Genomic DNA, 57,187 nt, shown 5'->3' on the forward strand with positions numbered 1-57,187 from the left:
CCTGGCTCCCGCCGTACCCCCGCCACCTGGCTCCCGCCGTACCCCCGCCTACCCTCGCCGCCCGTCCTGCGCCGACCGATCCCGCCAAGGCAGCTCCGCCGTGACCGTCGTAGGACCGCCCACGGGCGAGTCGATGACGAACAGCCCGTCCACCGCGTCGAGCCGCTCCGCCAGCCCCTGCATGCCGGTGCCGCCGTCGAGGCGGGCGCCGCCGCGGCCGTCGTCCCACACCTGGATCAGCAACCGGTCGTCCGACCGCCACACCTCCACCGACGCCGACCTCGCCCCACTGTGCTTGCTGATGTTCTGCAGCAGCTCGGAGACGGTGAAGTAGGCGATGCCCTCGATCGCCGCGGCCGGCCGGTCATCCAGGTCGGCGGTCACCTTCACCGGCACCGTGCACCGCGAGGCGACCGACGACAGCGCCGCGTCCAGCCCCCGGTCCGTCAGCACCGCCGGATGGATCCCGCGCGCCAGATCCCGCAGCTCCTGCAAGGCCAGCTTCACCTCGCCGTGCGCCTCGGCGACCATGGCCTGCGCGTACTCCGGGTCCTCCAGCAGCTTCTCCTTCGCCAGCCCCAGCCCCATGGCGAGGTTGACCAGCCGGGCCTGCGCCCCGTCGTGCAGATCCCGCTCGATGCGCCGCAGATCGGCCGCGGCCGTGTCGACGACGACCCCCCGGTCCGACTCCAGTTCCGCGATACGACGTTCCAGCTCATCCGACGGCGACAGCAGCCCCCGCACCATCGCCCGGTCGGCGTTGGTCAGCCCCCGCGCCAGGTACGGCAGCACCGGCCACAGCACGAACAGCGAGGTCAGCGTGACGACGAAGGTGAGAACGCCCCAGGGCAGCCGGATGAAGTCGTACAGGATCGTCCGCCAGCCCACCGGGTCCTTCAGCATCATCCACAGCTGCTGGAAGAACCCCGAGTTGCCGGCCCGCAGCGGCAACCGACTCGGTTCGTCGATCCGCACCCCGAGCAGCACCCGGGCCCGCCGCCGCTCCAACGCGCCCAGCTTCCGCGCCCCCATCAGCCCGGCCGCCAGCAGCGGGAACCCGATCACCGTCACGGTCAGCCAGAAGCCGGTGAACAGCACCGTCGTGACGTAGACGAACCCGAGCAAGGCCACCGGGAAGTTGAGCAGGAGATGCGCGATCTCCTTCCAGGTGTGCGCGTCGTAGGCGAACCGGACGGGCGGCAGAGCCCGGGACTGGCTGTCATCGGCGCCGTCCCGGGAAACCGTGGCCGGTGAAGCCGGTGAAGCCGGTGAAGCCGGTGAAGCCGGTGACGCTGGTGATGCCAGTGACGGGTGGGGCGCGGCCGGTGACGGGTGGGGCGAGGCCGGTGAAGGGCGCGTCGTGGCCGGTGAAGGGCTGGGGCGTTCGGTCATATGGGTTAGCGTGCCGCGCGTCGCGCCGCGGCGCCATGAGGCGGACCGCCGCGCCCTCCGGGGGAAAACCCCACCTGGGCCCCATTCCACCCGGGCCCCACCTCGCCCGACCCTCGCCTCCTGCCCCCTCCCCGCCCTCTCCGCGCCCCCGCGGAACCGATCCGGGCATCTCAAGCGGTGACGGGCTGCTTACGCTCTCTTTAGCAGGCCCTAGACTCCCGTGCGTACAGATCGTCGAACGGCGTCGTCCGGTGTCATCCAGTGTCATCCGGTGTCATCTGGTGTCGTCCGGCGTCGTACAGGTGTTGACGGAGTTCACAGGGAGCGAGGGGCGGACGTGCGGGAACCGACCACTGTCGCCGCGTCGGACTACTTCCAGTCGTACTCGGTCGTCGGCCTGCTCGCCGTCGTCGGCGTGCTGTTCGTCGCGGTCGCCTTCGGCGCCGGCCGCCTGCTGCGCCCCGTGGTCCCGACCCCGGAGAAGCTCCTGACGTACGAGTGCGGCGTCGACCCCGTCGGCGAGGGCTGGGCCCACACCCAGGTCCGCTACTACGTCTACGCCTTCCTCTACGTCATCTTCGCCGTCGACTCGATCTTCCTGTTCCCCTGGGCCACGGTCTTCGCCGCCCCCGGTTACGGCGCGACCACCCTCGTGGAGATGTTCATCTTCCTCGGCTTCCTGGCCGTGGGCCTGCTGTACGCATACAAGAAGGGCGTCCTGACATGGACGTGACGCCAGAAGCGACGTCCGGAGCGACGACGCCAGGAGTGACCTCGCCGGAGCCCGTGCTGCTCCCCGAGCCGAAGCGCCTGGGCGCACTCGCCCGTCTGGCCCCCGAGCCGATGAAGGTGGTCCTCAACTGGGGCCGCCGCTACTCGCTCTGGGTCTTCAACTTCGGCCTCGCCTGCTGCGCGATCGAGTTCATCGCCGCGTCGATGGCCCGCCACGACTTCATCCGCCTCGGTGTGATCCCCTTCGCCCCCGGCCCTCGCCAGGCCGACCTGATGGTGGTGTCAGGCACGGTCACGGACAAGATGGCCCCGGCAGTGAAGCGCCTCTACGAGCAGATGCCCGAGCCGAAGTACGTCATCTCCTTCGGCGCCTGCTCCAACTGCGGCGGCCCGTACTGGGACTCCTACTCCGTCACCAAGGGCGTCGACCAGATCATCCCGGTCGACGTCTACGTGCCCGGCTGCCCGCCCCGCCCCGAGGCCCTCCTCCAGGGCATCCTCAAGCTCCAGGAGAAGATCGCCCGCGAGTCGCTGAGGGAGCGGTACGGCGCCGACGGCACCGTCGGCCGCCCGTCGCCGGCCGCCCTCCAGAGCGGCCTCCTGAAGGCTCCCTCGCCCACCTCGGGGGAGGAACGATGACCACGGCCGGCTGGCTGCCGACCCCCACCGAGGAACTCTTCGGCCCCGAGGCCACAGCCGAGGAGTCCTACGACGTCCTCACCGTGGACGTCCCTCCCGCCTCCTGGACCACGGCCCTCCGGACGGCCCGTGACGAGCTGGGCTGCACCTACTTCGACTGGCTCAGCGCGGTCGACGAACCGGGCACCGGCTTCCGCGTCGCCGCCCACCTCGCCGCCCTGTCCCCGGTACGCCGCCTCCTCCTGCGTACGACCGTTTCGCACGAGTCCCCGACCCTGCCGACCGCCGTCCACGTCTTCGCCGGCGCGGCCTGGCACGAACGTGAGACGCACGAAATGTTCGGTGTCGTCTTCGAAGGCCACCCGGCCCTGGACCACCTCCTCCTTCCGGAAACCTTCGAAGGGCACCCCCTCCGCAAGGACTTCGTCCTGGCCGCCCGCGTTGCCAAGGCCTGGCCCGGCGCGAAGGAACCGGGCGAGTCCGACCACGGCGGTCCCAAGCGCCGCCAGATGCTCCCCCCGGGAGTCCCCGACCCCAACGAATGGGGTCCCCTGAAGGGCCAGCTCCCCCCGGCCCCCACGCGCCCCACCCGCACAGCAGGCCCCCGCGCAACAACGGAACGCCCCACCCGCCGCACCCGCACCGCCTCGGAGGGCTCGGCGAGCCAGACGGAAACGCCAACACCCCCGAGCAGCACCCCGCCCGCCGGCCCGCGCCGTTCCCGCTCGGCCGCGGAGGGTTCGGCCAGTCAGGCGGACACTTCGGCGTCCCCCGAAACGCCGCCCGCCGGCCCGCGCCGTTCCCGCTCCGCCGCCCAGGGTTCGGCCAGCCAGACGGCAGCCGGCGGTGCTGACACTCCGAGCGAGACCTCGCCAACCAGCGCCCCGGGCACCACCCCCGCCGGCCCGCGTCGCGCCCGCAGTGCCTCGGGGGGCTCCGCCAGTCAGCGCCCCGCACCGGGCACCACGGCCCCCGGCACCCCTGCCACCGACACCTCGACCCCGGCCGCCACGCCACCGAAGCCCGCCTCGCGCACTCCCCGAAGCGCCGACGCCCCGTGGCACCACGCCCGCCCAGCCTTCGACGAACCCGGATCTGAACTCGGATCCAAGCCCGAAGCCGAACCCGAAGCCGAACCCAAATCCGGCGTCGGATCCGGCGCCGGACCCGACGCCGAAGACACTCCCGTAACTCCTGACACTCCCGTAACTCCTGACACTCCGGAAACCTCCGGCACTCCCGGCACCCCCGAGGCGCCCGGCGTCACCAGCGCCCCTGAGGCCGCCGACTCCCCTGAGACCGCCGGCGCCCCTGAGACCGCCGGCGCCCCTGAGACCGCCGGCGCCCCAGACACCCCAGACGACCCAGACACCCCAGACCACCCCGCAGGAGGCCCGCAGTGAACGACGCTCTCGACGTCGCCCTGCGACTCCTGATCGTCTTCGTCGTCTTCCTCACCTTCCCCCTCATCGTCGGCCAGACCGAGCACAAGGTGATGGCCCACATGCAGGGCCGCCTCGGCCCCATGTACGCCGGTGGCTTCCACGGCTGGGCCCAACTCGTCGCGGACGGCGTGAAGTTCGCGCAGAAGGAAGACGTCGTACCCGCGGGCGCGGACCGCCGTATCTTCCAACTCGCCCCCGCCGTGGCCCTCCTGCCCTACCTCCTGGTCCTCCTGGCCATCCCCATCGGCCCTGGCGAGGGTGCCGTCGGCGAGGTCATCGACGCGGGCGTCTTCTTCGTCCTGGCGGTCATGGGCGTCGGCGTCCTCGGCTCCCTCATGGCCGGCTGGGCCTCCGCCAACAAGTTCTCCCTCCTCGGCGGCCTCCGCACCGCCGCTCAGCTCCTCGCCTACGAACTCCCGATGCTGCTCACCGCCGCCTCCGTCGCGATGGCGGCCGGCACGGTCTCCCTCCCCGGCATCGTCGACGCCTTCGAGTGGTGGTGGCTGCCCTGGCAGATCGTCGGCGCGATCGTCTTCTTCGTCGCCGGCCTCGCCGAACTCCAGCGCCCGCCCTTCGACATGCCCGTCGCCGACTCGGAGATCATCTTCGGCGCGTACACGGAGTACACCGGCCTCCGCTTCGCCCTGTTCCTCCTCGCCGAGTACGCCGGGATCGTCGTCCTGTGCGGCCTGACCACCGTCCTCTTCCTGGGCGGCTGGCACGGCCCCTGGGGCGCCGACGGTCTCGGCTGGGTGTGGACTCTCCTGAAGGCGGCCGTCCTCGCCTTCGTCGTGATCTGGCTCCGCGTGACCTATCCCCGTCTCCGCGAGGACCAGCTCCAGAAGCTCTCCTGGACCCTCCTCGTTCCCCTTTCTCTCGCCCAGATCGCCCTCACCGGCATCGTCAAGGTGGTGATCTCCTAGTGGCCGAGGCCGCCCCGCCCACCCGGTCCCGCATCCCTGGCTCCGGCCTTGCCAAGGGACTGGCCGTCACCCTTCGCACGATGACGAAGAAGACCGTCACCGAGCAGTACCCCGACGTCCAGCCCGACCTCCCGCCCCGCACCCGCGGTGTCATCGGCCTGTTCGAGGAGAACTGCACGGTCTGCATGCTCTGCGCCCGGGAGTGCCCGGACTGGTGCATCTACATCGACTCCCACAAGGAGACGGTCCCGCCCGCCGCCCCCGGTGGCCGCGAGCGCAGTCGCAACGTCCTCGACCGCTTCGCCATCGACTTCTCCCTGTGCATGTACTGCGGTATCTGCATCGAGGTCTGTCCTTTCGACGCCCTGTTCTGGTCCCCCGAGTTCGAGTACGCCGAGACCGACATCCGCGACCTCACCCACGAGCGCGACAAGCTCCGCGAGTGGATGTGGACCGTCCCGGCCCCGCCCGCCCTCGACCCCGCGGCCGAGGAACCGAAGGAGATCGCCGCCGCCCGCAAGACCGCCGAGAAGCTGGCGGCCCAGGCGGAACCGCAGGAGGGAGACTCGTGAGCCTCGCCGCCGGAACCCACGGCTTCCTCTCCCCGACCGGTGTGGAGATCGCCTTCCTCCTCGTCGGCCTGGTCACCTTCGGCGCCGCCCTCGTCACCGTCACCACCCGGCAGCTGGTGCATGCCGCCCTGTGGCTGGTGGTGACCCTCGGGGGCCTCGCCGTCGAATACCTCCTCCTCACCGCCGAGTTCATCGCCTGGGTGCAGGTCCTCATCTACGTCGGTTCCGTCGTCGTGCTCCTCCTGTTCGGTCTGATGCTCACCAAAGCCCCCATCGGCCGCTCCCCGGACGCCGACTCCGGCAACCGCTGGGCCGCCCTCACGGTCGCCGTCGCCTCGGCCGCCGCGCTGATCTGGGTCGTCGTCGACGCCTTCCGCACGACCTGGATCGACCTGGACGGCCCCGCCGCCGGTTCGACCGAGGCCACCGGAGCGAGCCTCTTCCAGAACTGGGTGCTCCCCTTCGAGGCCCTCTCCATCCTGCTCCTCGCGGCCCTGGTCGGCGCGATCGTCCTGTCCCGCAAGGCGAAGGCGGAGCCGTCCTCGCCCTTTGTGAACTCCCGGACCCTGTCCGGTGGTTCCCCATCCGCCCCGGATTCCCGTAATCACCCGATCCAGCGAAAAGGTCCGGTTACGGGAACCGAGTCGGCCGAGCAGGAAGGCGCCCGCTGATGCACCTCGCCTATCCCGCCGTACTCTCCGCCCTCCTCTTCTGCACCGGCCTCTACGGCGTCCTCGCCCGCCGCAACGCGATCCTGGTGCTGATGTCGGTCGAGCTGATGCTCAACGCCGTCAACCTCAACCTGGTCGCCTTCGACGTCTGGCTCAGCAGGACCGCCGAGGAGACCCTGCACTCCGGCCAGGCCCTGACCCTGTTCACCATCGCCATCGCCGCCGCCGAGATCGGCATCGGCCTGGCGATCGTCCTCGCCGTCCACCGCAACCGCGGCACCTCGGACATCGACAAGCTCCGCGACACCGCCGAGGGCCACGAGACCGACGATCCCGACGGACCCGACTCCGACGGCGACGCCCCCGCGGCCGAGAAGGCAGAGGCCACCGCGTGACCACCACCACCCTCGCCGTCCTCGTCCCTCTCCTTCCGTTCCTGGGCGCGGGCACCGGCCTGCTCCTGGGGCGCACGGCCCCCGGCTTCGTCCGCCCGCTCGCCGTGCTGCCGACGCTGGCGGCACTGGTACTGGCCGCGGTCGTCGCCGCGCGCCAGGGCGGGGACCAGGCGGTGAACGCCACCGCCGAGCTCACGCCCACCGGTTCGATCCCGATCGAACTCGCCCTGCACATCGACGGCTTCGCCGCCCTCGTCGCCGTCCTGGTCGGCCTCGTCGCCACCTGCGTGCAGATCTACTCCACGGGCTACCTGCGCGAGGACCCGCGCTACCCCTCCTACGCCGCCCTGGTCTCCCTCTTCACCTCCGCGATGCTCCTCGTCGTCTACTCCGGCGACCTGATGGTGCTGCTGGTGGGCTGGGAAGTCATGGGCATCTGCTCGTACTTCCTGGTCGGCCACTACTGGGAGACCCCGGAGGCCCGCGCCGCATCCATCAAGGCGTTCCTGGTCACCAAGCTCGGCGACGTCCCCTTCCTCATCGGCCTGTTCGCGCTCGCCACCGACGCCGGCTCCTTCCGCATCACGAAGGTCCTCGGCGCCGTCGCGAGCGGGGGACTGGACCACCCGACGCTCATCGCCCTGCTGCTCCTCGCGGGCGTGGCCGGCAAGTCGGCGCAGTTCCCGCTGCACACCTGGCTCCCGGACGCGATGGCGGGCCCCACGCCCGTCTCCGCGCTGATCCACGCCGCGACGATGGTCGCCGCCGGTGTCTACTTCATCGCCCGGCTCCTCCCCGTCTTCGAGGCCTCGCAGGCCGCGATGGTCGTGCTCGCCGTCATGGCGGCCGTCACGATGACCGGCTCGGCGGTCGCCGCACTCGCCCAGGACGACATCAAGCGCGTTCTCGCCTACTCGACCATCGGCCAGCTCGGCTACATGACCGGCGCCCTGGCCGTCGGCGACCGCGGGGCCGCCGTCTTCCACCTCCTCTCCCACGGCGCCTTCAAGGCACTGCTGTTCCTCGCGGCGGGCGCGATCATCCACGCCGCCGGCACCAACTCGCTGGCCGCCATGTCCCGCATGGGCCACCTGCGCGACCGCGTGCCCGACGCCTACTGGACGATGACCGTGGCGCTCCTCGCGCTCGCCGCGATCCCGCCGTTCAGCGGCTTCTTCTCCAAGGAGTCCGTCCTCGGTGCCGCCGAGCACGTCGCCACCGGCCACACCGAGCACGCCCCCGGCGCGGCGGGCTGGGTCGTCCTCGTCGCGGGCCTGTTCACCGCCCTGCTCACGGCGGCCTACGCGACCCGCCTGTGGCTGCTGGCCTTCCGCGGCCAGGGCGCCGAGGCCCCCGACCACGGCCGACAGCCCCTCACCATGACCGTCGTGCTGTGGGTCCTCGCGATCCCGTCCCTCGCCGTCGGCGGACTCGCCTACCGCGTCCTGCCCGACTGGTTCGACGGCCGCGACCTCACCCCGACCCTCACCACGTCCGTCCTCGGCACCGGCGTGGCTCTGGTCGGCGGCATCGTCACCTACGCGGCCTGGCGGCATACCACGGCCCTAGCCGCCGACGTCCCGCTGGGCGCGGTGGCCGCCCACCCGGAGGGCGACGCCGGAGTGGTCGAGGCCGAGGCCATCGCCAGCCACGCGCCCGCGTACGGGGGAGTGGCCTACGCGCCCGACCCCGCCGACCCGGGCCGGCTCCTGCTCGGCCCGCTGCACCGGCACGCGGCCGTCGGCTTCCACCTCGACGCCGTCTACTCGGCCCTCTTCGTCCGCCCGGTCCAGGCCGGCGCCACGCTCGTCCGGTTCCTCGACCGCGAGGTCATCGAGACGTACGTACGCGGCGCGGGCGCCCTGCCCCGCTGGCTCGGCATCGCCGTGCGGCGGGCCCAGACCGGCAATGTGCAGACCTATGTGAGCGCGCTGCTCGCCGGCACCGTCGTCCTGGTGGTGGCCGCCGTCCTCGTCGCCACGGGAGCGTGAGCAGGCGTGATCGATATCAACGAGTCCGTGATGCAGTTTCTTCTGGCGTTCATCGTGGTCGGCCCGCTTCTCGGGGCCGTCGCCGCACTTCTGCCGGCCCCGCCCGGACTGAAGGGGAAGTCGCCCGAACAGGCCGTGCTGCGGCACGGCGTGACCGTGACCGGCGTGATTCTCCTCGCCGCGATCGTCCTCGCGCTCGGCTTCGACCACGACCATCCGTCGAAGATGCAGGCCACGACCGACATCAGCTGGATCCCCGCACTCGATGTGCGCATCCACCTCGGCATCGACGGCATCTCCCTCCCCCTTCTGGTCCTGACCGCGCTGCTGACCTTCCTCTGCGCGCTCTACTCGTACTTCAAGATGCCGTCCGGGCCGACCCCGAAGGCCTTCGTCGCCCTGCTGCTCGTCCTGGAGTCCGGCACCCTGGCGACCTTCGCCGTCCTCGATCTGCTGCTGTTCTTCCTGGCGTTCGAGATGGTGCTCATCCCGATGTACTTCCTCATCGCCCGCTGGGGCGGCGAGGGCCGCACCCAGGCCGCCTGGCGATTCATCCTGTACACGCTGCTCGGCTCGGTCGTCATGCTGCTCGGCCTGCTCCTGATCGGAATCAAGGCGGGCACGTTCGACATGGTGGCACTCGCCACTGACAACGGCCGATCCCTGACCACATCCGTGCAGGTCATCGCCGTATTGGCGATCGGACTCGGGCTCGCGGTCAAGACCCCGATGTGGCCCCTGCACAGCTGGCTGCCCGACGCCCACACCGCCGCGCCGACCGTCGGCTCGGTCCTGCTGGCCGGCGTCCTCCTGAAGATGGGCACGTACGGGTTCGTTCGCATCCTGCTGCCGATCGCCCCCGACGGCTTCGCCGACTTCGCGCCCTACCTCGCCGCGTTCGCCGTCGTCGGGATCATCTACGGTTCCCTGGCCTGCCTGGCCCTCGCCAGACAAGGCGCGAAGGGCGACCTCAAGCGGCTCATCGCCTACTCCTCCGTCGGCCACATGGGCTTCGTACTCCTCGGCATCGCCACGATGACCCCGACCGGCGTGAACGGCGCCCTGTTCGCCAACATCGCCCACGGCCTGATCACCGGCCTGCTCTTCTTCCTCGTGGGCGCGCTCAAGGACCGCACGGGCACCACCGACCTCGACACCCTCGCCGAACAGACCGGCGCCGCGCTGTACGGCAAGGCACCGCGCCTCGGCGGCCTGCTCGCGTTCGCCGCCGTCGCCTCCCTCGGCCTGCCCGGCCTCGCCGGGTTCTGGGGCGAGATGCTGGCCCTGTTCGGCGCGTTCGACCCCGCCGACGACCTCAGCCGCCCCGCCTTCCTCACCTTCATGGCGATCGCGGCCTTCGGCACCCTCCTCACGGCCGCGTACCTCCTCGCCGTGGTCCGCCGCGTCTGCATGGGCGCCGTACCTCAGGACGCCCCGCAGCTCGCCGACGTCCACACGTACGAGTTCGCCGCCTGGACGCCGCTCGTCGCCCTCACCGTCGTAGCCGGCCTGTGGCCGAAGGCCCTCCTCGGCCTGACCGACCCGGCCGTGCAGCAGCTCCTCGCAGGAGGCACCCGATGAGCTCCCTGGCCTCCTCGGCCCAGCCGCTGGCCTCGAACCTCGTCCAGTCCGTCGACTGGCTCGCCATCGCACCGCCCACCATCGCGGCGGTCGTCGCCCTGGTCGTCCTCGTCGCCGACCTGTTCGTCGGCGAGCACAAGAAGGCGCTGCTCGGCTGGACGTCGGTGGTCGGCCTGGCGGCGTCCGCCCTCATGCTGCTGCCGCTCGTCGACGGCGACCGAGCCACCTTCTGCCTGTCCGGCGACGCCGGCGTCTGCAGTTACACCGCGGACCGCTTCACCCTCGTCCTCCAGCTCCTGGTGCTCGGCGGAGCGCTGCTGGCCGCCCTCCTGTCGGTCACCGCCCTCAAGGACGCCGACAGGGGACTCCCCGAAGGGGAGTACTGGTTCCTGCTGCTGTCCTCCGCCGCCGGTGCCGCCCTGCTGCCTGCCTCCCGCGACCTCGCCATTCTGATCGTCGCCCTGGAAGTCGCCTCCCTGCCCGCCTTCGCCCTCGTCGGCCTGCGCCAAGGCGACCGCAGGTCCTCCGAAGCGGCCCTGAAGTTCTTCCTGTCCTCGGTCACCGCGACCGCGGTCAGCCTCATGGGCATCAGCTTCGTGTACGCGTCCACGGGCACCCTCTACCTCACCCAGATCGCCGACCGCGTCCAGAACGTCGACGGCCAGCTCCACACCCTCACCCAGACCGGCGTCGTCCTCACCCTCGTCGGCTTCGCCTTCAAGACGGCCGCCGTGCCCTTCCACTTCTGGGTCCCGGACACCTACGTAGGGGCGCCCCTCCCGATCGCCGCCTACTTGTCGGTCGTCGGCAAGGCGGTCGGCTTCTCCGGCCTGATCCTTCTCACGGTCGTCGCCCTCCCGTCGTACGCCGACGCATGGGGCCCCGCGCTGGCCGCGCTGGCCGCCCTCACCATGACCGTCGGCAACGTCGGCGCCCTCCGACAGCAGGCCACGCGCGCGTACAGCGCCGTACGCCTGCTCGCCTGGTCCTCCGTCGGCCAGGCCGGCTACCTCCTGGTGCCGATCGCCGCGGCCGCCTACTCCGACGACCCCGAGCACTCCATCGGCTCCACCGTCGCCTACGCCCTCATGTACGCCGCCGTGAACCTCGGCGCCTTCGCGGTGGCCGCGCTGGTGGGCCGTACGAAGTCCCGCAACCGCCTCAGCGACTACCGGGGCCTGTACGCCTCCAACCCCCTGGCCGCCCTCCTCCTGGCGTTCTTCCTGCTGTGCCTCGCCGGGCTCCCACCGGGCATCATCGGTCTCTTCGCCAAGGTCACCGTCTTCTCCGCGGCCGTCGACGCGGGCCTCGGCTGGCTCGCGGTGATCATGGCCGCCAACGTCGTGATCGCGCTGTACTACTACCTCCAGTGGACGGCACTGCTGTTCCGCGCGCCCGAAGGCAAAGCCGAACGGCACAGGGTCCCGGCGCCCCTCACCGCCGCGCTCGTCCTCACCGGCCTCCTCGGCCTCGCCCTGTCCGGCGCTCCGCAGCTGGTCCTGCGCTTCGCCGACACGGGACTCTTCTGAGATCCCGGCCACGGTTCGTGTGAGCCCTCACCCGGACGGCCCACGGCCCGCCTCGCACGCACAAGGGAACTAGCGGCTCTCGCCTGGCGTTGACCAGAACGGGAGGGTCCACTGGACATACACCAGAAGGACCGCAGATCAAGCAAGCAAAGGGTTCCCCTGCTGCACGACTTGGAGGGCGTACCGTGCACCGCCGGCACAACGGGCTCAGGACCGCAGTACTCCTCGGGGGACTGTCCGCACTCATCATCGTCATCGGCAGCTTCTTCGGCCGTACGGGGCTCGTCGTCGCGGTCCTGGTCGCCCTGGGGACCAACGCGTACGCGTACTGGAACAGCGACAAGCTCGCGCTCCGCGCGATGCGCGCCCGCCCGGTCAGCGAGTTCGAGGCCCCCGCGCTCTACCGCATGGTCCGGGAACTCTCCACCCAGGCCCGCCAGCCCATGCCGCGCCTGTACATCTCCCCGACGGAGGCACCGAACGCGTTCGCGACCGGCCGCAACCCGCGCAACGCGGCGGTGTGCTGCACCGAAGGCATCCTGCGCATCCTCGACGAGCGGGAACTGCGCGGCGTCATCGGCCACGAGCTCAGCCACGTCTACAACCGCGACATCCTGATCTCGTCGGTCGCCGGAGCCCTGGCCTCCGTGATCATGTTCCTGGTCAACTTCGCCTGGCTGATCCCCGTAGGCCGCTCCAACGACGATGACGGCCCCGGCATCCTGGGCATGCTGCTCATCATGATCCTGGGCCCCCTCGCCGCGTCCCTCATCCAACTGGCCATCAGTCGCTCGCGCGAATACGAGGCGGACGCCTCCGGCGCCCAACTCACCGGTGACCCGCTGGCCCTGGCCAGCGCCCTGCGCAAGTTGGAGACCGGCACCAAGCAGCTCCCGCTGCCCCCGGAGCCCCGTATCGAGACCGCGAGCCACATGATGATCGCCAACCCGTTCCGCCCGGGCCAGGGACTCTCCAAGATGTTCTCCACGCACCCGCCCATGGCGGAGCGCATCGCCCGCCTCGAGAAGATGGCAGGTCGCCACCAGTGAAGACAATCCTGAACGTCATATGGCTCGTCCTGAGCGGCTTCTGGCTGTTCCTCGGCTACCTGGCCGCCGGCGTGCTGCTGTGCATCACGATCATCGGCATCCCCTTCGGCATCGCGGCTTTCCGCATAGGCGTCTACGCCCTGTGGCCCTTCGGGTACACGACGGTCGAGCGCCGCGACGCCGGCGCCCCGTCCTGTGTCGGCAACGTGCTCTGGCTGATCCTCGCGGGCTGGTGGCTGGCGCTCGGCCACATCGTCACCGGACTCCTGCTGTGCGTCACGATCATCGGCATCCCGTTCGGGATCGCCAACTTCAAGCTGATCCCGGTGTCGCTGTTCCCGCTGGGCCGCGAAATCGTGTCGACCGACAAGCCGTTCGCCTCGTCGGGCTGGTAATGCACAGGCGGCGGGCGTGATGCGCGTCCGCGCAGCCTGAACCACGCCCCGCAGAACCGCTGTCGGGGCGGCCGCCATCCGCGTGGTCAGCCCTGTTCCGCCGCTCCGGCCACCCGCCGCCGCACCCCGTAGGCGACCACACCCACGACCAGCACCCCCGCCCCCACGACCACGGAAACCCCCGGCAGCGAGAACGCCAGCACCACGCACCCGAGAAGCCCCACCGCCGGCACCGCCCGCGCCCGCGGAGCGGACCCGAGGGTCCAGGCCGAGGTATTGGCCACCGCGTAGTACGCCAGCACACCGAAGGAGGAGAACCCGATCGCACCTCGCACGTCCACCGTGGCGGCCAGCACCGCGACCACCACGCCCACGGCCAGCTCCGCCCGGTGCGGCACCTGGAAACGCGGGTGCACGGCCGCCAGCGCATGAGGCAGATGCCGGTCACGCGCCATGGCCAGCGTCGTCCGTGAGACGCCCAGGATCAGAGCGAGCAGCGAGCCCAGCGCCGCCACGGCAGCGCCGACCCGCACCACCGGCACCAGCCCCGGCACACCGGCCGCCCGCACGGCGTCGGTCAGCGGCGCGCCCGCCCGCCCCAGCGCCCCAGCGCCCAGCACGGAAAGGACGGCCACCGCCACACACGCGTAGACGGCCAGCGCGATCCCCAGAGCCAGCGGGATCGCGCGGGGGATGGTGCGCGCGGGATCCCGCACCTCCTCCCCGAGGGTCGCGATACGCGCGTACCCCGCGAACGCGAAGAACAGCAGACCGGCGGCCTCCAGGACACCTGCCGCGCCTCCCGAGGCCCCGCTGCCCAGCCGCCCGGCATCGGAAGCCCCAGAACCCAGACACACGACCACGACGGAAGCCAGGACAGCGAGCACGACCGCCACGATCGCCCGCGTCAGCACGGCCGACTTCTGGACACCGCCGTAGTTCACCGCGGTCAGTGCCACGACCGCCGCGACCGCCACGGCGTGCGCCTGCCCCGGCCAGACGTACGTGCCCACGGTGAGAGCCATCGCCGCGCAGGAGGCCGTCTTCCCGACCACGAACGACCAGCCCGCGAGGTAACCCCAGAAGGGACCGAGCCGCTCTCGCCCGTACACGTACGTGCCGCCGGAGGCCGGATAAAGGGCGGCCAGTCGTGCCGAGGACATGGCATTGCAGTAGGCGACCACCGCGGCGACCGCGAGTCCGGACAGAAGTCCGGAACCGGCGGCGCGCGCCGCGGGCCCGAGCGCGGCGAAGATGCCGGCCCCGACCATCGAGCCCAGCCCGATGACGACCGCGTCACCCACGCCGAGAGTGCGTCGCAGTTCCGAGCCGGAGGCAGGGCGAGGTCTGGAAGGCGCCATGCGTCGCACCCTACTGACCTGTGCAACCAACCGGTGGACCCATGACGTCCTCTTCAGCAACGCGGCACGAACTCGCGCTGCCGCCGAAGCGGTGACGCACGCGCGCAACTGCCCGCGCGCAACTGCCCGGCCACACCGTCCGACCGGACGGAAATCACAGGGCCGGAACAGTGCGGGCACAGCGCGGAAGGGCAGGTTCAGGGCATGAGCATCATCGGTTGGATCATCCTGGGGCTCCTGGCCGGAGCCATCGCCAAGTTCCTGCTGCCGGGCCGCGACCCGGGCGGCTTCATCGGTACGACCCTCATCGGCATCGCGGGCGCGTTCATCGGCGGCTGGATCTCGGCGCGCTGGTTGGACCACCCGGTCACCAAGAGCTTCTACGACGGCACCACTTGGGCCGCGGCGATCGGAGGCTCGCTCGTCCTCCTGATCGGCTACCGCATCCTGTTCGGCAACTCGCGCGACTGAACCGCCCCTGGACCGCAGCCAGCAGGCGAGAAGGGTGGGCACCGGCCAGGTGCCCACCCTTCCTCGTGCAGTTCCTCGTGCAGTTCCTCGTGCAGTTCCTCGTGCAGCGCGGAACGATCCGTGGACTACCGGTAGTTCACGAACTGCAGGGCGAAGTCGAAGTCCTTGCCCTTGAGCAGGGCGATGACGGCCTGGAGATCGTCACGGCTCTTCGAGCTGACGCGCAGCTCGTCGCCCTGGACCTGGGCCTTCACGCCCTTCGGACCCTCGTCGCGGATGATCTTCGCCACCTTCTTCGCGTTCTCCTGGGAGATGCCCTCCTCGATGGACGCGAAGATCTTGTACTCCTTGCCGGACAGCTGCGGCTCACCGGCGTCCAGGGCCTTCAGCGAGATGCCCCGCTTGATCAGCTTGGACTGGAAGACGTCGAGGACGGCCTTCACCCGGTCCTCGGAGTTCGCCTCCATCAGGATCTTGTCGCCGGACCACGAGATGGAGGCGCCGACGCCCTTGAAGTCGTAGCGCTGGGAGATCTCCTTGCCGGTCTGGTTGAGGGCGTTGTCGACCTCCTGCCGCTCGACCTTCGAGACGATGTCGAAACTGGAGTCGGCCATGTCCTGTGGCTCCTTGTATCGGGGTGCGTATCGGGGTGCGTACCGGGTGCGTTTCGGCGCGCGTGGGGCTGCCGCCGAGCCGGGCACAGTCCCCGGGCCGCATCCGCACAAGCCTAGCCACCTCGCGTCTGTCGAGCGCAGATCAATCAGGTGGCGAAGCACCCCTCTCCATCGGGTATTGTTTACGTCGTTGCCACGGAGCACCGCCGAAAAGCGGTTCGAAGGGCAGCAAACCCCGGCGGTGTGCCCGAGCGGCCAAAGGGAGCAGACTGTAAATCTGCCGGCTCAGCCTTCCCAGGTTCGAATCCTGGCGCCGCCACACTGGGGAAGACCCCCTCCAAACTGCGGAAACGCAGAGTGGAGGGGGTCTCTTCATGTGCCCGGAGGGTGCTCCGCGCGTCCCCCGCGTGCCCCCCGCGCGTACTCTGCGGGTGTTCGGCGGGAATGCGGGAGTCGACGCAGAGTGACCGGCCTCACGCTCGCGCCCGGAAGTGCGCGCCACCCGTCCGCCGCGCGCAACACAGGTCCGCCCGGGGCACACTGACCCCATGTCCAGCCGCCGCAGAAACTGCCCCGAATGTCAGCGCGAGATCGCCGTGGTCGCCGGGCGCTTCGCGCGGCACGACCCGCCCGGCGCACGGGAGAGCGGCGAGCTCATCTCCTGCGCGGGCTCGCGTCGGCAAGCCCAACTGGGTGCCGCACAGCCCGCATTGGACGGTTACGCCGTTCCGGAGTTCCCTGGGCAGATGCCGCTGTTCTAGGGCGGGCCGACGCGGGCCGGCCGCCCCTACCGCGCTCAGTTGCCGGCCACCGACTTCACCGCCACCGACACCGGCGTCGACCCGCCGATCAGCTCCAGGGTCAGACCGGCCGTCGCCGGGGTGTCGAGCAGCTCCGCCAGTACGGCGGCCACGTCGTCGCGCGGGACCGGGCCACGGCCCGTCTGGGCCTCCAGGCGTACGAGGCCGGTGCCGGCGTCGTTCGTCAGCTGGCCGGGCCGCAGGATCGTCCAGTCCAGGGCGTCGAGCCCTTGGACGTACCGGTCGGCCTCGCCCTTGGCGCGCAGGTAGACGTCGAAGACGTCATCGCCCCGATGCTCCGGGTCGGCGCCCATCGACGACACGACCACGTGACGCCGTACGCGGGCCCGGACCGCCGCGTCCGCGAACAGCACCGCGGCACCCTTGTCCACCGTGTCCTTGCGGGCCACCCCGCTGCCCGGCCCCGCGCCCGCCGCGAAGACCGCCGCGTCCGCGCCCTGCAGATGGGCCGCGACCTCCTCGACGGAGGCCGACTCCAGGTCCAGCAGGACCGGTTCGGCGCCGGCTTCCCTCAGGTCGTCGCCCTGTTCCGCCTTGCGGATGATGCCCGCGACCTCGTTCCCGCGCGCGGCGAGCAGTCGCTCCAGCCGCAACGCGATCTGACCATGACCACCAGCGATGACGATGCGCATGCCTTCGACCGTACGCTGGTACGCCGACATTCGCCGTACGACCGTGTCCGGCAGGCGGCCGTACCAGGCGTACGACCGTGCCCGCCACGCGAGTTGACCCCACCGGCACGCCCGCACCCGGTCACGGCCCGGCGAGATCGACGCCGGCCGACATCATCCCCGCCCACCCCCACCCCACACGTCCTAGGACGGCTCCCCCCGCCCCTGCCGGGGCAGGCCCAACTCCGCGGTCGCCGCTGAGTCACAGAACTCGCGTACCGCGCTCGTCCGCGCCACCACGCGCCCCCGGTGCACCACGATCCGGCTGTACGCGAGGGACAGGGCCCCCGCCAGCCGTTCGCCGCGCACCGCCAGGAGTTCGGCGGGGAAGCCCGCCTCCACGCGCACCTCGGGCAGCCCCAGCACGGCTCGCGCGGACGTGCTGACGGTGTCGTACGCGTCCTCGGGGCGCAGGCCGTGACGGGAGGCCAGGAGGTACGCCGCCTCCAGCGGGTCGCCGCGGCCCACGGGGTTGGACACGTCCCGCAGGGCGCCGCTTCCGGCCGCCACCCGCACGCCGGCCGCGCGCAGCAGCCGTACGGGAGCCGTGCCGCGCCGTTCCACGCCGCCGCAGCCGCCCTGCGGCAGGCACACCACCGTCACGCCGGCCGCGGCGAGCTGGTCGGCGGTGCGGGAGGCGATCTCCGAGGGGAGGCGGCCGAGGCCGCCGCAGGGGCTGAGGGTGACGCCGGGACGCAGACCGCCGGCCATGGCCGCCAGGCGGGACAGGCGGGCGGGGTCGGCGGCGTCCGTGTGCAGGTCGACCGGGCAGCCGTGTTCGGAGGCTACGTCCAGGACCGCCTGGACGTAGCCGGTCGGATCCGGGTCGAGGTCGGGGCAGCCGCCGACCACCGAGGCGCCCATCTTCACCGCGTCCCGCAGCATCGCGAGCCCCTCCGCGCCGGCCACGCCGGTCAGCAGCCGGGGCATCGCGACCGCCGTCAGCTCGGTGAGCCCCCGCAGCGACCGCCGGGCCTGGAGCACGGCGGCCAGCGCGCCCAGCCCCTGTACGTCGCCCACGCGCACGTGTGCCCGCAACGCGGTCGCCCCGTGCCCGAGTTGCAGCAGCGCGGCCTCGGTCGCCCGGCGCTGGACGTCCTGGGGGTCGTACGAGACCGGCCCGCCGGTGGCGTCGGAGAGCGCGGTGTCGCCGTGGGCGTGCGGCTCCACGGGGGCCGGCAGGAGCAGATAGCCGCTCAGGTCCACACGGGTCCCGCACGCGCGCGTGCCGGCCGCCGCCAGGCTGCCCGCCGTGCCGACCGCCTCGATGCGCCCGCCTCCGAGCCGGACGTCCACGGTCCTGCCGTCGGTCAGCCGGGCCCCGCACAGCAGCAGCGAGGCCGTGTCGGAGGCGCCGGACGAGGACGACGAGGGGGGCGGCTGCGGGTGGCTGTCGGGCATCGCGCTCCAGGGGCTCCGGGTCAAGGCTCGTGGCGGGGACGCAAGATCACGCAGAGTGAGTCGAGCCTAGGGCGGCGATCCCTTCACGGCGCGGAGGAGCGCAATAGTCGTACCGGTGTGGTCCGGTTGTGATCCGCCGTGCGGGAGGGGCTTCGGGGGCCGGTGGGAGGGGTGCCGGAGCGGGCTCGGGCGGGGGCTCGAAACGGATTTGGGTGAACGGCGGCGGACCGTGTAATGTCTTCATCGCTCGCCCCAATAGCTCAGTCGGCAGAGCGTCTCCATGGTAAGGAGAAGGTCTACGGTTCGATTCCGTATTGGGGCTCTGGTGTGAGAGGTTCCCGTCGCGAGGCGGGAACGGATCGCATCACAGCGGTGTAGCTCAGTCGGTAGAGCAAGCGGCTCATAATCGCTGTGTCACCGGTTCAAGTCCGGTCACCGCTACTGACAGTAGCCGATTGCGGGGTCGGTCCTTCGATCGGCTACTCTTCTTTGCGTTAAATCAGTCCTATCCGTTCGTCAAGGAGCACTCACGTGGCTGCCACCGACGTCCGCCCGAAGATCACGCTGGCCTGCGTGGAGTGCAAGGAGCGGAACTACATCACCAAGAAGAACCGGCGTAACAACCCGGACCGTATGGAGATGAAGAAGCACTGCCCGCGTTGCAACGCGCACACCGCGCACCGCGAGACGCGATAAATCAGGCTCGTACGCGAGGCCGTCCCCAGTAGTCAGGGGGGCGGCCTCGCGTCGTTCCTGCGCCGATACCGGCCAGTACCCAGTGACAAGTACCCAGTACCCAGCGATCAGGAGGTGCCGAGCCCATGGCGCTCGACCAGTCCTTCGTGGGGCGGACCTATCCGCCCACCGACCCCTATGAGGTGGGCCGGGAGAAGATCCGTGAGTTCGCGGAGGCCGTGGGGGACGCCAACCCGGCGTACGTGGACCCGGACGCGGCGAAGGCGCTCGGTCACCCCGATGTGATCGCCCCGCCGACCTTTGTGTTCGCGATCACCTTCAAGGCCGCGGGCCAGGTCGTCCAGGACCCGCAGCTGGGCCTGGACTACAGCCGCGTGGTGCACGGCGACCAAAAGTTCGCCTACACGCGCCCGGTCCGTGCCGGCGACCGGCTCACGGTCGTCTCGACCATCGAGGCGATCAAGTCGCTCGCGGGCAACGACATCCTGGACATCCGTGGTGAGGTCCACGACGAGGCCGGCGAGCACGTGGTGACCGCCTGGACCAAGCTCGTCGCGCGCGCGGCCGAGGAGGCGTGAGGAAGACGATGACGGCGAAGATCGCATACGACGACGTCGAGGTCGGCACCGAACTGCCCGCCCAGACCTTTCCCGTGACCCGCGCCACGCTCGTCCAGTACGCGGGCGCGTCCGGGGACTTCAACCCGATCCACTGGAACGAGAAGTTCGCCAAGGAGGTCGGGCTGCCGGACGTCATCGCGCACGGCATGTTCACCATGGCCGAGGCGATCCGCGTGGTGACCGACTGGGTCGGTGACCCGGGTGCCGTCGCCGAGTACGGCGTCCGCTTCACCAAGCCCGTCGTCGTTCCGAACGACGACCAGGGCGCGGTGATCGAGGTCAGCGGCAAGGTCGCGGCCAAGCTCGACGACCGCACCGTCCGCGTGGACCTGACCGCGACCAGCGCTGGGCAGAAGGTGCTGGGGATGTCCCGGGCGGTCGTACGGCTCGCCTGAGCCGCTGCCGGAGCAAGAGCTGCGGCAAGAGCTGCTGTAAGGGGCGTCCTCCATGGCGGGGCGCCCCTTACCTGTTGCCTGCGGTGGGTTTCCGCCGCGACCGCTTGACTTAGTTAGTGATTGAGTACTAACTTACCGGGCATGGTCAGGATGAGCGCAGAGGAGAGGCGCGAGAGCGTCATCCGCGCGGCGACGATCGAGTTCGCGCGCGGCGGTTACCACGGCACTTCGACCGAGGCGATCGCCAAGCGGGTCGGGGTCTCGCAGCCGTATCTCTTCCGGCTCTTCCCCGGCAAGAAGGCGATCTTCCTGGCGGCCGCCCAGCGGTGCGTGGAGGAGACGATCCGTACGTTCCAGGAGGCCGCCGAAGGGCTGGAGGGCGAAGCGGCCCTGCATGCCATGGCCAACGCGTACACCAAGGTCATCGCGGAGCGGCCGGAGCGGCTGCTGATGCAGATGCAGATGTACGTCGCCGTGGGTGCCGCCGAGGAGGAGGGCGACCACGAGTTCGGGGAGGAGGTGCGCGAGGGCTGGATGCGGCTGTGGGACACGGTCCATCTGCCCCTGGGCGCCGACGTCAACGAGACGACGACCTTCCTGGCGTACGGGATGCTCATCAACTGCCTGGTCGCCATGGGGTTCCCGCCCGGACACCGGGTGTGGGAGGGCATGTATCCGTCGGCGCGGACCACCGGTCGACTGGAGAAGTGAGCGTGAGGGGCGTCGTGGGCGCCTTTTCGTGAGCGCAAAAGTTAGTAATCAATAACTATCCGAAGTGTGTTGGGGGAGCGATGTCAGAGCAGCAAGCAGCACAGACCGCACCACGCCGCGGGGGAGCCGTCTGGGCCCTCGTCATCACCAGCGTCGCCGGATTCATGGCGGCTCTCGACAACCTCGTCGTCACCACCGCCCTGCCCTCCATCCGCGAGGACCTCGGTGGCGGACTGCACGACCTGGAATGGACGGTGAGCGCCTACACCCTCACCTTCGCCGTCCTCCTCATGTTCGGCGCGGCGCTCGGTGACCGCTTCGGTCGGCGCCGGCTCTTCCTCACCGGCCTGACGGTCTTCACCGCGGCCTCCGCGGGAGCGGCGCTCGCGCCCGGCATCGACAGCCTCATCGCGGCCCGAGCGGTCCAGGGCGTGGGGGCGGCGATCATGATGCCCCTGACCCTCACCCTGCTGACGGCCGCCGTGCCCGCCGCCAAGCGCGGGATGGCGTACGGCATCTGGGGCGCCGTCAACGGGCTCGCGGTGGCGTCCGGGCCGCTGATCGGCGGCAGCCTGACCGAGCACATCTCCTGGCAGTGGATCTTCTGGCTGAACGTCCCGCTCGGTGTCGCCCTGCTGCCCCTCGCCCGTCTCCGTCTCGCCGAGTCCTACGGCACCGGTGCCCCGCTCGACGTGCCCGGCACGCTCCTCGCGAGCGGCGGTCTCTTCGGGATCGTCTACGGCCTGGTCCGCGGCCCGGCGGACGGCTGGACGGACGCGCTGGTCCTCATCGCCCTGTTCGCCGGAGCCGCGCTGCTCGCCGGGTTCGTGATCTACAGCACCCGGGCCGCGAACCCCATGCTGCCGATGCGGCTGTTCCGCTCGCGGGCCTTCTCCGGCATCAACGCGGCGAGCCTGCTGATGTTCCTGGGCATGTTCGGTTCGATCTTCCTGCTCAGCCAGTACATGCAGGGGGTGCTCGGGTACTCGCCGACCGAGGCGGGGCTGCGGATGCTGCCGTGGACCGGGATGCCGATGCTCGTCGCGCCGGTCGCCGGCATCCTCTCCGACCGCATCGGCGGCCGGCCGGTGGTGGCCACCGGGCTCTTCTTCCAGGCGGCGGGCCTCGCATACCTGGCGTCGGTCATCACCGTCGACGCGTCCTACGGCGTCCAGCTGCCCGGTCTGATCATCAGCGGTGTCGGCATGGGGCTGTTCTTCGCTCCCGCGTCCAACCTGGTCATGTCCAGCGTGCGGCGCTCGGAGCAGGGGGTGGCGTCCGGTGCGAACAACGCGCTCCGCGAGGTGGGGGGTGCGCTCGGTATCGCGATCATGGGGTCGATCTTCTCGGCGCAGGGGGGTTACGAGACCGGTCAGACGTTCGTCGAGGGGCTGCGGCCCGCGCTGGTGACCGGGGCGGCGGTGGTGGCGCTGGCCGGGGTGGCGGCGCTGCTGATTCCGCGGGGGCGTGCAGGGCGGCGGGACGTGGGGGTGGAGGACGCGGCGTCGGCGCGGGAGACGGTCGCGGTCTGAACGGGGGTGAGCGGCTCCGTCTCCTTGGTGGGGGCGGGGCCGTTCGCATGCCTGGTGCCGGGGGCGCGTCGAGGGAACGGGGGATGTTCCGGTGGCGCCTCGATCCGCACCCCGGCCCGACCCGCACAGCCCGGCGGCAGCGCCCACGTACCCTTGACCCGTGCAGGAACGACACGACGCCCCCCTCGCCCCGCTCACCACCTTCCGTCTCGGCGGGCCCGCCGCCCGGCTGGTCACCGCCGGTACCGACGCCGAGGTGATCGAAGCCGTTCGTGAGGCGGACGACACGGGTACGCCCCTGCTGCTCATCGGCGGTGGGTCGAACCTCGTCATCGGTGACAAGGGCTTCGACGGCACCGCCCTCCTCATCGCCACCAAGGGCTTCACGCTCGACGGCACCCGTCTGGAGCTTGCCGCCGGTGAGGTCTGGACGGACGCCGTCGCCCGCACCGTGGAGGCCGGGCTCGCCGGTGTCGAGTGCCTGGCCGGCATTCCCGGCTCCGCCGGGGCCACCCCCATCCAGAACGTGGGCGCCTACGGCCAGGAGGTCGCCTCCACGATCACCCACGTGATCGCCTACGACCGCGTCACCCGCGACACCGTCACCCTCACCAACGCCGACTGCGCCTTCTCGTACCGCCACAGCCGCTTCAAGGCCGATCCCGACCGGTACGTCGTTCTCCGTGTCGGCTTCGAGCTGGAGGACGCCGGCGGGCTCTCGGCGCCCCTCAAGTACGCCGAGACCGCCCGCGCCCTCGGCGTCGAACCCGGCGACCGCGTCCCCCTCGCCGCCGCCCGCGAGACCGTACTGAAACTGCGCTCCGGCAAGGGCATGGTTCTCGACCCCGACGACCACGACACCTGGTCGGCCGGTTCCTTCTTCACCAACCCGATCCTCACGGACAGCGACTTCGCGGCCTTCCACGCGCGCGTGAAGCAGCACCTCGGACCGGACGCCGAGCCGCCGGCGTACCCCGCCGGCGCCGGTCACACCAAGACCTCCGCCGCCTGGCTGATCGACAAGGCCGGCTTCACCAAGGGCTACGGCACCGGCCCCGCCCGCATCTCCACCAAGCACACCCTCGCCCTCACCAACCGGGGCGAGGCGACCACGGAGGACCTGCTCGCCCTCGCCCGGGAGGTCGTGGCCGGCGTCCACCGCACCTTCGGCATCACCCTCGTCAACGAACCGGTGACCGTCGGCGTGAGCCTGTAGGACCCGGCAGGCGGGCGGAATCCCGGTTGCCGGGTGCCCGGCCCGACCGGAACCCTGGGGCCATGACGTACCTCTCCAGGGATTCCGAGACGTCCGGGACCCGGGCATGCGCCTGAGGCTCACCGAGTACACCCCTCGCCTCGGGCCGCACCAGCACCGCATCGTCCGGCCCCGCACCCCCCTCCGCCACACCTCGCTGAGCGCACCGCAGCCGATCGGCCTGCTCCTCGGCGATCACGACGGGCTGAACCGGCTCGCCGGCCTGTTCTCCTTCGCCGCCTGCTCGCGCCGCACGATCGTGCACGTCCCGCTGCGCGACGGGGTCCCGCCCGACGAGGGATGGGGAGAGCGGGTCGACCTCGTCCTGGCCCACCACGACGCCGGCCTGCGCGCGAGCAAGTGGCCCGAGCTGCGCCGCAGACTCATCCACGGCACCCCGCTGACCGTCCGCACCGACGAGGCCCGTACCGCGCGGGACGCGGAGGCCTGGCGGGCACGCCAGGGGCGCGCGGACACCCGGGAGGAGCTGCGGCACGCCACCCATGCCCGGACGTTCTTCCTGTTCGGCACCAGGGACGTCTTCGCCCAGACGGCCACCGACCTCGCCTACGCGGCCGGCTGGGGCCCGCACCAGAAGCATGCCGCCGAGGGGCACATGGCGTTCATGACGGCACTCACACTCGCCGAGCCGCCCGGGACCGGCGGGCACCCTTTGGAGGTGGACATCTGCTACAAGCCGTATCCGCCCTACGTCCACTTCAGGCGGCCGGGCGAGCGAGCCAGTCGTCCACGCCGGCCAGCAGCCGCGCCTTGACGTCCTCCGGCGCCGCCGAACCCCGCACCGACTGCCGGGCCAGCTCCGCCAGTTCCCGGTCCGTGAAACCGTGATGCTGCCGGGCGATCTCGTACTGAGCCGCGAGCCGTGAGCCGAACAGCAGCGGGTCGTCGGCGCCGAGCGCCATCGGTACCCCCGCCTCGAACAGCGTCCGCAGCGGCACGTCCTCCGGCTTCTCGTACACCCCGAGCGCCACGTTCGAGGCCGGACAGACCTCGCAGGTCACGCCCCGGTCGGCGAGCCGCTTCAGCAGCCGGGGGTCCTCCGCGGCCCGCACCCCGTGCCCGATCCGGTGCGCGTCGAGGTCGTCCAGGCAGTCCCGCACCGAGGCCGGCCCCGTCAACTCCCCGCCGTGCGGAGCCGACAGCAGCCCGCCGTCGCGCGCGATGGCGAACGCCCGGTCGAAGTCCCGTGCCATGCCGCGCCGTTCGTCGTTGGAGAGCCCGAAGCCGACGACACCCCGGCCCGCGTACCGCACCGCCAGCCGCGCCAGCGTCCGCGCGTCCAGCGGGTGCTTCATCCGGTTCGCGGCCACCAGCACCCGCATCCCCAGCCCGGTCTCCCGCGAGGTGGTCTCCACCGCGTCGAGGATGACCTCCAGCGCCGGGATCAGCCCGCCGAGGCGGGGGGCGTACGACGTCGGGTCCACCTGGATCTCCAGCCACCCCGAGCCGTCCCGGACGTCCTCCTCCGCCGCCTCCCGCACCAGCCGCTGGATGTCCTCGGGCTGCCTGAGACAGGACCGCGCCGCGTCGTAGAGCCGCTGGAACCGGAACCAGCCCCGCTCGTCCGTGGCCCGCAGCCGGGGCGGCTCCCCGCTGGTCAGGGCCTCGGTGAGGGCTTCGGGCAGTCGTACGCCGTACTTGTCGGCCAGTTCCAGAACCGTCCCGGGGCGCATGGACCCGGTGAAGTGCAGGTGCAGATGGGCTTTCGGCAGCTCAGAGACATCACGTACACGCTCCATTCGCCGATCCTGCCGTACGCCCCTGCCGTCCCGGTAGCGCTTTCCCCGAACGTGGTCTTGCTCGCACAAACGACAGAGGACCGCCTGCCGACCTCGGCAGGCGGTCCTCCGGGGCGGAACGTCAGTCGCGGGCCTCGGCCAGCAGCTTCTGGATCCGCGAGACACCCTCGACCAGGTCCTCGTCGCCCAGCGCGTACGACAGGCGCAGGTAGCCCGGCGTGCCGAAGGCCTCACCCGGGACGACCGCGACCTCGGCCTCCTCCAGGATCAGCGCGGCCAGCTCGACCGAGTTCTGCGGGCGCTTGCCGCGGATCTCCTTGCCGATCAGGGCCTTGACCGACGGGTAGGCGTAGAAGGCGCCCTCGGGCTCGGGGCAGAGCACGCCGTCGATCTCGTTGAGCATCCGCACGATCGTCTTGCGGCGGCGGTCGAAGGCCTCCTTCATCTTCTCGACGGCCGACAGGTCACCGGAGACGGCGGCGAGGGCGGCCACCTGGGCGACGTTCGACACGTTCGAGGTGGCGTGCGACTGGAGGTTCGTCGCGGCCTTGACCACGTCCTTCGGGCCGATGACCCAGCCCACGCGCCAGCCCGTCATGGCGTACGTCTTCGCCACACCGTTGACGACGATGGTCTTGTCGGCCAGCTCGGGCACGACCACCGGCAGCGAGTGGAACTCGGCGTCGCCGTAGACCAGGTGCTCGTAGATCTCGTCGGTCAGGACCCACAGGCCCTTCTCGGCGGCCCAGCGGCCGATCTCCTCGATCTGCGCGCGGGTGTAGACGGCGCCGGTCGGGTTGGACGGGGAGACGAAGAGGAGGACCTTCGTGTTCTCCGTGCGCGCCGCTTCGAGCTGCTCCACGCTGACCCGGTAGCCGGTGGTCTCGTCCGCGACGACCTCGACCGGGACACCGCCGGCGAGGCGGATCGACTCCGGGTACGTCGTCCAGTACGGGGCCGGGACGATGACCTCGTCGCCCGGGTCGAGGATCGCGGCGAAGGCCTCGTAGATGGCCTGCTTGCCGCCGTTGGTGACGAGGACCTGGCTCGCGTCGACCTCGTAGCCGGAGTCGCGCAGGGTCTTCGCGGCGATCGCGGCCTTCAGCTCGGGGAGACCGCCGGCCGGCGTGTACCGGTGGTACTTCGGGTTGGAGCAGGCCTCGATGGCGGCCTGGACGATGTAGTCCGGGGTCGGGAAGTCGGGCTCACCGGCGCCGAAGCCGATCACCGGGCGCCCGGCGGCCTTCAGGGCCTTGGCCTTGGCGTCCACGGCGAGGGTGGCGGACTCGGAGATCGCGCCGACTCGGGCGGAGACCCGGCGCTCGGTGGGAGGGGTTGCAGCGCTCATGGGACCCATCGTTTCAGACCGGAAACGCCCCCGGCACGCGGGTTTCACAGACTGAACAGCGACTGAACAACCGTCCGGATTCACACGGGTATTGGCGCGGTGGCCTGGGTGATCTTCGGCCGTGTTCCGGGTGCCGGCGGGACGATCTTCGGCCATCGCAGTCCCCACAGGCCCTTTCTGTTCGACGCTGGGCTCCGGAGCACGTACACTCTCACCTCGTTGGCCTCACAGCGGCCGCACTCATCCGGTGCACACCGAGCACCCGGGCGGATGCGGTACGTTTGGGGGGAACCACAAAGGGTCGTAGCTCAATTGGTAGAGCACCGGTCTCCAAAACCGGCGGTTGGGGGTTCAAGTCCCTCCGGCCCTGCTACACACACCTTCGCCAGGATGTGTGCGCATGTACGTACAGCAATGCACCGCCGTGCGGCTCAGACCGGGCGCGGCACGGCCACGACCCGGGAACAGGTGAGGACGAATGGCGGACGCCGTGGGCTCCATCGACACGCCTGACGCCCAGGACGAGGCGCCGGAGTCGAAGAAGAAGGCCCGTAAGGGCGGTAAGCGCGCCAAGAAGGGCCCGCTGAAGCGACTCGGCATCTTCTACCGGCAGATCGTCGCAGAGCTTCGCAAGGTCGTCTGGCCTACGCGCAGCCAGCTGACGACGTACACGACCGTGGTGATCGTCTTCGTGATCGTCATGATCGGCCTGGTCACCGTGATTGACTATGGACTCAATCACGCCGCCAAGTACGTCTTCGGCTGAGCAAAGTCGCGAAGGGCGCCGTGGTTACCGGCGCCCCTTTCGCATGTTCCACCCCTATGTATCCAGGAAGAAGCAGCCACCGTGTCTGACCAGAACCTGAACGACGCCATCGAGCCGGACGAGTCCGTGGAAGACGAGCTCGACATCGTCGAGGGCGCGGACGAGGACCTGGACGAGTTCGAGGCTGCCGATGAAGAGGCCGGCGAGCCCGCCGAGGAAGCCGCCCTCCACGTCGAGGACGAGGACGCCGAGGACGAGTCCGGCGGCGACGTCGAGGACGTCGAGGACGAGGAAGAGGCTGTCGAGGAGGAGCCGGCCGAGCCGGTCGACCCCGTCGCCGCCCTGCGCGAGGAACTGCGCACCCTCCCCGGCGAGTGGTACGTCATCCACACCTACGCCGGTTACGAGAACCGCGTGAAGACCAACCTCGAGCAGCGCGCCGTCTCGCTGAACGTCGAGGACTACATCTTCCAGGCCGAGGTGCCGCAGGAAGAGGTCGTCCAGATCAAGAACGGCGACCGCAAGACGATCCGTCAGAACAAGCTCCCCGGCTACGTGCTGGTGCGCATGGACCTGACGAACGAGTCCTGGGGTGTCGTCCGCAACACGCCCGGCGTCACCGGCTTCGTGGGCAACGCCTACGACCCGTACCCGCTGACCCTGGACGAGATCGTGAAGATGCTCGCCCCGGAGGCCGAGGAGAAGGCCGCCCGCGAGGCCGCCGAGGCCGAGGGCAAGCCCGCGCCGCAGCGCAAGGTCGAGGTCCAGGTCCTGGACTTCGAGGTCGGCGACTCGGTCACCGTCACCGACGGCCCGTTCGCCACGCTGCAGGCCACGATCAACGAGATCAACGCCGACTCGAAGAAGGTCAAGGGTCTCGTCGAGATCTTCGGGCGTGAGACCCCGGTCGAGCTGTCCTTCGACCAGATTCAGAAGAACTGAATCAGGCCCGTCGTTGGCCGACATACGCAGTGAGGGCGCCCCGCCGGTGGATTCCGGTCAGGGGCGTCTTCGCCGTTTCCGTGTGCCCTTCGTCTTCTTCGTGCTGGCGGCCGTCTTCGCCGCCGCCCCGGTCCTCGTGGGCGTCACCCAGTGGCAGCGGGTCGCCGAGGTGCAGGACGGGGTCCGCGCCGTGGGGACCTTCCACGCCGACGGTGCCAACTGCTGGCGGCACCGCTGCTGGGTCGAGCTCGACGTCGACGGCAAGCGGGTGGAGGCCGATCTGCCGGCCCTCACCGAGACCCGGGAGAACAAGGTCTCGCGGAACGGCAAGCCGATCGTCGTCCGGTACCTGCCCTCGGACCCGACACGGGCCGCCGAGGACGGCGGGTACGGCTACGTCGGCGCCATCACCGCCGCGCTCTCCCTGCCCGTCGTGATCCTGCTGATCTTCGCGCTGGGCACCCTGGTCGCCGTCCTGCGAGGTCGGCCGCCCTTCTCACCGTGGTCGTCACCCCGGTCCTGAGCTGCCGATTTCATGTCCTGGGGGCAGAGCGGCTATCGTGGTGCGGTATGCCATCTGCCTGATGATTCATCCGAATGACGCAGGTGGTAACCAACTCTCAGTAAGGACCCGGAGAGAGCATGCCTCCCAAGAAGAAGAAGGTCACGGGGCTCATCAAGCTCCAGATCCAGGCCGGCGCCGCCAACCCGGCCCCGCCGGTCGGCCCCGCGCTGGGTCAGCACGGCGTGAACATCATGGAGTTCTGCAAGGCCTACAACGCCGCGACCGAGTCGCAGCGTGGCTGGGTGATCCCGGTGGAGATCACGGTCTACGAGGACCGCTCCTTCACCTTCATCACCAAGACGCCGCCGGCCGCGAAGATGATCCTCAAGGCCGCGGGTATCGAGAAGGGCTCCGGCGAGCCGCACAAGACCAAGGTCGCCAAGATCACCGAGGCGCAGGTCCGCGAGATCGCCACCACCAAGCTCCCCGACCTCAACGCCAACGACCTGGACGCCGCCGCGAAGATCATCGCCGGTACCGCGCGTTCCATGGGCGTCGTCGTCGAGGGCTGAGCCCCAACACCCGTACATCAGCAGAAGTGGCAGGGCCTGCTCGGCCCGGACCACGACTCCTAAGACTCACCAGGAGAAGCAGTGAGCAAGCGCAGCAAGTCTCTCCGCGCTGCGGACGCCAAGGTCGACCGGGACAAGCTCTACGCCCCGCTCGAGGCCGTCCGTCTCGCCAAGGAGACCTCCACGACCAAGTTCGACGGCACCGTCGAGGTCGCCTTCCGTCTGGGTGTCGACCCGCGCAAGGCCGACCAGATGGTCCGTGGCACCGTGAACCTTCCGCACGGCACCGGTAAGACCGCCCGGGTCCTGGTCTTCGCGACCGGTGACCGTGCCGAGGCCGCGCGTGCCGCGGGCGCCGACATCGTCGGCGCCGACGAGCTCATCGACGAGGTGTCGAAGGGCCGTCTGGACTTCGACGCCGTCGTCGCCACCCCGGACCTCATGGGCAAGGTCGGCCGTCTCGGCCGCGTCCTCGGCCCCCGTGGTCTCATGCCGAACCCGAAGACCGGCACCGTGACCCCGGACGTCGCCAAGGCTGTCAACGACATCAAGGGCGGCAAGATCGAGTTCCGCGTCGACAAGCACTCGAACCTGCACTTCATCATCGGCAAGACGTCGTTCGACGACAGCAAGCTGGTGGAGAACTACGGCGCCGCGCTGGAGGAGATCCTCCGTCTGAAGCCGTCCGCCGCCAAGGGTCGCTACATCAAGAAGGCCGCGATCAGCACCACGATCGGCCCCGGCATTCCGGTCGACCCGAACCGCACCCGCAACCTCCTCGTCGAGGAGGACCCGGCCGCGGTCTGAGTCTCACGGCTCACCGAAGTCAGGTCCGGGCCCCGCAACCTTTCGAGGTGCGGGGCCCGTCCCATTTCCGGGTACGTGTGTCAGTGCCCCGCGCTAACGTGCGGAACAGGAATCACATGGGGGTGGGACGAATGAAGAGCACGAGTGTGCGCCGGATGGCTCTCGCGATCGCCGCGACGACCGCGCTGACGGGCCTGGCGGCCTGTTCGTCGGGGGACTCGGGGGGTTCCGACCAGGACGACCGGGCCTCGGGGAGCGGCGGGGGCGTCACCAAGGTCAGCCCGATAGCCGCGCTGCGCTCCGCCGAGAAGTCCACCGACGCCGCCGACTCCGCCCAGGTCGAGTCCACGACCGTCATGGGCTCGATGATGTCCATGACCGCCGACGGCGCCCTCGGCTGGGCCGACGGCATCTCCGGCACCCTCACCATCGAGTACACCGGCGGCACCATGGCCGACACCATGCGCCAGCTGGGCACCACCAAGATGGAGGCCCGGTACCTCCCCGACGCCTACTACGCCAAGATGGGCGACGCGTTCGCCCGGCAGGCCGGCGGCAAGCACTGGATCAAGTACGACTACGACGACCTCGCGGACCTCGCGGGCGGCTCCGGCGCGTACCTCAAGGACCAGATGCAGAACACCACCCCCAACCAGTCGGTGAAGCTCCTGCTGGCCTCCGGGGACGTGAAGAAGGTCGGCGAGGAGAAGGTCCGCGGCAAGGACACCACGCACTATTCGGGCACCGTCGACGTCGCCGACCTCGCCGGCAAGAACTCCAGCCTCAGCGCGAGCCAGCTCGCCGACCTGAAGAAGCAGCTCGAACAGGCCGGGGTCACCACCGAGACCGTCGACATCTGGGTCGACGACCAGGACCTCCTGGTCAAGAAGGTGGAGAAGGGCCAGATGGCCACCGGAGAGCTGACCCAGACCGCCTACTACAGCGACTACGGAGTGAAGGTCTCGGCCGAAGAACCCCCGGCGAGCGACACCGAGGACTTCAAGAAGCTGCTGGAGAAGCAGGGCGGCACCGTGGCCGGAACCACCTCCTGAGCCACACGGAATTCAGGAGACCGCTTACCCCCCATCGGTTAGGCTCGCGGCTCGGCTGTGAATCGACCATGTGTTCAGCATGTGCCGCATGCTCGGCATGTTCATTGTGTTCCTTGGGGGGAATCGATGGGGTTTTCTGTACGACGTTCCGCGCGCTCCCGGACGATCGGCGTGGGGCTCGCCGCCGTCGCCCTCGCCGCCGGTGCGGTGAGCTGTTCCAAGGGGGAGTCCGCGTCCGAGGAGTCGCCGAAGATGACGCCGGCCGCCGCGGTGGCCAAGGCGGCGAAGAACTCGGACGACATCTCGTCCCTGCGGTACCGGATGACGGGCACGTACCCGGAGCAGGGGCGGATCAAGGCCGAGGCCTCGATGCGGATCAAGCCCAGCATCGCCATGAGCATGAAGATGACGGCGCTGGACCAGGGCAAGGACGGCTCCGCGGAGATCCGGCTCGTCGACAAGGCCATGTACATCGGCGGGAACCCCGAGATGGCCAAGGAGATGGACGGCAAGACCTGGATGAAGTTCGACCTGTCCGCGCTCAGCGACGAGCAGCTCGGCGGGGGCGCCGCCGGCGCCGGACAGGCCGAGCAGAACCCGGCGGCCGAGTCCACCTTCATGACCGGCGCCAAGGACGTGAAGAAGGTCGGCACCGAGAAGGTCGACGGGGTCGAGACCACCCACTACACGGGCACCCTCACCCTCGACGCGCTCCGCGACTCCTTCAAGGACGAGGACAAGGCGACCCGCGAGAAGCGCGAGAAGAGCGTCGAGCAGTACGAGAAGATGGGCGTCGACAAGCTCACGATGGACATGTGGATCGACGGTGCGGACCACACCAAGCAGTTCCGCATGAAGGGCGACGCCGACAAGGGCCAGCTCGACCTGACGGTCACCTTCCTCGACATCAACAAGCCGGTCACGGTCTCGGCGCCGCCCGCCAAGGACACCGTCGACCTCGCCGAGATGATGAAGGAAGCCCAGAGCGGCTGATCACCGCAGGACCGGATTTGCCTGACGGCGATCCGGTCACGTACTCTCCTACAGAAGCCAAAGACCGCTGGTCGTTGCCGTGCGCTCGCTCCGAGAGTGCGGTGGCCGAAGGATCCGCAGAACTGCGGACGACCCGCGCAGGTGACTGTGGAAGTTGCTCCCGGATGGTTCTCCATGACGGTCGAGCTACGCCCCGTGCGCCTGCGCCGGGGCGTTTCGTTTTCTTCAGTCCTCCTTCGGGTCCGCGCGGTCCTCATCACCCGGAAGGAGGCTGACGCTTTATGCCGACGCCCGACAAGGCTGCCGCGGTAGCCGAGCTCACGGACAAGTTCCGCAGCTCGAACGCCGCCGTGCTGACCGAGTACCGGGGTCTCACCGTGGCGCAGCTCAAGACGCTGCGTCGTTCTCTCGGTGAGAACGCCCAGTACGCCGTGGTGAAGAACACGCTGACCAAGATTGCGGCCAACGAGGCCGGGATCACGCTGGACGACCAGCTCTTCGCTGGTCCGACTGCCGTCGCCTTCGTCACCGGTGACCCGGTGGAGTCGGCGAAGGGTCTTCGTGACTTCGCCAAGGACAACCCGAATCTCGTCATCAAGGGCGGTGTCCTTGACGGCAAGGCGCTCTCCGCCGACGAGATCAAGAAGCTTGCGGACCTTGAGTCCCGCGAGGTTCTGCTCGCCAAGCTGGCGGGTGCCATGAAGGGCAAGCAGACGCAGGCTGCGCAGCTCTTCCAGGCGCTCCCGACGAAGCTCGTCCGCACCGTGGACGCCCTTCGCGCCAAGCAGGACGAGCAGGGCGGTGCCGAGTAATTCGGCTCGCATCATGACCGCCGCCTGAGGCTGTGCGTCTCAGGGAGTGGTCGTAGCGGGCCGAACGTACGCCCGCCATACATGTACATCCGGCACCAGCCGAATTGATTTGGAAGGAAGCCATCATGGCTCTCACCCAGGACGAACTGCTCGCCGAGTTCGAGGGCATGACCCTCATCCAGCTCTCCGAGTTCGTGAAGGCGTTCGAGGAGAAGTTCGACGTCACTGCCGCCGCCGCGGCCGTCGTCGCCGCCCCGGCTGCCGGCGGTGCCGCCGGTGGTGCCGAGGCCGTCGAGGAGAAGGACGAGTTCGACGTCATCCTCACCGGCGCCGGCGAGAAGAAGATCCAGGTCATCAAGGTCGTGCGTGAGCTGACCTCCCTGGGTCTGAAGGAGGCCAAGGACCTCGTCGACGGCACCCCGAAGCCGGTCCTCGAGAAGGTCAACAAGGAGGCCGCTGACAAGGCCGCCGAGTCCCTCAAGGCCGCGGGCGCGTCCGTCGAGGTCAAGTAAGACCTTTCGCAGGCCCACCGGGCCTGTAACGCAGTAGCGCTGAAGAGCGATCATCCATCCGGGTGGTCGCTCTTCGGCGTTCCCGGGGTTCCAGTGGCGGTTGAGTTGTGCCCGAGGACGCGAGGGGTATGGTGATCTTCGCCGTGCGTCCGAGCACCCCAGGTGGCGACCGGTTTGGGCGAGACAGGCCTTGACGAACCGCACGCAGCGCGCAATTCTCAGGACGCGTCGCCAGAACGGTCCGAATCCGAGGCATGGATCGGCGACGAAGAGGGCAGTATCAACGTGCGTTGAGGGCAGGCGTGCCGAAGGCGTTGAGGGTGACGAGGGTCAAAGAAAATCGGGGCTGGACATCAGTGCGCCAAGTGGCTACACTGACCCTTTGCGCTGCCTGTTAGCTGTCCCCTGCCCGTCACCAGGGGTCTGCCCTCGCCTCAGCAACGACGACCGAACTTCCCTGACCTGGGATTTCTGTCTTCATGCGCCGGAGAGGGACCGGTACGCGCGTAGTGAGTCCGAGCCCTCGGAAGGACCCCCTCTTGGCCGCCTCGCGCAACGCCTCGACCGCGAATATGAACAACGGCGCCAGCACCGCCCCGCTGCGCATCTCCTTTGCAAAGATCAAGGAGCCTCTCGAGGTTCCGAACCTGCTCGCGCTGCAGACCGAGAGCTTTGACTGGCTGCTCGGGAACACCGCCTGGCAGAGTCGGGTCGAGGAGGCTCTGGAGTCCGGTCAGGACGTCCCCACCAAGTCCGGTCTGGAGGAGATCTTCGAGGAGATCTCCCCGATCGAGGACTTCTCCGGGTCGATGTCGCTGACGTTCCGTGACCACCGTTTCGAGCCGCCGAAGAACAGCATCGACGAGTGCAAGGACCGCGACTTCACGTACGCGGCCCCGCTCTTCGTGACGGCCGAGTTCACCAACAACGAGACCGGCGAGATCAAGTCCCAGACGGTCTTCATGGGCGACTTCCCGCTCATGACCCACAAGGGCACCTTCGTCATCAACGGCACCGAGCGTGTCGTGGTGTCGCAGCTGGTCCGTTCGCCGGGTGTCTACTTCGACTCCTCCATCGACAAGACGTCCGACAAGGACATCTTCTCCGCCAAGATCATCCCGTCCCGGGGTGCCTGGCTGGAGATGGAGATCGACAAGCGCGACATGGTCGGTGTGCGCATCGACCGCAAGCGCAAGCAGTCCGTGACCGTCCTGCTCAAGGCTCTCGGTTGGACGACCGAGCAGATCCTGGAGGAGTTCGGCGAGTACGAGTCCATGCGCGCCACCCTGGAGAAGGACCACACCCAGGGCCAGGACGACGCGCTGCTCGACATCTACCGCAAGCTGCGTCCGGGCGAGCCCCCCACGCGTGAGGCCGCGCAGACGCTGCTCGAGAACCTCTACTTCAACCCCAAGCGCTACGACCTCGCCAAGGTCGGCCGCTACAAGGTCAACAAGAAGCTGGGTGCGGACGCTCCGCTGGACGCGGGCATCCTGACCGTCGAGGACATCATCTCGACGATCAAGTACCTGGTGAAGCTGCACGCGGGCGAGACCGAGACGGTCGGCGACCGGGGTACGAGCATCGTCGTCGAGACCGACGACATCGACCACTTCGGCAACCGTCGTCTGCGCAGCGTCGGCGAGCTCATCCAGAACCAGGTCCGTACGGGTCTGGCTCGTATGGAGCGCGTCGTCCGTGAGCGCATGACGACCCAGGACGTCGAGGCGATCACGCCGCAGACCCTGATCAACATCCGGCCGGTCGTCGCCTCCATCAAGGAGTTCTTCGGCACCAGCCAGCTGTCGCAGTTCATGGACCAGAACAACCCGCTGTCGGGTCTCACCCACAAGCGCCGTCTGTCGGCTCTTGGCCCGGGTGGTCTCTCCCGTGAGCGGGCCGGCTTCGAGGTCCGTGACGTGCACCCGTCTCACTACGGCCGTATGTGCCCGATCGAGACGCCCGAAGGCCCGAACATCGGTCTGATCGGTTCGCTCGCCTCCTACGGCCGCGTCAACGCGTTCGGTTTCGTGGAGACGCCGTACCGCAAGGTCGTCGACGGTGTCGTCACCGACGAGGTCGACTACCTGACGGCCGACGAAGAGGACCGATTCGTCATCGCGCAGGCCAACGCCACGCTCGACGACGGCATGCGCTTCACCGAGAACCGCGTCCTGGTCCGCCGTCGTGGCGGCGAGGTCGACTACGTCCCCGGTGACGACGTGGACTACATGGACGTCTCGCCGCGCCAGATGGTGTCGGTCGCGACCGCCATGATCCCGTTCCTCGAGCACGACGACGCCAACCGTGCCCTCATGGGCGCGAACATGATGCGTCAGGCCGTGCCGCTGATTAAGTCCGAGGCCCCGCTCGTCGGCACCGGCATGGAGTACCGCTCCGCCGTCGACGCCGGTGACGTGGTCAAGGCCGAGAAGGCGGGTGTGGTCCAGGAGGTCTCCGCGGACTACATCACCACCGCCAACGACGACGGCACGTACATCACGTACCGCCTGGCCAAGTTCGCCCGCTCCAACCAGGGCACCTCGGTCAACCAGAAGGTCATCGTCAACGAGGGCGACCGGATCATCGAGGGCCAGGTCCTGGCCGACGGTCCGGCCACCGAGAACGGCGAGATGGCGCTGGGCAAGAACCTGCTCGTGGCGTTCATGCCGTGGGAGGGTCACAACTACGAGGACGCGATCATCCTGTCGCAGCGCCTCGTGCAGGACGACGTCCTCTCCTCGATCCACATCGAGGAGCACGAGGTCGACGCCCGTGACACCAAGCTCGGCCCCGAGGAGATCACCCGGGACATCCCGAACGTCTCCGAGGAGGTCCTCGCCGACCTCGACGAGCGCGGCATCATCCGGATCGGTGCCGAGGTCGTCGCCGGCGACATCCTCGTCGGCAAGGTCACGCCCAAGGGTGAGACCGAGCTGACCCCCGAGGAGCGCCTGCTCCGCGCGATCTTCGGTGAGAAGGCGCGCGAGGTCCGTGACACCTCCCTGAAGGTGCCGCACGGCGAGATCGGCAAGGTCATCGGCGTCCGCGTCTTCGACCGTGAGGAAGGCGACGAGCTGCCGCCGGGCGTGAACCAACTGGTTCGTGTCTACGTGGCGCAGAAGCGCAAGATCACGGACGGTGACAAGCTCGCCGGCCGCCACGGCAACAAGGGTGTTATCTCGAAGATCCTTCCGATCGAGGACATGCCGTTCCTCGAGGACGGAACTCCGGTCGACATCATCCTCAACCCGCTCGGTGTGCCGTCCCGAATGAACCCGGGACAGGTCCTGGAGATCCACCTCGGCTGGCTCGCCAGCCGCGGCTGGGACGTCTCCGGTCTCGCCGACGAGTGGGCGCAGCGCCTGCAGAACATCGGTGCCGACCAGGTCGCCCCCGGCACCAACGTCGCCACCCCGGTGTTCGACGGTGCGCGTGAGGACGAGCTGGCGGGTCTGCTGAACCACACCATCCCGAACCGCGACGGCGAGCGCATGGTGCTCCCGACCGGTAAGGCGCGGCTGTTCGACGGCCGTAGCGGTGAGCCGTTCCCGGACCCGATCTCGGTCGGCTACATGTACATCCTGAAGCTGCACCACCTGGTCGACGACAAGCTGCACGCCCGCTCGACCGGTCCGTACTCGATGATCACCCAGCAGCCGCTGGGTGGTAAGGCTCAGTTCGGTGGCCAGCGCTTCGGTGAGATGGAGGTGTGGGCGCTGGAGGCATACGGCGCCGCGTACGCCCTCCAGGAGCTGCTGACCATCAAGTCCGACGACGTCACCGGCCGCGTGAAGGTCTACGAGGCCATCGTCAAGGGCGAGAACATCCCCGAGCCCGGCATTCCCGAGTCCTTCAAGGTGCTCATCAAGGAAATGCAGTCCCTGTGCCTCAACGTGGAGGTGCTGTCCTCGGACGGCATGTCCATCGAGATGCGCGACACCGACGAGGATGTCTTCCGCGCTGCGGAGGAGCTCGGCATCGACCTGTCCCGGCGCGAGCCGAGCAGCGTCGAAGAGGTCTGACGGGAGTCCGGGGGCCTGCGTTCAGCAGGTCCCCGGCCCCAGGACCCCCGTTTCAGACCCCAAGACTTACAACCCTGAGAGGGATTGACGCATAGTGCTCGACGTCAACTTCTTCGATGAGCTCCGGATCGGTCTGGCCACCGCTGACGACATCCGTCAGTGGAGCCACGGCGAGGTCAAGAAGCCCGAGACCATCAACTACCGCACCCTCAAGCCCGAAAAGGACGGACTCTTCTGCGAGAAGATCTTCGGTCCGACCCGGGACTGGGAGTGCTACTGCGGCAAGTACAAGCGTGTCCGCTTCAAGGGCATCATCTGTGAGCGCTGCGGCGTCGAGGTCACTCGCGCCAAGGTGCGCCGTGAGCGGATGGGCCACATCGAGCTCGCCGCCCCCGTCACGCACATCTGGTACTTCAAGGGCGTTCCGTCGCGGCTGGGCTACCTGCTCGACCTCGCCCCGAAGGACCTGGAGAAGGTCATCTACTTCGCGGCGTACATGATCACGTACGTCGACGAGGAGCGCCGCACCCGCGACCTGCCCTCCCTGGAGGCGCACGTCTCCGTGGAGCGTCAGCAGATCGAGAACCGCCGGGACGCCGACCTGGAGGCCCGCGCCAAGAAGCTGGAAAGCGACCTGGCCGAGCTGGAGGCCGAGGGCGCCAAGGCCGACGTGCGCCGCAAGGTGCGCGAGGGTGCCGAGCGTGAGATGAAGCAGCTGCGCGACCGCGCGCAGCGCGAGATCGACCGCCTCGACGAGGTGTGGACCCGCTTCAAGAACCTCAAGGTCCAGGACCTGGAGGGCGACGAGCTCCTCTACCGCGAGCTGCGTGACCGCTTCGGCACGTACTTCGACGGTTCGATGGGTGCCGCGGCGCTGCAGAAGCGCCTGGAGTCCTTCGACCTCGACGAGGAGGCCGAGAAGCTCCGCGAGATCATCCGTACCGGCAAGGGCCAGAAGAAGACCCGTGCGCTGAAGCGGCTGAAGGTCGTGTCTGCGTTCCTGCAGACCTCCAACAGCCCCAAGGGCATGGTCCTCGACTGCGTCCCGGTCATCCCGCCGGACCTTCGCCCGATGGTGCAGCTGGACGGTGGCCGCTTCGCGACCTCCGACCTGAACGACCTGTACCGCCGTGTGATCAACCGCAACAACCGTCTGAAGAGGCTCCTCGACCTCGGTGCGCCCGAGATCATCGTCAACAACGAGAAGCGCATGCTTCAGGAGGCTGTTGACGCCCTCTTCGACAACGGTCGTCGCGGCCGGCCGGTCACCGGTCCCGGTAACCGCCCGCTGAAGTCCCTCAGCGACATGCTGAAGGGCAAGCAGGGTCGATTCCGTCAGAACCTGCTCGGCAAGCGTGTGGACTACTCCGCGCGTTCCGTGATCGTCGTCGGTCCGCAGCTGAAGCTGCACCAGTGCGGTCTGCCCAAGGCGATGGCGCTGGAGCTCTTCAAGCCGTTCGTGATGAAGCGCCTGGTCGACCTGAACCACGCGCAGAACATCAAGAGCGCCAAGCGCATGGTGGAGCGCGGCCGTACGGTCGTGTACGACGTCCTCGAAGAGGTCATCGCCGAGCACCCGGTGCTGCTGAACCGTGCTCCCACCCTGCACCGCCTCGGCATCCAGGCCTTCGAGCCGCAGCTGGTCGAGGGCAAGGCCATCCAGATCCACCCGCTCGTCTGCACCGCGTTCAACGCGGACTTCGACGGTGACCAGATGGCCGTGCACCTGCCGCTGTCCGCGGAGGCGCAGGCCGAGGCCCGCATCCTGATGCTGTCCTCGAACAACATCCTCAAGCCCGCCGACGGCCGTCCGGTGACGATGCCGACCCAGGACATGGTCCTCGGTCTGTTCTTCCTCACCACCGACGGTGAGCTCCGTGACACCAAGGGCGAGGGCCGCGCGTTCGGCTCCACGGCCGAGGCGATCATGGCGTTCGACGCCGGCGAGCTGGCGCTGCAGTCGCAGGTCGACATCCGCTTCCCGGTGGGCACCATCCCGCCGCGTGGCTGGACGCCGCCGGTGGCCGAGGAGGGCGAGCCGGAGTACCAGACGGGCGACAGCTTCCGGCTGCGTACGACCCTGGGCCGCGCGCTCTTCAACGAGCTGCTGCCCGAGGACTACCCGTTCGTCGACTACTCCGTCGGCAAGAAGCAGCTCTCCGAGATCGTCAACGACCTCGCCGAGCGCTACCCCAAGGTCATCGTGGCGGCGACGCTCGACAACCTGAAGGCGGCCGGCTTCTACTGGGCGACCCGTTCCGGTGTCACCGTCGCCATCTCCGACGTCGTCGTTCCCGAGGCGAAGAAGGAGATCGTCCGCGGCTACGAGGCGCAGGACGAGAAGGTCCAGAAGCAGTACGAGCGCGGTCTGATCACCAAGGAAGAGCGCACTCAGGAGCTCATCGCGATCTGGACCAAGGCGACCAACGAGGTCGCCGAGGCGATGAACGAGAACTTCCCCAAGACGAACCCCATCTTCATGATGGTTGACTCGGGTGCCCGAGGAAACATGATGCAGATGCGGCAGATCGCCGGTATGCGTGGTCTGGTGTCGAACGCCAAGAACGAGACGATCCCGCGTCCGATCAAGGCGTCCTTCCGTGAGGGCCTGTCCGTGCTGGAGTACTTCATCTCCACCCACGGTGCCCGTAAGGGTCTGGCCGACACCGCCCTGCGTACCGCCGACTCGGGTTACCTGACCCGTCGTCTGGTGGACGTCTCGCAGGACGTCATCATCCGCGAGGAGGACTGCGGCACCGAGCGCGGTCTCAAGCTCGCGATCGCGGAGGTCGGCGCGGACGGCGTGCTGCGCAAGGCCGACAACGTCGAGACCAGCGTGTACGCCCGTGCGCTGGCCGAGGACATCACGGTCGACGGCAAGGTGCTGGCCCCGGCCAACACCGACCTCGGCGACGTCCTCATCGACGAGCTGGTCAAGCACGGTGTCTCCGAGGTCAAGACCCGCTCGGTCCTGACCTGTGAGTCCGCCGTCGGCACCTGCGCCATGTGCTACGGCCGCTCCCTGGCCACCGGCAAGCTGGTCGACATCGGTGAGGCGGTCGGCATCATCGCCGCCCAGTCCATCGGTGAGCCCGGTACCCAGCTGACGATGCGTACCTTCCACACCGGTGGTGTGGCCGGTGACGACATCACGCAGGGTCTGCCGCGTGTCGTCGAGCTCTTCGAGGCCCGTACCCCGAAGGGTGTCGCCCCGATCTCCGAGGCGAGCGGTCGCGTTCGCATCGAGGAGACCGAGAAGACCAAGAAGATCGTCATCACGCCGGACGACGGCAGCGACGAGACGGCGTACCCGATCTCGAAGCGTGCCCGTCTCCTGGTCAGCGAGGGCGAGCACGTCGAGGTGGGCCAGAAGCTCACTGTGGGTGCCACCAACCCGCACGACGTGCTGCGCATCCTGGGTCAGCGTGCCGTCCAGGTCCACCTGGTCGGCGAGGTCCAGAAGGTGTACAACTCGCAGGGTGTGTCGATCCACGACAAGCACATCGAGATCATCATCCGGCAGATGCTCCGCCGCGTGACGATCATCGAGTCCGGCGACGCCGAGCTGCTGCCCGGCGAGCTGGTCGAGCGCTCGAAGTTCGAGACCGAGAACCGTCGTGTGGTCCAGGAGGGCGGTCACCCGGCCTCCGGTCGTCCGCAGCTGATGGGTATCACCAAGGCCTCGCTGGCGACGGAATCCTGGCTGTCGGCCGCCTCCTTCCAGGAGACGACCCGAGTCCTGACGGACGCGGCGATCAACGCCAAGTCCGACAGCCTCATCGGCCTCAAGGAGAACGTCATCATCGGTAAGCTCATCCCGGCCGGTACGGGTCTGTCCCGCTACCGCAACATCCGGGTCGAGCCGACCGAGGAGGCGAAGGCCGCGATGTACTCGGCCGTCGGCTACGACGACATCGACTACTCGCCGTTCGGCACCGGCTCCGGCCAGGCCGTTCCGCTGGAGGACTACGACTACGGTCCGTACAACCAGTAGTAGTCGCTAGTTGGTTCTGAAGGGCGGTCACCTCGTCTCGTACGAGGTGACCGCCCTTCGGCGTTTCCGGGTGGCTCAGAGACCGGTGCGCAGGTACGGCTCCAGGGCGCGGATGCGGGTGGGGTTGTCGGGGTGGGTGGACAGCAGCCGGGCGAAGGTGCCGGGCTCCTTGAGGCGGTGGCCCGCCGCCACGATCCGGGCCTTCTCGCGGTCCTCCTCCGCCTGCAGCTGGTACAGCACCTGGGTCATCTGCCCGGCGAAACCGAGCACCGCGGCCTGCTGGTCGGCGCGCAGCTCGGCCTTGCGGCCCATGAAGGCGAGCAGATACGGGGCGAGGACGAGCGGGATCGTGATGTACGGGACCGCCAGGAACCCCCCGACGAGGAACATGCCGATGAACAGCGCGACCAGGATGTAGGCCCGCCAGGACAGCACGCTCGCGATGGCGAGGGCGATCCGCGCCATGAACTTAGTGACGGCCCAGGCGATCCGGCCGGGCAGGGAGTACCAGTAGCCGAGCAGGCCGGCCCAGGCGTGGCCGCCGGTGTGGTGGCCGAGTTCATGGGCGAGCACGGCGGCCAGGTTGCTGCTGGGGATCTCGTTGAGGGCGTACGTCGTGACGCTGACGACGTGTCCGGCGACCGCCGAGGCGTTCAGCTCGGGGCTGTTCTCCACCATCAGCTCATAGGTGTGCGCCTCGATGCCCGCGCGGGCGGTGACCTCACGCCAGATCGGTTCCAGCCGGGCCTGTTCCTGGGCCAGCGGGGCGCGCAGCTTGAGGACGCGGCGGGCGAAGGCCAGCTCGGTGGGGCGGTGGAAGACGAGACCTCCGGTGGCCAGCCAGGCGAGGACGACGATCCAGCCGCCGGTCTCGCCGAACAGGGCGAAGGCGATGGTGCCGACCACGGCCGCGCTCACGAGGAGGCTCGGCACGTGGACCAGGAGGCTGCCTATGGCGGTGGCGTCGGCGCCGCGTTGGTGTGCGGCGACGTGGACTCGGGAGCCGAGGTGACGGTAGTCGAGATCGTCGGGGACCGCGGTCGACTGCGCGGGGATGTGGGGGGTCTGGGCGGCGGTCGGGGGAGTGGGGGTGGCGGGGTACGTGGGCTGGGGTGCGGCGGGATAGGAGGGCGGCGGGGCCATGGGGTACTGGGGGGCGGCGCCGGTGGGGTACTGCGGGGGCGGGGGCGTCGGGTACTGGGGTGGCGCGGCTGCGGGGTACTGAGGGGGTGGGGGCGCCGCGTAGTGGGGTTGCGGGGCCGTCGGGTACTGGGGTTGTGGGGCTGTCGGGTACGGGGGTGGCGGGGGCGCTGCGTGCTGGGGTGATGGTGCCGTCGGGTACTGGGGTGGTGGTTGGGGCGTGGGGTGCTGCCATTCCGGAGTGGCGGCCGGGTCTGGTGGTTGGGACACGGGGCTCCTTCGGTGCGCGTGCGGTGATCTACGTGTGGGTGAGGGGCGTCAGCCCGGGTGGGGGACGTCAGCCCGTCAGCAGCCCCGCGGGGAGCAGCAGCGTGCCTGCGCAGAAGGCGATCAGGCCGGCGCGGATCCACTGGTGTTTGCGGGCGGCGATGAGGCTGGTCTCGGTGAGGGACGCGGTGAGGCCTGCGGCCGGGTCGCGTTCGGTGTCGGCGAGCGCCTCGGCCAACCGGTCTTCGCGTACGGCCTGACGGACGTCGCCGAAGTAGCAGAGCGGCCGGCCCGGGGCCCACTCGCCGGCGCCGTAGCGGGGCAGCACGGCGAGCAGCAGCGCGAACAGCGACAGGGCGAACGCGATGACCCCGGCCCACCACAGGACGGCGCCGGGCACCGAGAGCGACCGGGGGCTCCAGGTCCGCCCCGCCACCAGCCCGCTGAACACGCCCGCGGTCATTCCGAGCGCCGCGACCAGCACGGACGCCTTGCTGTCGGCGCGGGCAATCTCGCCGCGCATGTCGATGAGGAGGCGTTCGGTGACCTGGCGGCCCGGGGGAGCGGTGACGGGCGCGGTCATGAGGGCTCCGTGCCGGTGGCGGGCGGGGCGGAGGGGGCGGAGGGGGCTTCCGGGAGAGCGGGCGGGTGCGGCCCTGGCGCGGGGGGCGTGGCCGGCATGGGGCTGTCTGGGAGGTGCGGTGCGGGGCCGTCTGTGAGGTGCGGTGCGGGGGTGGTGGCGGTCTCGGTGCCGGTGCCGGTGCCGGTGGCGGGATGCGGGGAGGTCGGTGGCCCGGGTATGGGCGTATCGCCGGGGGCGGGAGCCGCACCGGGAGTGCCGGTGGAGACACCCGGGGAGGGCGGGACCCCGAATCCGGAGGGCCGGCCGGGAACGTAGGGCGTCCCGGGCATCGGGCCGGTTGCGGGCGGATACGACCCGCTGGGTACGGGTCCCGGGCCGGTTGCGGGCGGGTACGGCCCGCCTGGCAGGGGTCCCGGGCCGGTTGCGGGCGGATACGACCCACCCGGTGCCGGTCCCGGGCCGACGCCCGGAGCGTAGGGACCGCCGGGCACGGCCACGTTGCCTGGCGGGTAGGGCGCTCCTGGTGCCGGAACGGTTCCCGGTGCGTAAGGCGTGTGGGGCGGGTGAGGTGCGGGGGGCATGTGAGGCGTGCCCGACGCGGGACCTGCTCCCGGTACGTACGGCGTGCCCGGTGCCGGCCCGTATCCCGCTGTTCCCGGCGCAGCCCCCGGTCCCGCCCCGTAGGTCGGCGTTCCCGGCGCAGCCCCCGGGCCCGCCCCGTAGGCCGGCGTTCCCGGCGCAGCCCCCGGCCCCGTCCCGTAGGCCGGCGCTCCCGGTGCGGAGCCTGCTTCCGGCGTGTACGGCGTGCCCGGTGTGGCCGTGTCCCCCGGGTAGGCGGGCCCCGGTGGGGGCGTCTGGGCGGTGGGGAGCTCGCCTCCGGGGGTGCTCGGGGGCTGGGTTCTGCGGTGGAGGAGGTCGTCGACCTCCTGGCGGATCTGTTTCAGGGACTCCGCCTTCTGGTAGTCCTCCAGGTCGTCGCCGCTGATCAACTCCAACTGGGTCTTGATGAAGGCCAGTTGGTCCTGGTGGATGTTGTTGATGACGAGCTTGGTGTCCTCGGGGTGGGCGGCGAGGTGGAGGGCCCAGGCGCCCACCCCGCCGTGCTGGAGCCAGTACTGGTAGAAGTGGATCTTCTCGGCCACCAGTTGCTGCTGCTGCCGCTGTTGCAGCGCCTCCAGCTCGAAGCTCTGCTGCGCCAGCCGCATCCGGTACGCGTGCTCGGGGTCGAGCATGTCCGTCTCGTAGCGCAGCGCCCGCTGCCGGCGCCGGTGGGCGATCGCCTCGTCGTCGAGGCTCAGCCGCAGGACACAGGTGACCGTCAGGCCGATGCCGGCCGCGAACGACCCCACGGACAGCGCCTGTTGCACCGCCGCCTCCGCCGTCGCGCTGTCCTCGATGGAGAAGCCGCGGCTGACCGGGCGGGCGAACTGCTGGAGTTCGCGGGTCAGACGGGTCGGGACGTCCCGCTCGCCGCTGCGGACGAAGGCCTCGGGGTCGTGCACCCGCCAGGTCAGGTCGGCCGTCGCGCCGAAGGAGAACGCGTCGTCGTCGCTGGGCAGCTGGAGTTCGAGGCGGACCGGGTGGCTGCCCATGTCGACCTCGTAGACCGAGGTGTAGCGGCGGGTCGCCGCGTCCGTGCGGCTGGGCCGGTGCGGCGGGACGTAGACGTCGTACGCCCCGCCCGCCGTCGCGAAGACCAGGGCGTGGTCGATCGCGGTGATCTGGCGGCGCGCGGTGTAGTCGAACCGTGAGATGGGCTTCACGGTGAGGACCGGGTCGATCAACGTGCTGTGCCGGTCGGCCTGTTGCTGCCACTCCGGCTGACGGCGGAAGTCCGCCATGGGTCAACTCCTCGGCTGAGCCTGTGCGTTTACAGAGGGATGCAGTACGGCGAGGAGGCGGTCCGCCACCGGGGGGCGGGGTCCGCCGTCCTCCGCTCGCATCGTGCGCAGTTCGTGGTCCAGGCGGTCGCGGTCGGCCGCCGTGATGATCAGGGCGGGCAGCAGGAACTCCAGGGCCCGGGCGGCGTCCGGCCGGCGCTGGGCGACATGCGTCCAGGTGCGCAGGGCGTCCAGGGCCTGCCGGGTGTGGGCGCGGTCGCCGAGGGCTGCGCGCCAGAGGGCGGCGAGGTCGCGGGCCGAGTCGGTCTCGTACATGCCGGTGTCGGCGTACCACTCGACGAGCGCGCCCTCGTCGGCGTTGTCGCAGGCCCGCACGAAACCGGCCAGGGCGAGGGCCCGTACCGAAGGGGTGTCGTGCTGGAGCAGCCGGACCAGCTCGGAGAGCATCTCGCCGCGGCGGGCGCCCACCGACAGCAGCAGGGCCGTCGACTCGATGAGGTTGTCGCTCTCGGCCGGGGTGCTGTCGTCCACCCGGGCGCGGGCGGCGAGCGCGCCCAGTGCCGGGGCCGCGAGGTCCGGGCGGAGCGGGGCGAGCAGGCCCAGGGCGCGGATCGCGGTCCAGCGGCGGGCCCAGTGGCGGTCCGTGCACCACTGGGTGAGCAGCCGCAGCACGACCGGGGCGTGCAGGAGCTGGGCGAGGACCAGGGTGTTCGCCGCCGTGACCCGGGGGCCGAAGGCGCGGGACACCGCCCAGCCGTCGATCAGCAGGGCGACGGCCGACGGGAGGTCCGCGCGGGCGAGGACGGCTGCCGCCGCGGCGGCCCGGGTGCGGACCACCGGGCGGCCGTCCCGGGCCAGCTCGCGCAGCCAGGCGACCAGCGCCGGACGCGCCGACGGATGTCCCGTCCACACCTCCGAGAGCAGCACGTGCGGGGTGTCCTCGCGCGGGAAGTAGGCGGTGAACTGCGGTACCGGCCCCCACTCGGTGCTCTCGTCCCGTATCTCGCCCTCGGCGCCGGCCCGTTCGAGCCGTTCCTCGGCGCTCGGGCCGAACACCGGGATCTCCGGCGGCTGTTCCGGCTCCTGGAGCCGCTGGAAGTGCACGAACAGCTTGTCCGCCAGCTCGGCCGCCAGGACGTACGGGGCCTGGTCGAAGACGGCCAGCGCGATCAGGAACGCCTTGTCCCGCAGATCGGTGCCGGTGTCGCTCAGCCGGTCCCGGCACTGCTTCACCACCGCGGCCTGCCCGAAGTCCGCGAGCCGTGCCGCCGCTTCGGCGCTCCCGTCGTACCCCGCCAGCAGCTCGGCGAACTCGGCGGCCTCGACGGGCCGGTGCGGTCCCCGGGCGAGGAACTCCCGCACCGGGGCGAGGCCGAGCAGCCGGCCCGCGTCGTCACGGTGGCGCAGATGCGCCCGTACGACGTCCTCGGCGTCCGGCGGTTCCCAGGCCAGCGGGGGGACCCCGGGCAGGAACGGCGACCGCTCGACCGTGATGACCAGGTAGCCGTCGGTCTGCTTCAGCCGGTCGACGGCGGCGTAGAGGTGGTTCTCCCGCAGGGGGCGGTTGCGGGTGAGCGGCAGGTCGCGCAGGACGTGGCCGCCGGGCCGGTCGAGCTGGGCGGTCAGGGTCGACGGCGTGGTCTCCGCGGAGAGGGCGTGCACGGCCGGTACGCCGAGACGGTGCAGCAGCATCCGCGCGGCGGCGTACCGGCCGCAGGCGTGGGCGCCGGTGAGGACCAGCACGCGTTCCTCGCGCAGGCGGCGCAGCGCGGTCTCGAAGACGGGGCCGTCGACGAAGACCTCCGCGAGCGCGTCGAGCCGTTCGCGCGGTATCTCCCCGGACGGGGTCAGGGACCCGGCCGACGCGTCGCCGTGGTGGTGGATCTCCGTCTTGCCGCCGAGGAACACGTCCCCGGTGACCTGCCCGCCGGAGACGCCGTGCTGCGCGCCGCCGACCAGGCTGCCGCCGAAGCCGGTTCCCGGGCCGAGGATGAATCCCGGGGTGTGCGCGAACAGCTCGCGCTGCGCGGCCCGCGCTTCCTGGGTGCGTTCCTCCGGCTCACCGGGGGCGGGGGCGGCGGCCGGTACCTCCTCGGGGGCGGGCGCCGTCATGCCGCGTCACCTCCGGTGCCGGTTCCGGACGCGGGCCCGGTTCCGGACGCGGTGCCGGAGCCGGACGCGGTGCCGGTTCCGGACGAGGTCCCGCCGAGGTGCACGTTCCCGGTGACTTGGCCGCCGGAGACGCCGTGCTGGTCGCCGGCGACGAGGCTGCCGCCGAAGGTGGGGGCGCCGCCGGTGAAGTGGAACACCGCGGCCGGGGCCTGCGCCGGTGCGGCGCCGTTTGCCGGGGCGCTCGGGGCGGGTGCCGCGGCCGAGGCCTGCGCCGGTGCCGGGCCGTCGGCCGGGGTGCCCGGCGCGGGCGTGGGCGAGGCCTGCCCCGGTGCCGGGCCGTCCCCCGAGGCACCCGGCACCGGGGCTCCCCCGCCCCCGTTTCCACTGTGGTCGTCGGGCCGCGCGGGCACCGGCCCGTGCAGCCAGGCCTTCAGGGGGCCGTTCTTGCTGTCCACGGTCACGGCGTGGAACGCGTCCGCCGGGATGCCGAGGTGGTCGTGGCGCACGATCCCCGCGTGCACGGACTCCGAGACGCACAGGGCGAAGCCGTCGCTGCGTGCGCGCAGCGCGCCGCGCAGCAGGGCCGCGTCCAGCAGCCGGCACGCGTGGTTGAGGTCGGAGCCGACCCAGCCGCCGTGCTCGTCGACGGCGACGTACCCGGCGGCGACCACCCCGCGCAGCCGGATCTGCGCCGACTTCGACGCCATGCGGTTGATGGAGCGCAGCTGCGCCGGGACCTCGGTGAGCAGGGCCCGCAGCAGCGCGGTCACGGACGCGTTCGCGTCGATCAGCTCCATCACCGCGTCACCCCGGTCGGCGCGCAGCCGCAGGGTCTCGTCGATGCCGGCGTTCTCCAGGGCGCGGTCGGTGATGTCGTAGAGCATCCGCCGCAGGTAGGCCTGCTCCACGTCGTCCCGGTCGCTGAACTTCTCGATGTCCAGGAGGAGGATCGTGCGGCTGACGGGGTCGGTCATGGTGGCCTTTCCGGTCGGGCTTGTGGCGAGAAGAGTGGCCCTCGGGGCGGGGTGGGCGAGAGGGCGGATGACGCACTGGAACTGTGACCGTGTGCACAGAGGGCGCAGCCGGCGTCGTACGCCTCAGGGCTCGGCGCGGGCGATGCGGCGCAGCACGTCCATCCGCACGATCCGCAGCGTCCGGCGGCCCGTGACCACCACGCCCCGGTCCCGCAGGTCCTTCAGCAGCCGCTGGACCATCTCGCGGGAGGCGCCCACCGAACCGGCCAGTTCCTGCTTGCTGAGCGGGACGAGGAGCTCGACGCCGGTCTCGGTGTAGCGGGCGTTCGTGTGGGCCAGCTCCAGCAGGAGGGCGGCGAGGCGCTCGCGCACGTGCATGGAGGCGAACTCGATGCGGCGCTGGTCGGCGGCGCGCATCCGGTCGGAGGTGAGGCCGAGCAGGACGTACGAGACGGCCGGGGAGTCGGCGAGGAACACCGTGAACCGGTCCCGGTCGACCGCGACCGCGCGCACCGGTTCCAGCGCCGTCACCGTCGCCGAGCGGGGCCGCCCGGTCAGCGCCGCCGACTCGCCGACGATGTCGCCGGGGCCGCGCAGGGCGAGGAGCGCCTCGTAGCCGTTGACGGCGGCGGCGGTCACCTTGGTCCAGCCGTGGGTGACGAAGAGGACGTAGGAGGAGGGTTCGTGCTGGTGGAGCAGCACGTCACGGGTGCGGAAGCGCAGCTCGCGGCCGAGCGCCAGCAGGGCCTCGCGGTCCTCCCGCTCCAGCCGGGCCAGAAAGGGCACCCGGTCGTCGAGACCGGTCTCCCCGGGTAATCCGTCCGCGGTCATGTACAGTCCCCCGTCTCCAGGACGCCGCGTTCGTCACGCTGCGCAGCGACCCATCAACGTACTGAACCCGGCTGCACCCTGAACACAGTTCAGCGACATTCACAGATGTGGACGGGAAGAAGATCGTCGGGAGGTGCGCGGAACGGGGATAATTCCGGCGCGTCGCACCCCGTCTCATTTGTTTTGACCGAAGTCCATGAGGTAGGTACGCTCAGACCTTGTGCCTGGGGTGTGCCCTGGCTCTCGTGCGTGTCCTCAACCGCATCGCGAGCCGCGACACGGCCGCCGTAATCTGCGCCCTTTTCGCTTCGCGGCGAGAGTCTGCCGGATTCGACACACCCGACCGCGTGGGTCGGCGACGTTCCAGGTTAGCTGTACCCATCGGCACACAGAAACCGGAGAAGTAGTGCCTACGATCCAGCAGCTGGTCCGTAAGGGCCGGCAGGACAAGGTCGAGAAGAACAAGACGCCCGCACTCGAGGGTTCCCCTCAGCGTCGTGGCGTCTGCACGCGTGTGTTCACGACCACCCCGAAGAAGCCGAACTCGGCCCTGCGTAAGGTCGCGCGTGTGCGTCTGACCAGCGGGATCGAGGTCACCGCTTACATTCCGGGTGAGGGACACAACCTGCAGGAGCACTCCATCGTGCTCGTGCGCGGCGGCCGTGTGAAGGACCTGCCGGGTGTTCGCTACAAGATCATCCGTGGCTCCCTCGACACCCAGGGTGTCAAGAACCGCAAGCAGGCCCGTTCCCGCTACGGCGCCAAGAAGGAGAAGTAAGAATGCCTCGTAAGGGCCCCGCCCCGAAGCGCCCGGTCATCATCGACCCGGTCTACGGTTCTCCTCTGGTCACGTCGCTCATCAACAAGGTGCTGCTGAACGGCAAGCGCTCCACCGCCGAGCGCATCGTCTACGGCGCCATGGAGGGCCTGCGTGACAAGACGGGCAACGACCCGGTCATCACGCTGAAGCGCGCTCTCGAGAACATCAAGCCGACCCTCGAGGTCAAGTCCCGCCGTGTCGGTGGCGCCACCTACCAGGTGCCGGTCGAGGTCAAGCCCGGCCGTGCCAACACCCTGGCGCTGCGCTGGCTGGTCGGTTACTCCCGCGCCCGTCGCGAGAAGACCATGACCGAGCGTCTGCTCAACGAGCTTCTCGACGCCTCGAACGGCCTTGGTGCGGCCGTCAAGAAGCGCGAGGACACGCACAAGATGGCCGAGTCCAACAAGGCCTTCGCGCACTACCGCTGGTAGTCGCAGACCCCATCGAGACCGAGAGAAGACTGAAGCCTTATGGCTACCACTTCGCTTGACCTGGCCAGGGTCCGCAACATCGGGATCATGGCCCACATCGACGCGGGCAAGACGACCACCACCGAGCGGATCCTGTTCTACACCGGCGTTTCGTACAAGATCGGTGAGGTCCACGACGGCGCTGCCACCATGGACTGGATGGAGCAGGAGCAGGAGCGTGGCATCACGATCACCTCTGCTGCCACCACCTGCCACTGGCCGCTCGAGGGCGTCGACCACACCATCAACATCATCGACACGCCGGGTCACGTCGACTTCACCGTCGAGGTGGAGCGTTCGCTCCGCGTCCTCGACGGCGCCGTGACGGTGTTCGACGGCGTTGCCGGTGTGGAGCCCCAGTCCGAGACGGTGTGGCGTCAGGCCGACCGTTACGGCGTGCCCCGCATCTGCTTCGTCAACAAGCTGGACCGTACCGGCGCCGAGTTCCACCGCTGCGTGGACATGATCTCGGACCGCCTGGGCGCCCAGCCGCTCGTCATGCAGCTCCCGATCGGCGCCGAGGCCGACTTCAAGGGCGTCGTCGACCTCGTGACGATGAAGGCCCTGGTCTGGTCCGCCGAGGCGGCCAAGGGCGAGATGTACGACGTCGTCGACATCCCGGCCACGCACACCGAGGCTGCCGAGGAGTACCGCGGCAAGCTCATCGAGGCTGTCGCCGAGAACGACGAAGAGATCATGGAGCTGTACCTGGAGGGCGAGGAGCCTTCCGTGGAGCAGCTGTACGCCGCGATCCGTCGCATCACCATCGCGTCCGGCAAGTCCAAGGACACCACGGTCACCCCGGTGTTCTGTGGCACCGCGTTCAAGAACAAGGGCGTCCAGCCCCTGCTCGACGCGGTCGTGCGTTACCTGCCGACCCCGCTTGACGTCGAGGCCATCGAGGGCCACGACGTGAAGGACCCCGAGGTCGTCATCAAGCGCAAGCCGTCCGACGAGGAGCCCCTCTCGGCGCTGGCGTTCAAGATCATGAGCGACCCGCACCTCGGCAAGCTCACCTTCGTCCGGATCTACTCCGGTCGCCTGGAGTCCGGCACCGCCGTGCTGAACTCCGTCAAGGGCAAGAAGGAGCGCATCGGCAAGATCTACCGCATGCACGCGAACAAGCGTGAGGAGATCGAGTCGGTGGGCGCCGGCGACATCGTCGCCGTCATGGGCCTGAAGCAGACCACCACCGGTGAGACGCTGTCCGACGACAAGCAGCCGGTGATCCTGGAGTCCATGGACTTCCCGGCGCCGGTCATCCAGGTCGCCATCGAGCCCAAGTCGAAGGGCGACCAGGAGAAGCTGGGCGTCGCGATCCAGCGCCTGGCCGAGGAGGACCCGTCGTTCCAGGTCCACTCGGACGAGGAGACGGGCCAGACCATCATCGGTGGTATGGGCGAGCTGCACCTTGAGGTGCTGGTCGACCGTATGCGCCGTGAGTTCAAGGTCGAGGCCAACGTCGGCAAGCCGCAGGTCGCCTACCGCGAGACGATCCGCAAGGCCGTCGAGCGCGTCGACTACACGCACAAGAAGCAGACCGGTGGTACCGGTCAGTTCGCCAAGGTGCAGATCGCGATCGAGCCGATCGAGGGCGGCGACGCCTCGTACGAGTTCGTGAACAAGGTGACCGGTGGCCGTATCCCGAAGGAGTACATCCCTTCGGTGGACGCCGGTGCGCAGGAGGCCATGCAGTTCGGCATCCTCGCCGGGTACGAGATGACGGGCGTCCGCGTCACGCTTCTCGACGGTGCCTACCACGAGGTCGACTCCTCCGAGCTCGCGTTCAAGATCGCCGGTTCGCAGGCCTTCAAGGAGGCCGCGCGCAAGGCGTCCCCCGTGCTCCTTGAGCCGATGATGGCCGTCGAGGTCACCACGCCCGAGGACTACATGGGTGAGGTCATCGGCGACATCAACTCCCGCCGTGGCCAGATCCAGGCCATGGAGGAGCGGGCCGGTGCCCGCGTCGTGAAGGGCCTCGTGCCCCTCTCGGAGATGTTCGGTTACGTCGGCGACCTGCGCAGCAAGACGTCCGGCCGTGCGAGCTACTCCATGCAGTTCGACTCCTACGCCGAGGTTCCGCGGAACGTCGCCGAGGAGATCATCGCGAAGGCCAAGGGCGAGTAACGCACCTGCGTTTAACGCACTGCGTTCACACGCCTTAGGCTTGACCCCGGAGCCTCACGGGTCGTTCCTCCACAATCGTGGCGGAATGGCCCGGGGCCCGGGATTTGACAGCAAAGATCACCTGGCGCCGATGAAGTAAGGCGTACCAGAACCACTCCCAGGAGGACCCCAGTGGCGAAGGCGAAGTTCGAGCGGACTAAGCCGCACGTCAACATCGGCACCATCGGTCACATCGACCACGGTAAGACGACCCTCACGGCCGCCATTACCAAGGTGCTGCACGACGCGTTCCCGGACCTGAACGAGGCCTCGGCGTTCGACCAGATCGACAAGGCTCCCGAGGAGCGCCAGCGCGGTATCACCATCTCCATCGCGCACGTCGAGTACCAGACGGAGACCCGTCACTACGCCCACGTCGACTGCCCCGGTCACGCGGACTACATCAAGAACATGATCACGGGTGCGGCGCAGATGGACGGCGCCATCCTCGTGGTCGCCGCCACCGACGGCCCGATGCCGCAGACCAAGGAGCACGTGCTCCTGGCCCGCCAGGTCGGCGTTCCGTACATCGTCGTCGCCCTGAACAAGGCCGACATGGTGGACGACGAGGAGATCCTGGAGCTCGTCGAGCTCGAGGTCCGTGAGCTCCTCTCCGAGTACGAGTTCCCGGGCGACGACCTGCCGGTCGTCAAGGTTTCCGCTCTGAAGGCCCTTGAGGGCGACAAGGAGTGGGGCCAGACCGTCCTCGACCTGATGAAGGCCGTCGACGAGTCGATCCCGGAGCCCGAGCGCGACGTCGACAAGCCGTTCCTGATGCCGATCGAGGACGTCTTCACGATCACCGGTCGTGGCACCGTCGTCACCGGTCGTATCGAGCGTGGTGTCCTGAAGGTCAACGAGACCGTTGACATCATCGGCATCAAGCAGGAGAAGACCACCACCACGGTCACCGGCATCGAGATGTTCCGCAAGCTGCTCGACGAGGGCCAGGCCGGTGAGAACGTCGGTCTGCTGCTCCGCGGCATCAAGCGCGAGGACGTCGAGCGCGGCCAGGTCATCATCAAGCCCGGTTCGGTCACCCCGCACACCGAGTTCGAGGCCCAGGCCTACATCCTGTCCAAGGACGAGGGTGGCCGCCACACGCCGTTCTTCAACAACTACCGTCCGCAGTTCTACTTCCGCACGACGGACGTGACCGGCGTCGTGACCCTCCCCGAGGGCACCGAGATGGTCATGCCGGGTGACAACACCGAGATGAAGGTGGAGCTCATCCAGCCCGTCGCCATGGAAGAGGGCCTGAAGTTCGCCATCCGTGAGGGTGGCCGGACCGTGGGCGCCGGCCAGGTCACCAAGATCAACAAGTAAGTCTTGTTGGCTTGAACGCCTGGTAGCTCATTGAGCTCCTGAAGGGGCCCGTACGACTTCGGTCGTGCGGGCCCTTTCGCGTTTTACGCGGCTTCGGCTTCGGGTGTCGGCTGCGGGCCGATGGCCATGAGGGTGAGGACGGTGAGCCTTACGACGACGCCGCCGAGCAGCGCGGCGAGGAAACCGTCGACGTCCAGCCCGGAGTCCATCTGCGCGCTGATCCAGGAGACGAGCAGCCAGATGAGGGTGTCCTGGACGATGCCGATCGCGCCGAGGATGAGCAGCATGACCGGGGGAGCGGTGCGGATGCTGCTGGGATAGCTGGAGATCAGCTGGTTCACGATGAGGAAGACCAGGCCGGGCAGCAGCGCCGCCCAGGCCACGTTGTCGTCGATCGGGCGTATGCCGGGGAGCAGGACGGTGGCGAGCACCGCGCCGAGGTAGGCGCCGAGGGCGCGTCTTCGTTTGTACATGGGCGTGATCATGAAGGTGATCCGGCGGCCTGGGCAAGATGCGCGTTACTGCATGTTCTGCACATGTGGGTGGTGGTACGAGGCCGTACAGACGTAGATCTGCATGCAGTACCCGCGGCCGAAGCTGAGCCGGGTCTCGCAGGCGGGTCCGTCGACGTGGTGGCCGGTGTAGCCGGCGTCCTCGACCGGGCGCCAGCTGCCGCTGCCGCCGTCCCATTCGTTGCCGTCGAGGGTGAGCAGGGGCTTCACGGGCGCACCGCACTCGGCGCAGGCCATGGGGAACGGGTCGCTGAAGCTCCAGGGGGCGTGGCCGGCGGCCTTGGTGCCGGGGGCGACGGAGAGGTCGTACTGGTAGTGGAAGCCGGTCTGGTCCTCCCAGGCGTGGATGCGGTCGGCGAGGGAGGCGGGGAGTTCGTGCGGGGCCGGGTATTCGGTCACGGTCTCCGGGTGCAGGAGGCAGGGCTCGGGGAGATATTCGTCGTTGCCGATCACTGCGGGGCGTGGGGTGGGGGTGAGAGGGTCGGTCACGTCGGCGGTGGTGCGCCAGCGGAGTTCGGCCGCGGGGAGGTAGTCCTCGTCGTGGTCGAACGGGCACCAGAGGAGCTGGAGCAGATCGGTGCCGGGCGGGCGGGGGAGGTCCGGGGCGTCGGCGGCGTACAGCTGGAGCACCGGGATCAGCGGGAGCGGGCCGTCCTGGGGGATGCGGGTGGCTTCGCCGATGCGGTCGAGGGTGGTGCGTTCGTCGGGGGTGAGCAGGTCCTCGTCCGGTGTACGGGGGCGGCTCCAGGCCTCGCGGAGGATGCGGCGCTCCTGGTGGATGTCCTCGGGGGCGCGGCCGAGATGCCAGGGGCCGGTGTGGTCCGGGCAGGTGGGCCAGGGTTCCTGGGCCGGCCAGAGGAGGGGGCCGCCGAGGGAGCTGTCGGTGGGGGTGGGGGCGCCGGATCGGGGGTGGAGGCGGATGGTCGTGCGGGCGAGGGGGGTGAGCTCGGGGAAGGGGGTGGTGATGTCTGTGGGGCGGGGTGGGGTGGTGCGGGGTGTAGTGGGGCTGGATGGGGTGGTGCGGGGTGGAGTGGGGCGGGTCATGGGGTGAGGTTATGGGGTGAACGGCGGGGGTGAGCAGGGGAGTTGGGCGGTCTCGCCGGGTCGAGTCGAGCCCTAGTGGGGGTGCGTACCGTATTTGTCGCCCATTGCTCGGGCTCAGCGGACTTCGTCGACGGAGGGACTCGCCCGATGATGCTGACGGTCGATGTGGCGGTGCTGCTGGCCGTCATCCTCGTCCTGCGGTTGCGGCGGACGGTGCATGCCAGGAGCCGGTCCGATCAGAGCGTGACCGTGGCGCTCGCGCTGGTGTTCGGGGTGCTGATCGCGCCGACGGCGTTCGGACGGGAGGTCCTGGATGTGGTGGGGCAGGTGGTGGAAGGGGTTTCGGGGGTCGGGGGGCCTTGAGGGGGCGAGGCTGATCGGTTCAGGTCACTGGATGTGCTGCTGGTGCGGGTGGTCGTACGACGTCGTACAAACGTAGAGCTGGAGGGCGCGGTCGCGGCCGATGTTGAGGTGGGTGGGGCGGGCTGATGCGGTGCCGTCGCCCGGCCACCAGCTTCTGCTGCCGCCGTCGCATTCGTAGCCGTCGATGGTGAGCAGGGGTTTGACGGGTGCACCGCACTCCGGGCAGGCCATGGGGAACGCCGACGCACTCACGACCGCCTGCGACCTCGCCGACGCGACGGGCGGCGTCGTACCGGCGCACGTGTACAGGACATGGCGGGTCGCCCATCTACCGGGCATTCTGCGTCCGCAGTCGGACGCTCCTGAGTACGGCAAGGCGGGGTTCCGGGCGTACGACGAGGAGTTGGAAGCGCTGCTCGCCGACGACTGACATCCATCTGAACCTGCCGAACCGATGACCCAGTGATCGACTGACCTTTTCGCCGAACGGCTGTTCCAGGTAAGTTCGCGTGTGCATACGGCTGTTGACGATGCGTGCGTGACGGGGGTTGCGGTATGGCGGGGCATCGGCCCACGGACTGGCATGTCCTGGATCTGGAGAAGGACCCGACGCCGGGGGATCCGGACCGGATCAAGCTGCTGGCCAAGACGCTGCACGATTTCGCCGACGATGTCTCCGACGCGCTGCGCCTGGTCAATGGCATGGCGGGTGAGGACACCCTGCTGGAGTGGGCGGGCAAGTCGGCGGAGGTCTTCAAGGACGAGTTCGGGGATGTCCCGAAGAACCT

The 57,187-nt window shown here is 69.6% G+C and carries 53 protein-coding genes, 4 tRNA genes and 1 pseudogene; 43 read left to right on the forward strand and 15 right to left on the reverse strand.

All coding sequences use genetic code 11. The features are described from left to right. Positions 1–48: 48 nt before the first annotated feature. Entirely contained in the window at positions 49–1,392 is a 1,344-nt protein-coding gene (locus DI272_RS26250; RefSeq protein ID WP_375138069.1) for a sensor histidine kinase, read from the reverse strand. 337 nt (positions 1,393–1,729) lie between these two features. Here DI272_RS26250 and DI272_RS26255 point away from each other — a divergent pair, with 337 nt between their 5' ends. From DI272_RS26255 to DI272_RS26310, 12 genes are all read left to right on the forward strand, one after another. Next, positions 1,730–2,125, forward strand: a complete 396-nt coding sequence (locus DI272_RS26255; protein ID WP_109497721.1) for an NADH-quinone oxidoreductase subunit A — start codon at positions 1,730–1,732, stop codon at positions 2,123–2,125. After that, positions 2,116–2,763 carry an NADH-quinone oxidoreductase subunit B gene (locus tag DI272_RS26260; protein WP_109497722.1) on the forward strand — a complete coding sequence of 216 codons (648 nt, stop codon included), beginning with the start codon at positions 2,116–2,118 and terminating at the stop codon, positions 2,761–2,763. The genes DI272_RS26255 and DI272_RS26260 overlap by 10 nt, the downstream gene beginning before the upstream one ends. Continuing rightward, on the forward strand, positions 2,760–4,166 hold the full coding sequence (locus DI272_RS26265) for an NADH-quinone oxidoreductase subunit C (protein WP_109497723.1): 1,407 nt from the start codon (positions 2,760–2,762) through the stop codon (positions 4,164–4,166). The genes DI272_RS26260 and DI272_RS26265 overlap by 4 nt, the downstream gene beginning before the upstream one ends. After that, positions 4,163–5,131 carry a complex I subunit 1 family protein gene (locus DI272_RS26270; protein ID WP_109497724.1) on the forward strand — a complete coding sequence of 323 codons (969 nt, stop codon included), beginning with the start codon at positions 4,163–4,165 and terminating at the stop codon, positions 5,129–5,131. Before DI272_RS26265 ends, DI272_RS26270 begins: the two co-directional genes overlap by 4 nt. Before the next feature lie 80 nt (positions 5,132–5,211). Next, positions 5,212–5,703 carry a 4Fe-4S binding protein gene (locus DI272_RS26275; RefSeq protein WP_109501047.1) on the forward strand — a complete coding sequence of 164 codons (492 nt, stop codon included), beginning with the start codon at positions 5,212–5,214 and terminating at the stop codon, positions 5,701–5,703. Further along, positions 5,700–6,374, forward strand: a complete 675-nt coding sequence (locus DI272_RS26280; RefSeq protein ID WP_109497725.1) for an NADH-quinone oxidoreductase subunit J — start codon at positions 5,700–5,702, stop codon at positions 6,372–6,374. The genes DI272_RS26275 and DI272_RS26280 overlap by 4 nt, the downstream gene beginning before the upstream one ends. Then, complete coding sequence (nuoK, locus tag DI272_RS26285) at positions 6,374–6,769, forward strand: NADH-quinone oxidoreductase subunit NuoK (protein ID WP_109497726.1); 396 nt, start codon at positions 6,374–6,376, stop codon at positions 6,767–6,769. Before DI272_RS26280 ends, nuoK begins: the two co-directional genes overlap by 1 nt. Further along, complete coding sequence (locus tag DI272_RS26290; protein ID WP_109497727.1) at positions 6,766–8,760, forward strand: NADH-quinone oxidoreductase subunit L; 1,995 nt, start codon at positions 6,766–6,768, stop codon at positions 8,758–8,760. Before nuoK ends, DI272_RS26290 begins: the two co-directional genes overlap by 4 nt. Positions 8,761–8,766: 6 nt before the next feature. Then, positions 8,767–10,341 (forward strand): NADH-quinone oxidoreductase subunit M, encoded by a 1,575-nt coding sequence (locus tag DI272_RS26295; RefSeq protein WP_109497728.1) that lies wholly within the window; start codon positions 8,767–8,769, stop codon positions 10,339–10,341. Beyond that, positions 10,338–11,870, forward strand: a complete 1,533-nt coding sequence (locus DI272_RS26300; RefSeq protein ID WP_109497729.1) for an NADH-quinone oxidoreductase subunit N — start codon at positions 10,338–10,340, stop codon at positions 11,868–11,870. Before DI272_RS26295 ends, DI272_RS26300 begins: the two co-directional genes overlap by 4 nt. A gap of 185 nt (positions 11,871–12,055) precedes the next feature. After that, a complete protein-coding gene (gene htpX, locus DI272_RS26305) occupies positions 12,056–12,919 on the forward strand; it encodes a zinc metalloprotease HtpX (RefSeq protein WP_109497730.1) in 864 nt (287 codons plus the stop codon). Further along, on the forward strand, positions 12,916–13,314 hold the full coding sequence (locus tag DI272_RS26310) for a YccF domain-containing protein (RefSeq protein WP_109497731.1): 399 nt from the start codon (positions 12,916–12,918) through the stop codon (positions 13,312–13,314). Before htpX ends, DI272_RS26310 begins: the two co-directional genes overlap by 4 nt. Positions 13,315–13,400: 86 nt before the next feature. On the opposite strand, the gene DI272_RS26315 is transcribed toward DI272_RS26310, so the two are convergent. Next, entirely contained in the window at positions 13,401–14,675 is a 1,275-nt protein-coding gene (locus DI272_RS26315; protein ID WP_109497732.1) for an APC family permease, read from the reverse strand. 204 nt (positions 14,676–14,879) lie between these two features. Here DI272_RS26315 and DI272_RS26320 point away from each other — a divergent pair, with 204 nt between their 5' ends. Continuing rightward, on the forward strand, positions 14,880–15,146 hold the full coding sequence (locus DI272_RS26320; protein ID WP_109497733.1) for a GlsB/YeaQ/YmgE family stress response membrane protein: 267 nt from the start codon (positions 14,880–14,882) through the stop codon (positions 15,144–15,146). Positions 15,147–15,271: 125 nt separating this feature from the next. On the opposite strand, the gene DI272_RS26325 is transcribed toward DI272_RS26320, so the two are convergent. After that, positions 15,272–15,760 (reverse strand): YajQ family cyclic di-GMP-binding protein, encoded by a 489-nt coding sequence (locus DI272_RS26325; RefSeq protein ID WP_109497734.1) that lies wholly within the window; start codon positions 15,758–15,760, stop codon positions 15,272–15,274. Between the two features lie 237 nt (positions 15,761–15,997). Between DI272_RS26325 and DI272_RS26330 the strand changes: the two genes are divergently transcribed. Next, a tRNA-Tyr gene (locus DI272_RS26330) sits at positions 15,998–16,079 on the forward strand. A 229-nt stretch (positions 16,080–16,308) separates the two neighbouring features. Continuing rightward, positions 16,309–16,521 (forward strand): hypothetical protein, encoded by a 213-nt coding sequence (locus DI272_RS26335; protein WP_109497735.1) that lies wholly within the window; start codon positions 16,309–16,311, stop codon positions 16,519–16,521. A 35-nt stretch (positions 16,522–16,556) separates the two neighbouring features. Here DI272_RS26335 and DI272_RS26340 read toward each other — a convergent pair whose 3' ends face one another. Further along, positions 16,557–17,213, reverse strand: a complete 657-nt coding sequence (locus tag DI272_RS26340) for an NAD(P)H-binding protein (protein WP_109501048.1) — start codon at positions 17,211–17,213, stop codon at positions 16,557–16,559. 183 nt (positions 17,214–17,396) lie between these two features. Continuing rightward, on the reverse strand, positions 17,397–18,653 hold the full coding sequence (locus DI272_RS26345) for an amidohydrolase family protein (protein ID WP_109497736.1): 1,257 nt from the start codon (positions 18,651–18,653) through the stop codon (positions 17,397–17,399). Between the two features lie 249 nt (positions 18,654–18,902). Between DI272_RS26345 and DI272_RS26350 the strand changes: the two genes are divergently transcribed. The 9 genes from DI272_RS26350 to DI272_RS26390 all read left to right on the forward strand — a co-directional run bounded on the left by DI272_RS26350 (position 18,903) and on the right by DI272_RS26390 (position 24,637). Next, positions 18,903–18,975, forward strand: a tRNA-Thr gene (locus tag DI272_RS26350). 46 nt (positions 18,976–19,021) lie between these two features. Then, a tRNA-Met gene (locus tag DI272_RS26355) sits at positions 19,022–19,094 on the forward strand. Positions 19,095–19,184: 90 nt separating this feature from the next. Next, positions 19,185–19,349: a 50S ribosomal protein L33 gene (gene rpmG / locus DI272_RS26360; RefSeq protein WP_018834916.1), complete on the forward strand. Its 165-nt coding sequence runs from the start codon at positions 19,185–19,187 to the stop codon at positions 19,347–19,349. A gap of 125 nt (positions 19,350–19,474) precedes the next feature. After that, entirely contained in the window at positions 19,475–19,927 is a 453-nt protein-coding gene (locus tag DI272_RS26365; RefSeq protein ID WP_109497737.1) for a MaoC family dehydratase N-terminal domain-containing protein, read from the forward strand. An 8-nt stretch (positions 19,928–19,935) separates the two neighbouring features. After that, a complete protein-coding gene (locus DI272_RS26370) occupies positions 19,936–20,364 on the forward strand; it encodes a MaoC family dehydratase (protein ID WP_109497738.1) in 429 nt (142 codons plus the stop codon). Positions 20,365–20,505: 141 nt separating this feature from the next. Continuing rightward, complete coding sequence (locus DI272_RS26375; protein ID WP_181387316.1) at positions 20,506–21,075, forward strand: TetR/AcrR family transcriptional regulator; 570 nt, start codon at positions 20,506–20,508, stop codon at positions 21,073–21,075. A gap of 80 nt (positions 21,076–21,155) precedes the next feature. After that, complete coding sequence (locus DI272_RS26380) at positions 21,156–22,607, forward strand: MFS transporter (RefSeq protein WP_109497739.1); 1,452 nt, start codon at positions 21,156–21,158, stop codon at positions 22,605–22,607. A 160-nt stretch (positions 22,608–22,767) separates the two neighbouring features. Next, positions 22,768–23,823 (forward strand): UDP-N-acetylmuramate dehydrogenase, encoded by a 1,056-nt coding sequence (locus tag DI272_RS26385; RefSeq protein ID WP_109497740.1) that lies wholly within the window; start codon positions 22,768–22,770, stop codon positions 23,821–23,823. A 106-nt stretch (positions 23,824–23,929) separates the two neighbouring features. After that, positions 23,930–24,637 carry a hypothetical protein gene (locus tag DI272_RS26390; RefSeq protein WP_109497741.1) on the forward strand — a complete coding sequence of 236 codons (708 nt, stop codon included), beginning with the start codon at positions 23,930–23,932 and terminating at the stop codon, positions 24,635–24,637. Here the strand turns inward: DI272_RS26390 and DI272_RS26395 are convergent. Next, positions 24,582–25,622, reverse strand: a complete 1,041-nt coding sequence (locus DI272_RS26395) for an adenosine deaminase (protein ID WP_109497742.1) — start codon at positions 25,620–25,622, stop codon at positions 24,582–24,584. The genes DI272_RS26390 and DI272_RS26395 overlap by 56 nt on opposite strands. Positions 25,623–25,743: 121 nt before the next feature. Then, the gene (locus DI272_RS26400) at positions 25,744–26,970 is read right to left on the reverse strand and encodes a pyridoxal phosphate-dependent aminotransferase (protein ID WP_109497743.1); all 1,227 of its coding nucleotides are present in this window, start codon (positions 26,968–26,970) and stop codon (positions 25,744–25,746) included. Between the two features lie 297 nt (positions 26,971–27,267). Between DI272_RS26400 and DI272_RS26405 the strand changes: the two genes are divergently transcribed. From DI272_RS26405 to DI272_RS26465, 12 genes are all read left to right on the forward strand, one after another. Next, positions 27,268–27,340: transfer RNA gene (locus DI272_RS26405), tRNA-Trp, on the forward strand. Between the two features lie 108 nt (positions 27,341–27,448). Next, positions 27,449–27,736, forward strand: coding sequence for a preprotein translocase subunit SecE (gene secE, locus DI272_RS26410; protein WP_109497744.1), 288 nt, complete (start codon positions 27,449–27,451; stop codon positions 27,734–27,736). Between the two features lie 81 nt (positions 27,737–27,817). Beyond that, positions 27,818–28,678 carry a transcription termination/antitermination protein NusG gene (gene nusG / locus DI272_RS26415; RefSeq protein WP_109497745.1) on the forward strand — a complete coding sequence of 287 codons (861 nt, stop codon included), beginning with the start codon at positions 27,818–27,820 and terminating at the stop codon, positions 28,676–28,678. Between the two features lie 82 nt (positions 28,679–28,760). Beyond that, positions 28,761–29,201: a hypothetical protein gene (locus DI272_RS26420; protein WP_109497746.1), complete on the forward strand. Its 441-nt coding sequence runs from the start codon at positions 28,761–28,763 to the stop codon at positions 29,199–29,201. 119 nt (positions 29,202–29,320) lie between these two features. Then, positions 29,321–29,755 (forward strand): 50S ribosomal protein L11, encoded by a 435-nt coding sequence (gene rplK, locus DI272_RS26425; protein ID WP_079312374.1) that lies wholly within the window; start codon positions 29,321–29,323, stop codon positions 29,753–29,755. An 81-nt stretch (positions 29,756–29,836) separates the two neighbouring features. Then, complete coding sequence (gene rplA, locus DI272_RS26430) at positions 29,837–30,562, forward strand: 50S ribosomal protein L1 (protein WP_109497747.1); 726 nt, start codon at positions 29,837–29,839, stop codon at positions 30,560–30,562. Positions 30,563–30,693: 131 nt separating this feature from the next. After that, on the forward strand, positions 30,694–31,614 hold the full coding sequence (locus DI272_RS26435; protein ID WP_109497748.1) for a hypothetical protein: 921 nt from the start codon (positions 30,694–30,696) through the stop codon (positions 31,612–31,614). Between the two features lie 126 nt (positions 31,615–31,740). After that, positions 31,741–32,607: a DUF1396 domain-containing protein gene (locus tag DI272_RS26440; protein WP_109497749.1), complete on the forward strand. Its 867-nt coding sequence runs from the start codon at positions 31,741–31,743 to the stop codon at positions 32,605–32,607. Positions 32,608–32,888: 281 nt separating this feature from the next. Beyond that, positions 32,889–33,419: a 50S ribosomal protein L10 gene (gene rplJ, locus DI272_RS26445; protein WP_109497750.1), complete on the forward strand. Its 531-nt coding sequence runs from the start codon at positions 32,889–32,891 to the stop codon at positions 33,417–33,419. 122 nt (positions 33,420–33,541) lie between these two features. After that, positions 33,542–33,931: a 50S ribosomal protein L7/L12 gene (gene rplL, locus DI272_RS26450; RefSeq protein WP_109501050.1), complete on the forward strand. Its 390-nt coding sequence runs from the start codon at positions 33,542–33,544 to the stop codon at positions 33,929–33,931. Positions 33,932–34,470: 539 nt separating this feature from the next. After that, on the forward strand, positions 34,471–37,956 hold the full coding sequence (rpoB, locus tag DI272_RS26460) for a DNA-directed RNA polymerase subunit beta (RefSeq protein ID WP_109497751.1): 3,486 nt from the start codon (positions 34,471–34,473) through the stop codon (positions 37,954–37,956). A gap of 94 nt (positions 37,957–38,050) precedes the next feature. Beyond that, positions 38,051–41,950 carry a DNA-directed RNA polymerase subunit beta' gene (locus DI272_RS26465; RefSeq protein WP_109497752.1) on the forward strand — a complete coding sequence of 1,300 codons (3,900 nt, stop codon included), beginning with the start codon at positions 38,051–38,053 and terminating at the stop codon, positions 41,948–41,950. Between the two features lie 75 nt (positions 41,951–42,025). On the opposite strand, the gene DI272_RS26470 is transcribed toward DI272_RS26465, so the two are convergent. The 6 genes from DI272_RS26470 to DI272_RS26495 all read right to left on the reverse strand — a co-directional run bounded on the left by DI272_RS26470 (position 42,026) and on the right by DI272_RS26495 (position 49,698). Then, complete coding sequence (locus DI272_RS26470) at positions 42,026–43,093, reverse strand: M48 family metalloprotease (RefSeq protein ID WP_258314681.1); 1,068 nt, start codon at positions 43,091–43,093, stop codon at positions 42,026–42,028. 334 nt (positions 43,094–43,427) lie between these two features. Continuing rightward, entirely contained in the window at positions 43,428–43,940 is a 513-nt protein-coding gene (locus DI272_RS26475) for a Pycsar system effector family protein (RefSeq protein WP_109497754.1), read from the reverse strand. Continuing rightward, entirely contained in the window at positions 43,937–45,781 is a 1,845-nt protein-coding gene (locus tag DI272_RS44245) for a hypothetical protein (protein WP_146238391.1), read from the reverse strand. Before DI272_RS44245 ends, DI272_RS26475 begins: the two co-directional genes overlap by 4 nt. A gap of 3 nt (positions 45,782–45,784) precedes the next feature. After that, complete coding sequence (locus DI272_RS26485) at positions 45,785–47,893, reverse strand: hypothetical protein (RefSeq protein WP_109497755.1); 2,109 nt, start codon at positions 47,891–47,893, stop codon at positions 45,785–45,787. Further along, positions 47,890–48,867, reverse strand: coding sequence for a hypothetical protein (locus DI272_RS45515; RefSeq protein WP_258314682.1), 978 nt, complete (start codon positions 48,865–48,867; stop codon positions 47,890–47,892). Before DI272_RS45515 ends, DI272_RS26485 begins: the two co-directional genes overlap by 4 nt. A gap of 123 nt (positions 48,868–48,990) precedes the next feature. After that, positions 48,991–49,698, reverse strand: a complete 708-nt coding sequence (locus DI272_RS26495) for a Crp/Fnr family transcriptional regulator (RefSeq protein ID WP_109497756.1) — start codon at positions 49,696–49,698, stop codon at positions 48,991–48,993. 406 nt (positions 49,699–50,104) lie between these two features. Between DI272_RS26495 and rpsL the strand changes: the two genes are divergently transcribed. From rpsL to tuf, 4 genes are all read left to right on the forward strand, one after another. Then, complete coding sequence (gene rpsL, locus DI272_RS26500) at positions 50,105–50,476, forward strand: 30S ribosomal protein S12 (protein ID WP_003948652.1); 372 nt, start codon at positions 50,105–50,107, stop codon at positions 50,474–50,476. 2 nt (positions 50,477–50,478) lie between these two features. After that, positions 50,479–50,949: a 30S ribosomal protein S7 gene (rpsG, locus tag DI272_RS26505; protein WP_009330725.1), complete on the forward strand. Its 471-nt coding sequence runs from the start codon at positions 50,479–50,481 to the stop codon at positions 50,947–50,949. A 39-nt stretch (positions 50,950–50,988) separates the two neighbouring features. Continuing rightward, entirely contained in the window at positions 50,989–53,115 is a 2,127-nt protein-coding gene (fusA, locus tag DI272_RS26510; RefSeq protein WP_109497757.1) for an elongation factor G, read from the forward strand. Positions 53,116–53,286: 171 nt separating this feature from the next. After that, on the forward strand, positions 53,287–54,480 hold the full coding sequence (gene tuf / locus DI272_RS26515) for an elongation factor Tu (protein WP_109497758.1): 1,194 nt from the start codon (positions 53,287–53,289) through the stop codon (positions 54,478–54,480). Between the two features lie 83 nt (positions 54,481–54,563). Here tuf and DI272_RS26520 read toward each other — a convergent pair whose 3' ends face one another. Further along, a complete protein-coding gene (locus DI272_RS26520) occupies positions 54,564–54,953 on the reverse strand; it encodes a phage holin family protein (RefSeq protein WP_181387317.1) in 390 nt (129 codons plus the stop codon). A 45-nt stretch (positions 54,954–54,998) separates the two neighbouring features. Further along, positions 54,999–56,036: a hypothetical protein gene (locus tag DI272_RS26525; RefSeq protein WP_258314683.1), complete on the reverse strand. Its 1,038-nt coding sequence runs from the start codon at positions 56,034–56,036 to the stop codon at positions 54,999–55,001. A 147-nt stretch (positions 56,037–56,183) separates the two neighbouring features. On the opposite strand from DI272_RS26525, the gene DI272_RS26530 reads away from it, so the two are divergent. From DI272_RS26530 to DI272_RS26545, 3 genes and pseudogenes are all read left to right on the forward strand, one after another. Next, a complete protein-coding gene (locus DI272_RS26530) occupies positions 56,184–56,399 on the forward strand; it encodes a hypothetical protein (protein WP_109497760.1) in 216 nt (71 codons plus the stop codon). Positions 56,400–56,598: 199 nt separating this feature from the next. Further along, positions 56,599–56,829 (forward strand): hypothetical protein, encoded by a 231-nt coding sequence (locus DI272_RS26540; RefSeq protein ID WP_146238392.1) that lies wholly within the window; start codon positions 56,599–56,601, stop codon positions 56,827–56,829. Positions 56,830–56,954: 125 nt separating this feature from the next. Continuing rightward, positions 56,955–57,187: pseudogene (locus DI272_RS26545) on the forward strand (hypothetical protein); the annotation flags it as partial.

The sequence above is a fragment of the Streptomyces sp. Act143 genome (assembly GCF_003143935.1).
In the GTDB taxonomy this organism is placed as follows: Bacteria; Actinomycetota; Actinomycetes; order Streptomycetales; family Streptomycetaceae; genus Streptomyces.

Coding starts and splice junctions, on each gene's coding strand:
- DI272_RS26315 (WP_109497732.1), bottom strand. CDS start 14,675: ATGGCGCCTTCCAGACCTCGCCCTGCCTCCGGCTCGGAACTGCGACGC.
- DI272_RS26495 (WP_109497756.1), bottom strand. CDS start 49,698: ATGACCGCGGACGGATTACCCGGGGAGACCGGTCTCGACGACCGGGTG.
- DI272_RS26520 (WP_181387317.1), bottom strand. CDS start 54,953: ATGTACAAACGAAGACGCGCCCTCGGCGCCTACCTCGGCGCGGTGCTC.
- DI272_RS26440 (WP_109497749.1), top strand. CDS start 31,741: ATGGGGTTTTCTGTACGACGTTCCGCGCGCTCCCGGACGATCGGCGTG.
- rplK (WP_079312374.1), top strand. CDS start 29,321: ATGCCTCCCAAGAAGAAGAAGGTCACGGGGCTCATCAAGCTCCAGATC.
- DI272_RS26300 (WP_109497729.1), top strand. CDS start 10,338: ATGAGCTCCCTGGCCTCCTCGGCCCAGCCGCTGGCCTCGAACCTCGTC.
- fusA (WP_109497757.1), top strand. CDS start 50,989: ATGGCTACCACTTCGCTTGACCTGGCCAGGGTCCGCAACATCGGGATC.
- DI272_RS26345 (WP_109497736.1), bottom strand. CDS start 18,653: ATGCCCGACAGCCACCCGCAGCCGCCCCCCTCGTCGTCCTCGTCCGGC.
- DI272_RS26525 (WP_258314683.1), bottom strand. CDS start 56,036: ATGACCCGCCCCACTCCACCCCGCACCACCCCATCCAGCCCCACTACA.
- DI272_RS26335 (WP_109497735.1), top strand. CDS start 16,309: ATGTCCAGCCGCCGCAGAAACTGCCCCGAATGTCAGCGCGAGATCGCC.
- rplJ (WP_109497750.1), top strand. CDS start 32,889: ATGCCGACGCCCGACAAGGCTGCCGCGGTAGCCGAGCTCACGGACAAG.
- DI272_RS26380 (WP_109497739.1), top strand. CDS start 21,156: ATGTCAGAGCAGCAAGCAGCACAGACCGCACCACGCCGCGGGGGAGCC.
- DI272_RS26320 (WP_109497733.1), top strand. CDS start 14,880: ATGAGCATCATCGGTTGGATCATCCTGGGGCTCCTGGCCGGAGCCATC.
- DI272_RS26250 (WP_375138069.1), bottom strand. CDS start 1,392: ATGACCGAACGCCCCAGCCCTTCACCGGCCACGACGCGCCCTTCACCG.
- DI272_RS26375 (WP_181387316.1), top strand. CDS start 20,506: ATGGTCAGGATGAGCGCAGAGGAGAGGCGCGAGAGCGTCATCCGCGCG.
- DI272_RS26435 (WP_109497748.1), top strand. CDS start 30,694: ATGAAGAGCACGAGTGTGCGCCGGATGGCTCTCGCGATCGCCGCGACG.
- DI272_RS45515 (WP_258314682.1), bottom strand. CDS start 48,867: ATGACCGACCCCGTCAGCCGCACGATCCTCCTCCTGGACATCGAGAAG.
- DI272_RS26265 (WP_109497723.1), top strand. CDS start 2,760: ATGACCACGGCCGGCTGGCTGCCGACCCCCACCGAGGAACTCTTCGGC.
- DI272_RS26340 (WP_109501048.1), bottom strand. CDS start 17,213: ATGCGCATCGTCATCGCTGGTGGTCATGGTCAGATCGCGTTGCGGCTG.
- DI272_RS26365 (WP_109497737.1), top strand. CDS start 19,475: ATGGCGCTCGACCAGTCCTTCGTGGGGCGGACCTATCCGCCCACCGAC.
- DI272_RS26390 (WP_109497741.1), top strand. CDS start 23,930: ATGCGCCTGAGGCTCACCGAGTACACCCCTCGCCTCGGGCCGCACCAG.
- DI272_RS44245 (WP_146238391.1), bottom strand. CDS start 45,781: ATGGCGGACTTCCGCCGTCAGCCGGAGTGGCAGCAACAGGCCGACCGG.
- secE (WP_109497744.1), top strand. CDS start 27,449: ATGGCGGACGCCGTGGGCTCCATCGACACGCCTGACGCCCAGGACGAG.
- DI272_RS26260 (WP_109497722.1), top strand. CDS start 2,116: ATGGACGTGACGCCAGAAGCGACGTCCGGAGCGACGACGCCAGGAGTG.
- DI272_RS26400 (WP_109497743.1), bottom strand. CDS start 26,970: ATGAGCGCTGCAACCCCTCCCACCGAGCGCCGGGTCTCCGCCCGAGTC.
- DI272_RS26395 (WP_109497742.1), bottom strand. CDS start 25,622: ATGGAGCGTGTACGTGATGTCTCTGAGCTGCCGAAAGCCCATCTGCAC.
- DI272_RS26325 (WP_109497734.1), bottom strand. CDS start 15,760: ATGGCCGACTCCAGTTTCGACATCGTCTCGAAGGTCGAGCGGCAGGAG.
- nuoK (WP_109497726.1), top strand. CDS start 6,374: ATGCACCTCGCCTATCCCGCCGTACTCTCCGCCCTCCTCTTCTGCACC.
- DI272_RS26470 (WP_258314681.1), bottom strand. CDS start 43,093: ATGGCCCCGCCGCCCTCCTATCCCGCCGCACCCCAGCCCACGTACCCC.
- DI272_RS26530 (WP_109497760.1), top strand. CDS start 56,184: ATGATGCTGACGGTCGATGTGGCGGTGCTGCTGGCCGTCATCCTCGTC.
- DI272_RS26370 (WP_109497738.1), top strand. CDS start 19,936: ATGACGGCGAAGATCGCATACGACGACGTCGAGGTCGGCACCGAACTG.
- DI272_RS26475 (WP_109497754.1), bottom strand. CDS start 43,940: ATGACCGCGCCCGTCACCGCTCCCCCGGGCCGCCAGGTCACCGAACGC.
- DI272_RS26485 (WP_109497755.1), bottom strand. CDS start 47,893: ATGACGGCGCCCGCCCCCGAGGAGGTACCGGCCGCCGCCCCCGCCCCC.
- rpsG (WP_009330725.1), top strand. CDS start 50,479: ATGCCTCGTAAGGGCCCCGCCCCGAAGCGCCCGGTCATCATCGACCCG.
- DI272_RS26275 (WP_109501047.1), top strand. CDS start 5,212: ATGACGAAGAAGACCGTCACCGAGCAGTACCCCGACGTCCAGCCCGAC.